This is a genomic window from Halonatronomonas betaini (assembly GCF_015666175.1).
In the GTDB taxonomy this organism is placed as follows: domain Bacteria; phylum Bacillota; class Halanaerobiia; order Halanaerobiales; family Halarsenatibacteraceae; genus Halonatronomonas; species Halonatronomonas betaini.
This window is the reverse complement of sequence record NZ_JADPIE010000002.1, coordinates 1-57671: the sequence shown is the minus strand read 5'-3', so window position 1 is coordinate 57671 and position 57671 is coordinate 1. Positions and strand designations below refer to the sequence as shown.

General features: G+C 33.0%; 44 protein-coding genes (1 of these 44 running past the window's edge). All 44 read left to right on the top strand.

All coding sequences use genetic code 11. The features are described 5' to 3' along the window. Positions 1-45: the 3' portion of a hypothetical protein gene (locus tag I0Q91_RS03385; RefSeq protein WP_270452871.1), read on the top strand. 177 nt of this gene lie to the left of the window's left edge; only the last 45 of its 222 coding nucleotides appear in the window; its start codon lies beyond the left edge, outside the window; its stop codon occupies positions 43-45. 234 nt (positions 46-279) lie between these two features. After that, positions 280-663, top strand: coding sequence for an HIT family protein (locus I0Q91_RS03380; protein WP_270452870.1), 384 nt, complete (start codon positions 280-282; stop codon positions 661-663). A gap of 199 nt (positions 664-862) precedes the next feature. Continuing rightward, positions 863-1597: a GntR family transcriptional regulator gene (locus I0Q91_RS03375; protein ID WP_270452869.1), complete on the top strand. Its 735-nt coding sequence runs from the start codon at positions 863-865 to the stop codon at positions 1595-1597. Between the two features lie 179 nt (positions 1598-1776). Next, positions 1777-3348, top strand: coding sequence for an ABC transporter substrate-binding protein (locus tag I0Q91_RS03370; RefSeq protein ID WP_270452868.1), 1572 nt, complete (start codon positions 1777-1779; stop codon positions 3346-3348). A gap of 30 nt (positions 3349-3378) precedes the next feature. Beyond that, positions 3379-4374: an ABC transporter permease gene (locus I0Q91_RS03365; RefSeq protein WP_270452867.1), complete on the top strand. Its 996-nt coding sequence runs from the start codon at positions 3379-3381 to the stop codon at positions 4372-4374. Between the two features lie 32 nt (positions 4375-4406). Continuing rightward, positions 4407-5267 (top strand): ABC transporter permease, encoded by an 861-nt coding sequence (locus I0Q91_RS03360; RefSeq protein WP_270452865.1) that lies wholly within the window; start codon positions 4407-4409, stop codon positions 5265-5267. A gap of 26 nt (positions 5268-5293) precedes the next feature. Continuing rightward, positions 5294-6256: an ABC transporter ATP-binding protein gene (locus I0Q91_RS03355; RefSeq protein WP_270452864.1), complete on the top strand. Its 963-nt coding sequence runs from the start codon at positions 5294-5296 to the stop codon at positions 6254-6256. 17 nt (positions 6257-6273) lie between these two features. Further along, the gene (locus I0Q91_RS03350) at positions 6274-7305 is read left to right on the top strand and encodes an ABC transporter ATP-binding protein (protein ID WP_270452863.1); all 1032 of its coding nucleotides are present in this window, start codon (positions 6274-6276) and stop codon (positions 7303-7305) included. Continuing rightward, positions 7306-8043 (top strand): nucleoside phosphorylase, encoded by a 738-nt coding sequence (locus I0Q91_RS03345; RefSeq protein ID WP_270452861.1) that lies wholly within the window; start codon positions 7306-7308, stop codon positions 8041-8043. Between the two features lie 34 nt (positions 8044-8077). Beyond that, positions 8078-9877 carry an adenine deaminase C-terminal domain-containing protein gene (locus I0Q91_RS03340; protein ID WP_270452860.1) on the top strand — a complete coding sequence of 600 codons (1800 nt, stop codon included), beginning with the start codon at positions 8078-8080 and terminating at the stop codon, positions 9875-9877. A 580-nt stretch (positions 9878-10457) separates the two neighbouring features. Further along, on the top strand, positions 10458-10793 hold the full coding sequence (locus I0Q91_RS03335; protein ID WP_270452859.1) for a nucleotide pyrophosphohydrolase: 336 nt from the start codon (positions 10458-10460) through the stop codon (positions 10791-10793). 39 nt (positions 10794-10832) lie between these two features. Beyond that, a complete protein-coding gene (locus I0Q91_RS03330; protein ID WP_270452858.1) occupies positions 10833-12611 on the top strand; it encodes an McrB family protein in 1779 nt (592 codons plus the stop codon). Between the two features lie 132 nt (positions 12612-12743). Continuing rightward, on the top strand, positions 12744-17231 hold the full coding sequence (locus tag I0Q91_RS03325; RefSeq protein ID WP_270452857.1) for an AAA domain-containing protein: 4488 nt from the start codon (positions 12744-12746) through the stop codon (positions 17229-17231). A 55-nt stretch (positions 17232-17286) separates the two neighbouring features. Next, complete coding sequence (locus I0Q91_RS03320; protein ID WP_270452856.1) at positions 17287-19095, top strand: McrB family protein; 1809 nt, start codon at positions 17287-17289, stop codon at positions 19093-19095. Between the two features lie 11 nt (positions 19096-19106). Beyond that, positions 19107-21731, top strand: coding sequence for a restriction endonuclease-like protein (locus tag I0Q91_RS03315; protein ID WP_270452855.1), 2625 nt, complete (start codon positions 19107-19109; stop codon positions 21729-21731). Positions 21732-22126: 395 nt separating this feature from the next. Then, positions 22127-24772 (top strand): PD-(D/E)XK nuclease family protein, encoded by a 2646-nt coding sequence (locus I0Q91_RS03310; RefSeq protein ID WP_270452853.1) that lies wholly within the window; start codon positions 22127-22129, stop codon positions 24770-24772. Further along, positions 24765-27986 (top strand): UvrD-helicase domain-containing protein, encoded by a 3222-nt coding sequence (locus I0Q91_RS03305; protein ID WP_270452852.1) that lies wholly within the window; start codon positions 24765-24767, stop codon positions 27984-27986. The genes I0Q91_RS03310 and I0Q91_RS03305 overlap by 8 nt, the downstream gene beginning before the upstream one ends. A gap of 115 nt (positions 27987-28101) precedes the next feature. Beyond that, positions 28102-28659: an HD domain-containing protein gene (locus I0Q91_RS03300; protein ID WP_270452851.1), complete on the top strand. Its 558-nt coding sequence runs from the start codon at positions 28102-28104 to the stop codon at positions 28657-28659. Positions 28660-28979: 320 nt separating this feature from the next. Continuing rightward, positions 28980-30464 (top strand): alpha/beta hydrolase family protein, encoded by a 1485-nt coding sequence (locus I0Q91_RS03295; RefSeq protein ID WP_270452850.1) that lies wholly within the window; start codon positions 28980-28982, stop codon positions 30462-30464. Between the two features lie 270 nt (positions 30465-30734). Beyond that, on the top strand, positions 30735-30920 hold the full coding sequence (locus tag I0Q91_RS03290) for a hypothetical protein (RefSeq protein ID WP_270452849.1): 186 nt from the start codon (positions 30735-30737) through the stop codon (positions 30918-30920). A gap of 30 nt (positions 30921-30950) precedes the next feature. Further along, the gene (locus tag I0Q91_RS03285; RefSeq protein WP_270452848.1) at positions 30951-31901 is read left to right on the top strand and encodes an aminoglycoside phosphotransferase family protein; all 951 of its coding nucleotides are present in this window, start codon (positions 30951-30953) and stop codon (positions 31899-31901) included. A gap of 33 nt (positions 31902-31934) precedes the next feature. Beyond that, positions 31935-32351 (top strand): GNAT family N-acetyltransferase, encoded by a 417-nt coding sequence (locus I0Q91_RS03280; protein WP_270452847.1) that lies wholly within the window; start codon positions 31935-31937, stop codon positions 32349-32351. Positions 32352-32363: 12 nt separating this feature from the next. Beyond that, on the top strand, positions 32364-32624 hold the full coding sequence (locus I0Q91_RS03275; protein ID WP_345790941.1) for a DUF3795 domain-containing protein: 261 nt from the start codon (positions 32364-32366) through the stop codon (positions 32622-32624). 43 nt (positions 32625-32667) lie between these two features. Then, positions 32668-33513 (top strand): aminoglycoside 6-adenylyltransferase, encoded by an 846-nt coding sequence (locus tag I0Q91_RS03270; protein ID WP_270452844.1) that lies wholly within the window; start codon positions 32668-32670, stop codon positions 33511-33513. Positions 33514-33730: 217 nt separating this feature from the next. Beyond that, positions 33731-35566, top strand: coding sequence for a phosphoenolpyruvate hydrolase family protein (locus I0Q91_RS03265; protein ID WP_270452843.1), 1836 nt, complete (start codon positions 33731-33733; stop codon positions 35564-35566). Positions 35567-35765: 199 nt separating this feature from the next. Further along, positions 35766-36995 carry a Tm-1-like ATP-binding domain-containing protein gene (locus I0Q91_RS03260; protein WP_270452842.1) on the top strand — a complete coding sequence of 410 codons (1230 nt, stop codon included), beginning with the start codon at positions 35766-35768 and terminating at the stop codon, positions 36993-36995. A 38-nt stretch (positions 36996-37033) separates the two neighbouring features. After that, complete coding sequence (locus tag I0Q91_RS03255) at positions 37034-37843, top strand: phosphoenolpyruvate hydrolase family protein (RefSeq protein WP_427854494.1); 810 nt, start codon at positions 37034-37036, stop codon at positions 37841-37843. A 52-nt stretch (positions 37844-37895) separates the two neighbouring features. After that, complete coding sequence (locus tag I0Q91_RS03250) at positions 37896-38762, top strand: branched-chain amino acid ABC transporter permease (RefSeq protein ID WP_270452840.1); 867 nt, start codon at positions 37896-37898, stop codon at positions 38760-38762. Then, entirely contained in the window at positions 38759-39697 is a 939-nt protein-coding gene (locus tag I0Q91_RS03245; protein ID WP_270452839.1) for a branched-chain amino acid ABC transporter permease, read from the top strand. Before I0Q91_RS03250 ends, I0Q91_RS03245 begins: the two co-directional genes overlap by 4 nt. A gap of 77 nt (positions 39698-39774) precedes the next feature. Further along, positions 39775-41061: an ABC transporter substrate-binding protein gene (locus tag I0Q91_RS03240; RefSeq protein WP_270452838.1), complete on the top strand. Its 1287-nt coding sequence runs from the start codon at positions 39775-39777 to the stop codon at positions 41059-41061. A gap of 98 nt (positions 41062-41159) precedes the next feature. Further along, positions 41160-41912, top strand: a complete 753-nt coding sequence (locus tag I0Q91_RS03235) for an ABC transporter ATP-binding protein (protein WP_270452837.1) — start codon at positions 41160-41162, stop codon at positions 41910-41912. A gap of 2 nt (positions 41913-41914) precedes the next feature. After that, positions 41915-42625 carry an ABC transporter ATP-binding protein gene (locus I0Q91_RS03230; RefSeq protein WP_270452836.1) on the top strand — a complete coding sequence of 237 codons (711 nt, stop codon included), beginning with the start codon at positions 41915-41917 and terminating at the stop codon, positions 42623-42625. A 397-nt stretch (positions 42626-43022) separates the two neighbouring features. After that, a complete protein-coding gene (locus I0Q91_RS03225; RefSeq protein ID WP_270452835.1) occupies positions 43023-45737 on the top strand; it encodes a winged helix-turn-helix domain-containing protein in 2715 nt (904 codons plus the stop codon). 140 nt (positions 45738-45877) lie between these two features. Next, on the top strand, positions 45878-46564 hold the full coding sequence (locus tag I0Q91_RS03220) for an ABC transporter ATP-binding protein (protein ID WP_270452834.1): 687 nt from the start codon (positions 45878-45880) through the stop codon (positions 46562-46564). A gap of 4 nt (positions 46565-46568) precedes the next feature. Continuing rightward, entirely contained in the window at positions 46569-47819 is a 1251-nt protein-coding gene (locus tag I0Q91_RS03215; RefSeq protein ID WP_270452833.1) for an ABC transporter permease, read from the top strand. A gap of 23 nt (positions 47820-47842) precedes the next feature. Further along, on the top strand, positions 47843-49102 hold the full coding sequence (locus I0Q91_RS03210) for an ABC transporter permease (protein WP_270452832.1): 1260 nt from the start codon (positions 47843-47845) through the stop codon (positions 49100-49102). 26 nt (positions 49103-49128) lie between these two features. Next, on the top strand, positions 49129-49944 hold the full coding sequence (locus I0Q91_RS03205) for an outer membrane lipoprotein-sorting protein (protein ID WP_270452831.1): 816 nt from the start codon (positions 49129-49131) through the stop codon (positions 49942-49944). Between the two features lie 110 nt (positions 49945-50054). Beyond that, a complete protein-coding gene (locus I0Q91_RS03200; protein WP_270452830.1) occupies positions 50055-51230 on the top strand; it encodes a hypothetical protein in 1176 nt (391 codons plus the stop codon). Positions 51231-51733: 503 nt separating this feature from the next. Further along, positions 51734-52669: an ABC transporter permease gene (locus I0Q91_RS03195; protein WP_270452829.1), complete on the top strand. Its 936-nt coding sequence runs from the start codon at positions 51734-51736 to the stop codon at positions 52667-52669. Further along, positions 52669-53544 (top strand): ABC transporter permease, encoded by an 876-nt coding sequence (locus tag I0Q91_RS03190; RefSeq protein ID WP_270452828.1) that lies wholly within the window; start codon positions 52669-52671, stop codon positions 53542-53544. Before I0Q91_RS03195 ends, I0Q91_RS03190 begins: the two co-directional genes overlap by 1 nt. Beyond that, entirely contained in the window at positions 53534-54559 is a 1026-nt protein-coding gene (locus tag I0Q91_RS03185; RefSeq protein ID WP_270452827.1) for an ABC transporter ATP-binding protein, read from the top strand. Before I0Q91_RS03190 ends, I0Q91_RS03185 begins: the two co-directional genes overlap by 11 nt. Further along, positions 54559-55536 carry an ABC transporter ATP-binding protein gene (locus tag I0Q91_RS03180; protein ID WP_270452826.1) on the top strand — a complete coding sequence of 326 codons (978 nt, stop codon included), beginning with the start codon at positions 54559-54561 and terminating at the stop codon, positions 55534-55536. Before I0Q91_RS03185 ends, I0Q91_RS03180 begins: the two co-directional genes overlap by 1 nt. A gap of 63 nt (positions 55537-55599) precedes the next feature. Next, on the top strand, positions 55600-57321 hold the full coding sequence (locus I0Q91_RS03175; RefSeq protein WP_270452825.1) for an ABC transporter substrate-binding protein: 1722 nt from the start codon (positions 55600-55602) through the stop codon (positions 57319-57321). A gap of 68 nt (positions 57322-57389) precedes the next feature. Next, entirely contained in the window at positions 57390-57635 is a 246-nt protein-coding gene (locus tag I0Q91_RS03170) for a hypothetical protein (protein WP_270452824.1), read from the top strand. The last annotated feature ends 36 nt before the right edge of the window (positions 57636-57671 follow it).

Genomic DNA, 57671 nt, shown 5'->3' with positions numbered 1-57671 from the left:
AGAGAGATATTATCATTTATAGCAGAATACCAAAATAAGCCCTAAAGATAGCAAATCATTTCATAATTTAAGTAGTAGTTAATAATTTATTTAATATAGATTTATTAATATTAGAGTTTTTTATTTTTGTATTAAAATAGACTTTAATTTTCTTTAATTGCTTTTTGATATTAAAAATGAAAGCCAAAGTATATCATGTATTTAGAATTCTTAGCAGGAATTTAAGTTATATTATCGAAATAGTTAATTAAGATTTAAAATTAATATATTAATAGAGAGGTGATTAAAATTTCTTGCAGATTTTGCACTTTAGATGAGAATAGAGTAGAGATGGAAAATGAACATGCTATTGCGATTTATGACAAATACCCTGTTAATGAAGGTCACATGATGGTTATTTCTAAACGGCATTTTTCAAATTTTTTTGAAGCAACCGATGAAGAAATTTTATGTTTGTTTAACTTATTAAAAGAATCCAGAGATTATCTTGAAGAAAAATATAATCCAGATGGTTTCAATATTGGTGTTAATATTGATGAAGCAGCAGGGCAAACAGTAATGCATCTTCATATTCATTTAATACCTCGATATGAAGGAGATATTGATGATCCAAGAGGAGGAGTTCGAAAGTTAAAAAAAGAATTAGTGCCATTTAATGGATAGTAAATTAAATTTAAAATCATTATAAAATAATATAGCTTTTAATAAATTACCGGCAACTCTTAATAAAGTTGCCGGTTTTATTTAATATTCAAAAAAATTTAAAAATTAGCTTTACAGCATTACTTTACTATGGTAAGATATTTACAAGGATAGTCGTCTAACGTCTAATAAAAATTCATAAAGCATAGGTGATAATCCAATGAAATATTTAAAAATTAAAGAAGATATTCGTCAGATAATTAATCGAAAATTAATGTTAGAAAACAATGATGATCTTCGACTTCCATCAGAAGAAAGTTTAGCTAAACAACTGAATACAAGTCGAGTAACTGTCAGAGAAAGTTTAAGAGATTTAGAAAAAGAAGGAACTATTATAAGAAAACATGGTGTAGGAACTTTTATAAATTCTGACAATGATCATTTTGATCGTGGGATTGAAAAATTATCCAGTGTGACTAATATTATTGAAGAAAGAGGCTTTACACCAAATACTGATGAACTAAAAATAAATCACGTTAATTATGAAGAAATAAATAATGAATTTAAACTCAGAAACCAAAAAGATTTAAAAAATAAAAAATTTATTAAAATTGAAAGAGTTAGACTAGCAGATGAAATTCCGGTTATCTTTAATATAGATTATATTTTGAATGAAAAGTTAAATCAGAAAAAGATTATGAACAAAAAAAACTTTAATGGTTCGTTATTGGATACCCTTGATAAAAATCATAATATCTATATCACTAATTCAAAAGCAAAAATTAAACCATTAGTTAGTGATAGGTTTCTTCAAGAAAAATTAAAATTACCTAAGAATTCACTTTTGTTATTAATGAAACAGTATAATTATAATTCAAATGGTGAATTTATTTTTTTCTCAAAAAGTTATTTTAGTCATGATAAATTTGAAATCAGGATGTTGAGAACTAGATAATAAAACTATTTCAGTAAAAAGTAGTTTTTATAATTGGTAAATGTTAAGTGTAATTTAATGATCATATGAATGAATAGGGAACAGACTTATATTCATTTAATTAAGGGGGTGTAATAGCTATCTAAAATTATTTATGAATCAGTATAATTTGATTTTTTAATTAAAAAAGGGGGATAAAAATGAAGAAGAATTTAAAAACAATTTTCATTATTACATTAGCATTAGTTTTTGCATTTAGTTTTGGCTCAGTTAGAGCAGAGACTCCTCAAGAAGGCGGAGATTTAGTAATTGGTATTGGTGAAAATCCTGATCATCTTAATCCTGGAATTACTACAAGTTATCCTGTAGCAGCTGTAACAGCAAATGTATATAGTGGTCTTATCTGGAGAGCAGAAGATGGCACTCCTCAGCCACAACTAGCTGAGAGCTGGGATGTTTCAGAAGATAATACCGTATTTACTTTTCATTTAAAAGAAGATATAACCTGGCATGACGGCGAAGCATTTACTAGTGAAGATGTGAAGTTTAGTTTTGAAGAAGTATTGCCAGAATTTCATGGTCGTTTCCAGGATGTTCATGAATTCATTGAAGATATTGAAACACCTGATGATAATACAGTAGTAATAACATTAACAGAAGCTTATGCACCTTTTTTGGTTTCACTAGAAGTTTATGATGCTCCTATAATGCCAAAGCATTTATTGGAAGATGAACTTGATAATATTTCCGAAGCTGATATAACAGTAGAACCAGTTGGTACTGGTCCTTTCCAGTTTGTAGAATGGGAAAGAGGAGATAGGATAGTACTTGAAAGAAATGAAAATTATTTTGATGATAATGCTTATTTAGATAGAGTTTTATTTAATATAATACCTGACTCAGCTTCTAGAATCTCTGCCTTAGAGACAGGTCAGATTGATTATCTCTGGGGATTTTATTTCCCACGAGCTGAAATTCCAAGATTTCAGGATGATCCTAACTTTGAAATGTGGCAGGGTGTAAGAATTCCTGCATTATGGTTTGCCTTCATTAATTTTGAGCATCCTGAATTAAGTGATCCACTTGTTAGACAGGCTCTAATGCATGCAACAGATAGAGAATTGATTATTGAATTAACCCAAGAAGGTCTTGGTGATTATAATGTTGGCCCAATGGGTGGCGCATTCGATTTAACTTATTTTGAAGAATATGATTATAGTAATCTTTATCCATTTGATCTTGATAAAGCCAGAGAATTACTTGATGAAGCTGGTGTTGATGAACTTGATATTTCAGTAGTGGTAGATCCTAATAGAGATGACTTAATGGGTGCTGCAGAGATAATGCAGGATCTTTATAGCCAGATAGGAATTAATCTTTCAATTGATACTCAAGAAAGAGCAGTAATGATTGAAAATGTTTATGAAAATAGAGATTATGATCTATCCCTTCAATCATTTACTTCTGGTGGAGACCCAGCAGTTGGTTACCATAGACTCTATACAACTCAAGAATTCGGAACTCCATTTGTTAGTGCTACTGGTTATTCTAATTTAGATGTAGATAGAATTCTTAGAGAAGCTGCTTCTATTCCATTCCATGATGAACGCAAAGAAAAGTACAGAGAAGCCATGGGAATTTTAAGTGAAGATGTACCTTTATTAGTACTTTATGAAGAAGAGTCTGTAGATGTTAATGATGTTAATTTAAGAGGATTAAGACAGGGCCTTGATGTTAGGAGCAGACTAGATAAAGTCTGGTGGGCTCAATAAACTCCACTATATTAAGGAGGCTGCTATTAAATGAGTTCTAGTAATAGCGGAGGTAGAACCTTAGGGCAATACGCTTTATTGCGTGTTGCCCAGGCTATACCTCTCATAATTGCAATAATAATCATAAACTTTTTATTGATTAATTTAGCTCCAGGTGATCCAATTACAGCTCTTGTGGGAGAATTTCCAGTACCTGCTGAATATGCCGAGCAGATGAGAACGGAATTTGGGCTTGATCAGAACATATTTATTCGTCTGGCAAGATATATTGGAAATGTTTTTAGAGGTAACCTCGGTTTTTCATTTAATTATAGGGTGCCTGTGTTGACTTTAGTGTTAGGTAGACTTCTTAGAACAATGATTCTTATGATATCAACAATAGTTTTTGCAACAATTGTTGGAGTATTGTTTGGAATATTGGCAGCAAGATATAAAAATACAATTATTGATAATATTGCTGTTGCATTTTCCACAATAGGTTATTCAATACCTGTTTTCTGGTCAGGTCAGATATTAATTTTAGTTTTTGCAGTCTGGCTAGGATGGTTTCCATCAGGAGGACTTCAATCGATTAGGGCTGATTATTCTGGATTTCAATTTTATTGGGATAGAATGATTCATATGATATTACCAATGTTAGCATTATCTTTAAGATATATTGCATTAACAACTAGGGTAACAAGGACTAGTTTGATTGAAAATTTAAGTTCAGACTTTGTACTTGCAGCTAGATCTAGAGGCATTAGTTCTAAGAATGTATTATTTAGACATGGGCTCAGGAATTCACTAATGCCGATTGTCACTATAATAGGATACCACTTCACTTTTATAGTAGCAGGTTCAGCTCTTGTTGAAACAGTTTTTGGTTGGCCAGGAGTGGGAAGGTTACTCTATACTTCGATATCGGCTAGAGATTATCCGACATTGATTGGGATACTATTAATAGTTTCTATAGTTGTAATAATAGTTACATTATTAACTGATTTATTATACGCCTATATAGATCCCAGGGTAAAATATGAATAAATTTAAACATAGCAAGAGTGAGGTGAACTTAATTGGCAGAAGATAATTTAGGTAGCTCAGAAATAAAAAAAATCTGGTACTATTTTAGCCGTAAAAAAATAGCTATAATTGGTATGTTCTTAGTTTTAGCAATTATTATAATTGCTATTTTTGCTCCAGTACTTGCACCACATAGCCCCAGGTCAGTTTCAAGATTGAGATTTGAACCACCTGGGACAGAAGGACATTTACTTGGAACAGATAATCTTGGTCGAGATGTACTGAGTGGTGTTATTTGGGGTGCCAGAGTATCCTTGATTGTAGGTATTCTTGCAGCATTTACTGGTACAATAATTGGTATCATTGTAGGAGCCTTAAGCGGTTATTATGGTGGCTGGATAGATAACATATTAATGCGTATAACAGAGTTGTTTATGACAATACCGAGATTTGTGTTAGCTCTTGTTGTAATCTCATTCTTTGGTACAGGATTAAATAGATTAATATTAGTAATTGGAGTTTTAAGCTGGCCAGGAATGGCAAGATTAGTTAGGAGTGAATACCTCTCTCATAGTAGTTTGCCATATGTAGAAAGCGGAAAAGTAATTGGTATGAGTGATTTTAGATTAATCTTTATTGAGATATTACCAAATGTTCTGCCCCAAATTATTGTTGTTTCAACCCTTAATATAGCAACAGCTATTCTTTTAGAAGCAGGTCTAGGATTCTTTGGATTAGGTGACCCTAATATGATGAGCTGGGGTGGTATGTTAAGTTTAGCCCAGGATTATTTGAGAAGAGCCTGGTGGATGTCAGTTTTTCCGGGAGCAGCAATTTCCCTGGCAGTTCTTGGGTTTAACTTAGTCGGTAATGGTCTTAATGAAGCAACTAATCCGGTGCTACAAAGTGATTAGAAGTTCTGTCCTGGAGGTATTAACTAATGAAAAACATTAATTCATATGAAGATTATCTGTTAGAAATAAAGAATTTAACAACTGAAATTAAAATTCCTAATGGAATTATTAAACCAGTTGAAATAGAAAAGTTCTTTGTTCCTAAAGGAAAGATTATTGGTCTTGCAGGAGAAAGTGGTAGTGGTAAATCAATGACAGCATATTCAATTCTTAATCTATTCCCGACTTCTGCAGCAAGAGTCAAAGATGGTGAGATTAATTTTAAAGGAAGAAATCTACTTAAGTTAAAAGAAAAAGAATTGAGAAAAATTAGAGGCAATGAAATTGGTATGGTTTTTCAGGATTATTCTCTTACTTTTAATCCAGTTGTTAAGATTGGAAAGCAACTTAAAGAAGAACTTAAAGCTCACAATATAGGTGATCGAGACAATAGAATTTTATCAAGTCTTGAAGAGGTTGGACTTTCAAAGGATATTATAGATCGTTATCCACATGAATTATCTGGAGGGATGCTTCAGAGAGTTGGAATTGTTTCAGCTCTTATCTGTGATCCAGAATTAGTTATAGCTGATGAGCCAACCACAGCTTTAGATGTAACAATTCAAGCTCAAATACTTGATTTATTAAAGGAACTTCAAAAGAAAAAGAATTTTACACTTTTAATTATAACCCATGACTTAGGGGTTATTGCTGATATTAGTGACTATGTTTATATCATGTATACAGGTAAGGTTGTTGAAGTAAATGATGTTTATTCAATTTTTAATGAACCTAAGCATCCTTATACTAAAGGTCTTTTAAAAGGAGCTTTTTCAATGCAAAGCTCAAAAAAAGAAATAGAACAACCTATTAAAGGGAGTATACCTAATCTTACAGAACTTCCAAATGGTTGTAGATTTAATCCAAGATGCCCGGAGGTAATGGAAATATGCAAAAAAGAGTTGCCTCCATTTTTTGATAATGAAGTTGCTTGCTGGCTTTATAAATAAAATAATCGGGTGATTATATGAATACTAAAGCATCTCCATTAATAAAACTAAATAATGTAACTAAAGAATTTCCTTATGACCGTTCATTTTTTGGTTATAAAAAGTCTTTAAAAGCAGTTAATGATATATCATTAGAGATAGTTCCAGGTGAAATTTTAGCATTAGTTGGCGAGAGCGGTTGTGGTAAAACAACTACAGGACGACTAATTCTCAATCTCGAGAGTTTAACTTCTGGGGACATTATCTATAAAGATAAATCAAGGTCTGATTTTCAAGACAAGGATTGGAAAGAATATCGACAGAAAGTTCAGGTGGTCTTTCAAAATAGTAAAGCTTCATTAAATCCTAGAAAGAATATTGCTAATATAATGCGATCGGCTCTAACCTGTTCAGGAATAATGGATAAAAATGATAAGCAGGCTATTAAAGAAAGAATACTTCAGTTATTAAATGATGTTGGTCTTAAGCCAGCTGAAAAATTTTTAAGTAAATACCCTAATGAACTTTCTGGTGGGCAGAGACAGAGAATTGGAATAGCAAGGGCGCTTGCAACTGAACCAGAATTTATTGTTGCTGATGAACCAGTTTCTGCACTGGATGTTTCAGTTAAATCTCAAGTTTTAAGATCCTTACAAAAGCTTCAGACCGAAAGAGGCCTTGCCTTTTTATTTATCAGTCATGAGTTGACAGTAGTTCGTTCAGTGGCGGATAGAATAGCGGTTATGTATTTAGGTAAAATAGTTGAGATTGGAACAAATGATCAGGTTTTTGAAAAACAGATTCATCCATATACAGAATCGCTTGTTTCTTCAACACCTATTCCAAATCCTGAAAAGACAAGAAATAAGGAGAGAATAATTCTATCTGGGTCAGTACCATCACCTAAAAATCCGCCATCAGGCTGTCATTTTCATCCACGTTGCTTTTATGCAAAGGAAATTTGCTCTAAAAAAGTTCCAAGTTTAGAAGAAATAGAATCAGGCCATCAGGTATCATGCCATTTTGCTAAAGAAAGATTCGATAATAGAAATCAAGGAGGTAATTTATAAATGGAAGAAGTTCAAAAACATATTAGATGTAAAAAAGGTGATATAGCAAGTTATGTCTTAACACCTGGTTCAGTTGAAAGGGTTGAAAAGATTGCAGATCATTTTGATAATAAAGAACTTGTTACTAGACACAGGGAATATTTAATTTATAACGGTCAGTATAAAGGTGTTGATGTAACTGTCTGTTCAACAGGAATAGGTGGACCTTCAACTTCAATAGCATTAGAAGAAATGATTAAAGTCGGAGCTGATACTTTTATCAGGGTTGGATCCTGTGGTGCAAGACAACCAGATATAGAAATTGGCGATGTCATTGTTGTTGACAGCGCATTTAGAGGAGAAGGTACTAGTAAAGAATATGTAGATTCAGCTTTTCCAGCAGTAGCTGACCACTATGTAACTGCAGCTTTGATTGAGGCTGTTAAAGATAAAGGTCGCAAACTACATATTGGTACCAGCTATACTCGAGATGCATATTATAAGCAAAACCCAGCACTTAATGAACTTCTAACAGAATATAATGTGAAATGCTCGGAACAGGAATGTTCTACAATCTATACTCTGGCTAGAATTCATGGTGTAAGATCCGGAGGTATAGTTGGCACAGATTCTAATATACTTTTACCAGAACAGCCAACTCTTGCTGAAAAAGAAGAATTATTTGCTAAAGCTGAACAGGAATCAATCGAGATTGCCCTGGAAGCCATCTATAAGTTGGCTGAACAGGATAAGAAGTAGCTTTAATTAACAGGAATAGGAAGTGGTGGAACTATTGACAGAACAAAATACCAGGAAACTATTTAAAAATATAAAAATCTATAACCCACATTTCAGAGAATTTATCTTTGGAAATTTATTGATAATTGGTGATCAGGTAGAGTTTATTGGTCAGATAGATGAGTTGCCTGCAGAAGTAATGGCAAGTATTAAAGCTGAAAATACTTATGATCTTAATGGCAAATATGTAATCCCAGGATTGATTGATATTCATATGCATATTGAGAGTTCAATGCTGGCTCCAATCCCCTTTGCCAGTGCTATTATTAAACATGGAGTTACTTCAATAGTGGCTGAACCCCATGAAATAGCTAATGTTTTTGGTTTAGAGGGGATTAAAGAAATGATAGCCAGTGCAAAAGAATCGCCGGTCGATATATTCTGGGGAATTCCAAGTTCAGTACCATCGACTAGTAATCAGTTAGAGACCTCAGGTGCAGAGATAGCTATTTCAGAATTAAAAGAGCTTTTAGATTATGAGGATATAGTTTGCCTGGGAGAGGTAATGAATAATAATGCAGTTCTTTATGAGCCTGATAGTAAAATTAATAAACTAATCGAAGTTTACCAGCAAAAGTCAGGTAATGACATTATAGAAGGACATGTTCCTTCGCTTTTAGGTTATGAACTTGCTAGCTTTATTAGAAAAGGTATTACTGCTGATCATACGCTTCAAAACCTTGATCGACTAGAAGCCAGAGTTAAGAATGGTATGTTTGTTGAGATTCAAGAGAAGACTTTAGATAGAAAATTAATTGAATTTATAAATGAACATAACATTTATGATAATCTATCCCTGGTAACTGATGATATTATGGTCGATGATCTGATTGATAGAGGCCACCTTGATAATGTAATTCGTCAAGCGATAATATATGGACTGCCAGTAATTGAAGCTATTCATATGGCGACGTATACTCCGGCTAGAAGAATGAATTTAAACGACAGGGGAAGTCTGACCCCTGGCAAAAAGGCAGATTTTATAGTCCTTGATAGCCTTGAGGAATTTGAGATTGCTGAAGTTTATAAGGATGGAAGGTTGGTTTTCAGCTCGACTGATATTTTGCATGAGGATAATCAATCTCAAAATACAGAAAAAGCTGAATTGTTTAGTTCAAAGCGCAGTTTTCCAGAATATTTTTATAATAGTGTTAAATTAAAAAGCATAAATAGTGAGGATTTGAATATAATAGTTCCGGAAAGTTATAAAGATAATGAGGAAGTTACCTGTAGATTAATTCAGGTTAAATCTGATAATACCTATACTGAAGAAAAAAATGTTAATTTAACGGTTAATCAGTTGCAAGAACAAGAAGTTACATTAAACTGGGAAGACTCACCCTATGCTCTAGCAGCAGTATTTGAACGTCATGGCAAAAATGGTAACATAGCTAGAGCATTAATAGGTGGAGAGACAATTAAAAGAGGAGCAGTAGCTACAACTTATGCCCATGACCATCATAATCTTTATTTGATTGCTCATAATAAAGAAGATGGTATAATGGCTGCTAATGAAGTCATAAAAGATCAAGGTGGAATAGTAGTAGTTGAAGATGGAAAAATTATTGCAAAGCTTAAACTTCCAGTAGCTGGTATTCTTACTGAAGAATCAGCAATAAAAGCTGGAGGAAAACTAAAAAAAGTTACTGAAGCATTAAAACATTTAGGTTATAATCATTATAATATAATTATGTCACTCTGTACTAATACTTTACCAGTCAGTCCGGCTTTAAAATTAACAGATAAGGGTTTAATCGATGTAGAAAACACTAAAATAATTGACCTCTTTATTTAAAAATTAATACTTTAAATTTAGAATATATAATTTAAGTCCCTTATGGAAATACTCCCTGAGAAATTCAGGGAGTATTTAATTGTTTGACCTTTAAATTAAAGTTAAATCTAAAGGTTATGAGGTGAAAAGCCTTGACTTGTAAGACTATTAAAACTATGAACTTCTCTATATCCAGTTATTCTAGCATTTACTTCATAACTCTATAGGCTCAATATGGGGGAACCTCATTTCACTATTTTAATTATTGATTAAATTAAATACTTTTTTTTAAATCAACAAAGTCAATATTTATTATACGTTATTGCAGGATAAACTTAGTAAATGGTTAAATATAATATTAATAGCATAGATGCTAAAAACCATAGCCTTAAAATGAAACAGATTCGAGAAAATTTATGCAAATAACTTTATGCTAAATACAAAGTCAAAACAATAATGTAGTTTGTTTAGAGATACTTTTGACCTTTCTTATGATTATTTAACATAAGTTAGCTTATCATGCAGGTAAAATCAGCTCAATAAAGAATAATAGAATTAAGTGTAAATAGATAAAGAAATTATATTCTACGGAGGTTCAATAATGATAGATCAAGAACTAATAGATAAAATAATTAAATTTAGAGATGACAGAAACTGGTCACAATACCATACACCAAAAAATCTAGCAATATCTTTATCATTAGAGGCCAATGAACTCTTAGAACTTTTCCAGTGGGTTAATAGCAATGAAGCTATTGAAAGTTCAAAAGCTGAGATTAAAGATGAATTAGCAGACATTATTATATATTCTATTTTAATGGCCGATAGAATGGACCTGGATATTCAAGAGATAGTTGCTAAGAAACTGAAGAAAAATAACTTGAAATATCCTGTAAATAAATCTTATGGTTCAAATGCTAAATATACTGAATTGTAATCCTAGAATTTCAGCACTGGTTAGGAGGCTAAACTAACTATGGGTAATGATCAGAAGAATAAACTTTTTTATTTTACTGCCAGCAGCTCAGCTGCCCAGGAACATGTTACTAAAACTATTAAGAATTCCGTAAATTTAATGGATTATGCTGATTATATTGATAACGGCTTTCTAGATGAATTAGAAAATCCTGAAAATGTTAATATGTGGGGTGCAACTCCTGGTACTAGTAATAAAAGCAATTGGAATAAGCTAGAAAAGGTTTACAGGTTTTTACTCTATGGATCAAATCAGACCTTTACCCATTACGGAAGGGTTATAGCAAAGGTCCAGAACCATCAACTAGCAGAAAGCATCTGGGGAACAACCACTAAAGGAGAGACCTGGGAATACATATTTTTTGTCGAGATAATTTTTAAAACAGATATAAGTATCAAAGAGTTTAACAGGTTTGTAGGTTATAGTGAAAATTTTACTCCCCAGGGTTTTTCATTTATAGCAGATACTAAACTAGAAAAAATTATAAATAAATATAATTCAATAGATACTGCTATAAAGACTTTAAACGATGGTATTGAATATGAAAATGATTTAAAGCAAAATGACCCAGAGGTTTCTGAAGACAACAAGGATGATCAGGATTTAGAATATGAAACAGGCATTAAAAGTAAAATTAGAAAGATCAAAAACTACATAAATGCAAAAGGATTCAGCTATAAACCAGGTACTATTGAAAATTTCTATCTCTCACTTAAAACCAAGCCATTCGTTCTACTGGCAGGAATCTCTGGTACAGGCAAGACAAAGCTGGTTCAGCTCTTTGCTGAAGCTGTCGGTTGTAATGGAGAGCAATTCAACTTAATCTCTGTCAGGCCGGACTGGAGTGATACTTCTGATCTGCTAGGCTATACTAATATAAAAGGTGATTTTCAACCAGGACCATTAATTAAAACAATAAAGCTGGCCAATCAAAATCCAGATAAGCCCTATCTTGTCTGTCTGGATGAAATGAATCTGGCCAGGGTAGAATATTATTTCAGTGACTTTCTCTCAAAGATGGAAACCAGGAAATATAAGCAGGATAGAATAGTTACTGATGAACTTTTATCAGATATTATTTTTTTCGAAAAAGAAAATATTGAAGTTGCCGACAAGCATGAGTATGAAGGGCTACATCTCTCAGAAAATCTCTACATAATCGGGACTGTTAATATGGATGAGACTACCCATCCATTTAGCAAAAAGGTTCTTGACCGGGCCAATACTATAGAATTTAATCAGATTAATCTAATGGATCTGCCAGCCCAAAATGATTTAGATATTGAAACTTTAAATGAAGAAAATCAGTTTTTAAAGACGAAATATCTAAATTTAATAGATGCTTTACCAGAGAAGAAAAGTCATATAGAAGAGATTACAGGAATTTTAAGAGATATCAATGAGATTTTAAAGTCTGCAAATCTCCATGCTGGTTATAGAATTAGAGATGAGATAAACTTTTATATGATTCATGCAGATAATTATAGATTGTTTTCTAATGACAGCCAGGAGAATCAAAATAAAGCTTTGGATTATCAGATTAAACAAAAGATTTTGCCTAGAATTCAGGGCAGTAGCAGAGAACTTAAAAACATTTTAATAGATTTATTCGATTATTTTGCTGATACAAATTTTAAAGTTGAGAATAGAAAGATTAGTGAACAGATGATTCAACATCTAGAAAATAATCAGGATATTAAATATCCTCAATCTGCAGATAAAGTAGCCCATATGATTAAGCGCTATGAACAGGACGGATTTACTGCTTTCTGGATCTAACTCACATATAGAAAGGTTGATATAATGGAGACTCTCTTAGAATATTCTTGATTCATAATGATGAAACATTAGAAAGCCTAAAAAAAGATATAGAATAGTTTTAATAAAATTAATAAATCGGAGAGATGATATATGCAAAACATTGTAGAAAATGGATTAGATTTTTTTAATTATTTGGAAGAAGTTATTCGTTTAAGTTATAAAACAACTTATAATATTGATGAATATAACAATCTTTTATTATATGAATTTCAGTTTAAATCTGAAAATTATATTACTATAGAAAAAGAAACTGAATTATCTCCTCCAGTTATTACAATTAAGAGACCTGATGAACCGAAAAGACCAGAAATACCTGAAGTATTAAATGGGTGGATAGAATTTGAACAAAGTGATAAATATAGTCTTCCTCATAAAATAAATAAAAAACTAGTTAATGACATAGATGAAGAAAAACAAGTAATTTATTTTGATGATGAGGATGAAAGAATAGAAGTTTATGAAAAGTATCTTAATGAACTAAAAACTTGGCTAGAGAATATTGAACCTATTTTAAAAACTAGAAAAATATATAATCAGTTATTTAAAGAAAGAAAAGCTTTGAATTATCAAGACAATATAGAATTTGTCATTGGATATGGCTTAGTTCAGTGGCATAAGGATAATTCATTTCTTAATTATCCTGTTATTACTCATGATATGACTATAAATTATGATGGCAAATCTAATGAAATTAATATTACTTATCCTGATGATTCAAATTGGATGGTTCAAGATGAACAGCTTGCTGAATTTTTAACTTTACAAGAAAGAGAAAGCATTAATAAGATTTTTAATAATTTATTAAATTCTGATTCTGATGAAGATGGATTTAAAGATTTATTATATTCATTAAAAGAACTTGATTCTAATGCTGAAATTAAAAATATAAATAATTTGAATTCAAGTAAAATAAGTAAAAATTTAAAGATATTTAATGGTTGGATTTTATTTACTAGAAAAAAGACTATAGTTGAACAGATTAAAGATATTGAAGAATTTAAAAAAGAAATCAATACAACTTTTGAGATAAACAATCCGATTTTAAAACAAATTCTAACTCCTCCAAAAAATAAAAAGATTGATCACAGTAAGATTAATAGCCATACTGAATGGGATAGCACATTAGATAAGAGTGTATTATTTCCTAAAAAAATTAATCAAGAACAGGTAAGAATATTAGATTATTTAGAGCAAAGCCAGGGAGTTGTGGTTCAAGGACCTCCTGGAACTGGTAAAAGTCATACTATAGCTAATCTTGTTTCTCATTTTGTGGCTAGCGGTAAAAGAGTATTAGTAACAAGCGAGAAAGAACAAGCTCTAAAAGTTCTTTCTGATATGCTGCCTGATTCTGTCGAAAAATTAAGCATGACCGTATTATCAAACGATGATAATAGAATAAAAAGATTAGAAAAAGTAATAGATAATATTACAAACATTGTTTCTAATTCATCGGAAGCTCAGTTACTAGAAGAAAAATCTAATTTAGAAAAATCATTTGAACATAAAAAGGAAAAATTAGAAAATATTAAATCAGAAATGAAAAAATTATCTAATGCTGATAAAGCAGTTTATATAAGTCCAATGGACCAAGAGCTATATCCAGCCGATGCTCAAAGATTTATAAAAAATGAAAATTATAAATATAATTGGTTTAATGACTTTCCAAATTATGAAATAGAAGAGAATAGAAATGAATTTGAAGAATTTATAAAATTACATCCAAGTTCTATTCCTTCAAGCGAAAGTCTAGAAGAAGCTTTAAAAATAAGAAAAAAAATTGAACTAGTATTAGAGGATTTAGTAAAATATAAGTTGCCAAATATAAATAAAATAATAACTAAAGCAGAATTTGAAAATATTGCAGAAAATAAGTATGAAATCGCAAAAAAAGAATCAGAAATCAATTATTATTTTGATGGTTTAGAATTGAAAAGTAATTTACAAGTTTTAAGAGAAAGTTATGAATTAACTCAAAAAGTAAAAGATATTTATTTTGATATTAATAATACATGGGCAATAGAATTTATTGAAAATAATAAAGATGAATTAGATAATATAGAATCCAGTTTGTTAAAAATAAAAAATCTTAATGAAATGATACAAGAAAAAGCCCAGAAATTAAGTTTTACAGATAGTATTGAACTTAATGATAAATATGATTATAAAATTTATCAAAATTTTATAAATCAAGCTATTGAAAGAGTAGAAAATGGTAAAAATCCTTGGAATGCTATAAGTCTATTTGGTTTACTTGATAAAGGACAAAAAGAAGCAGTTAAATCTGTTCGCTTAAATCAAAAGCTTCCTGAAGATAAAGGTGAGTGGGGCAAGATTAAAGCTTTTGTTGATAGTAAAATTATTCAAAAAGAATTAATAGTTAACTGGGATAATTTTGCTGCTAATTTTGTAGATAATAATTTGCCAGAAATTAAAATTGAATATAAGGCTAAAAAAGTAAATTCAATTGTTGATAAAATTATTAATGCTTTAAACTATACCAAAACACTTAAAAATGAGTTAAAGCTAATGTTGAGTGAAGTTATTTATGGTTCAGGGAAGTCAATTGTTGATAATATAGAAAATGAATTAACAAATATTTCAACAGTTTTAAATCTCAAAATTGAGAATTTAAAATTAAATAAATCAGATGAGAAATATAATAATCAAAAAAAATATTTACTTGATTTTAAAGATGATCAAGCTCATCCACTAGCAATAAATTTATTAAAAATATTAAAAAAAGATTATATAGAATTTAAAAATTGTATCGATGATTGGGGTAAATATTATAATCAAATATCAAAATTAAATGAAGACTACAAGAAACTTGAAGAAATGAAAAGTTATTTAGAAATAGTTAAAATTGAATCACCTTTATGGTATGAAGATTGGTTAGATTATAAAATGGATTCCAATAAATTCAAATTAAATAATTGGAAAAATGCTTGGAAATTCAATATTTTAAAATCATATTTAAAAGATATAGAGAACAAAAATAAAAAGATGGCAAAATTAGAAAGTGAATTGAAAGAAAATCAAGATACTATTACTAAATTAAAAGAAGATATTGTAGATGTTACAACTAAAATTAGTTTAATTAATAATATTACTCAAAAGAATATTAGAGCTTTAAAAAGCTGGAAGGGTATGATAAAAAAAATTGGTAAGGGTTATGGTAAATATGCTAATAAATATGCAAAAAAAGCTCGCAAGTATATGAAAGAGGCAAGAGATTCTGTACCTGCATGGATAATGCCTATTTATAAGGTTTCTGAAACTACTGTTAAAAAAATGTCAACTTTTGATGTTGTAATTATTGATGAAGCTAGTCAGTCTAATGTAACAAGCTTACTGGCTTTATTGAGAGCAAAAAAAGCAATTATTGTTGGAGATGAAAAGCAAATTACACCTTCAGCAGTGGGTAGGGATAAACAGAAAGTTTTTGATTATATAAGTAAATATTTAAAAAATATTCCCTATAATGATAATTTTGATTTGGAGACAAGTATCTTTGAGTTAGCTGAAATATTTTTCGGAACAAAAAGTTTAATGCTAAAAGAACATTTTAGATGTTTACCAGAGATTATTACTTTTAGTAATGAATTGTTTTATCAAAATAAAATAGTTCCATTAAGAAATCCTGCTCAAATTGAAAAATTAGAACCGGTTTTAGAAAATATTTATATAAGAGAAGGTTATAGAGAAAATAAAGTTAATAAGGTTGAGGCAAAAGCTATTTGTGAAAAAATCCAAGAGTTACTTCAAAAAGATAGATATAAAAACAAGACTTTTGGGGTTATTTCTTTAACCGGTAGAGATCAAGCTAAATATATCTATAATTTAATTGATAATTATATTAGTACTAAAGATCAGGAAAGAATAAGATTTCACGCTGGAGATGCTTATGATTTTCAAGGGGATGAAAGAGATATAATTATTCTATCAATGGTTGTTGGGGGTGAAAATGATAACTATAGAGCTCTGTCTGGTAAAACATATGAGCAAAGAGTTAATGTTGCTACTAGTAGAGCAAAAGATAAATTAATATTATTTCATTCTGTTCAATTAGGAATTGATCTGATTAATCCAGATGATTTAAGATGCAAGTTACTAAATTATATTAAAAATGGAATTAGCTCTAATAAAGTACATGAGGATAAAAAGAAAAATTGTGATTCTAAATTTGAAGAAGACGTATATGATTGGCTAGTTGAAAGAGGTTATAGGGTAACTCCTCAGGTAGAAGTTGGATCTTATAAGATTGATTTAGTAGTTGAAGGAGAAAATAACAGATTAGCTGTAGAATGTGATGGGGATCGCTGGCATCCTCCGGAAAAATGGTGGGATGATAAACTAAGACAGCAGCGATTAGAACGTGTGGGATGGACATTTTGGCGAGTATCTGGTTCCAATTTTTATGCTAATCCTGAGCAAGCTATGAGTTCAATAATTAAAATTCTTAATTCCCTTAATATTAAACCCTATGAAAAAAAAGATAAATCAGATGGAGAAATAAATGAGGCTGAAACATTTAAGGACAATAACGAAAATATAGAATCCAAACTTAATTATGTCTAAATAAAATGGTTAAATGATGTTGAATAGTTCACTCACATATAGAAAGGCTGATATAATGGAGACTCTCTTAGAATATTTCCAAAAGATAATGGAAGAATATCAGGATGCTAGAAGAGAAGAAAGGTTTTCTGGCCATGAATTAGGAGATATATTACGTAATGAATTACCAGATCTCCTAAAAAAGATAGTGGCTGCCGATACTAACTTTAATCAGGATAAATTTCTATATAAAGGTTCTATCGGCCAGGGCAACTGGGCCTATGTTCCATGGCTTGCTATCTTAAATAAAAATATAACTACAACTACCCAGGAAGGTGTTTATATAGTCTATCTCTTTTCTGAAGATATGGAGAGGCTTTATTTAACCTTAAATCAGGGTGTGACGAAAACGGCAAATATTGAATTAAAGAAGGTCAAGCAAGAATTAAGAGATGATCTTTATTTAGAAGGTTTAAATACTGATGATAATATAGATCTTGCAGAATCAGTCAAAGGTTCTGAATATGAGGATTCAACTATTGCTTATCTCAAATATAATTTTGCAGATATTCAATCAGGTGCAATTTCAGAGGATAAATTAAAAGCAGATTTAAAGCAGCTTTTGAATATATATGACCAGTATGCCTCCCATTATGAAATAGTTGATCAGCCAGATGAGTCAAAAGAGAATGAAGAATTGGAATACTTAGATACAGCAAATACAATCGTAAGAATCGAAAATTATATTAAAGCTCAAGGATTTACTTATCCAGATGATCTCATTAAAAACTTTTATCTATCACTTAAAACTAAGTCCTTTGTTATCCTGGCCGGGATCTCTGGGACAGGTAAGACGAAACTGGTCCAGCTCTTTGCTGAAGCTATTGGCTGCACAACTGAGAATAATCGCTTTAAGCTAATCTCTGTCAGGCCTGACTGGAGTGATAGCTCTGATCTTTTAGGTTATACAGATATCCAGGGGGAATTTCAGCCAGGTCCATTGATCGAGACTATTAGGATGGCAGTTGAGGAATCTAAAAATTCCACACAAGAGAATCCAGCAAAACCATATATTATTTGCCTGGATGAAATGAATCTGGCTAGAGTTGAATATTATTTTAGTGACTTTCTCTCGAAAATGGAGACCAGAAAGTTTAATTCTAAAGGAAAACTAACTACTGACAAATTGATTTCAAAATCTGATTTAGGCAATAATGAAGATACATTAAATAAGTATGGCGAGCTTTATTTGCCTGATAATCTTCATATAATAGGCACTGTTAATATGGATGAGACTACCCATCCTTTTAGCAAAAAAGTTCTGGATAGAGCTAATACTATTGAATTTAATAGAATTGATCTCATGGCCTTTAGTTCTGATTCTGATCTAGATAAAGAAGATATTGAATCTATGCTAATTGATAATCATACTTTAAGAACAGAATATCTTAATTTGATAGAACTTCTCCCAGAAAAAGAAGCTGAAATTGTAGAGACTACCAGGATACTCCAGGATATCAATAAGAGATTAAAGCCAGCTAATCTTCAAGTAGGTTACAGAATCCGGGATGAGATTAATTTTTATATGATCTACAATAAGCGCCATAATTTAATGGATTTCAACAAAGCATTAGATTATCAGATTCATCAGAAAATCCTTCCGAGAATTCAGGGGAGCAGTCGAGTTTTAAAAGATATATTACTGGATCTCTTTGAATTTACTGCTGGAGGCCAGTTCTCAGTTGAACAGGGCGAGCAATCATCGGATTTAAAAGATCATCTTATTAGTAATTATGATGACATTAAATATTATAATTCAGCTAAGAAGATTGCTGAAATGATAGAAAGATACGAACAGGACGGCTTTACCGCCTTCTGGTTGTAGGAGCTGTTTATATGTCTGAAAAACTCAAAAAGAAAGAGCTTATTCAAATAGAAACTGATGCCTTTTTAATGACCATTAAGGGCAAGCCTGCTCATCCTAAAGCAGGTATATTAGAACCTGCCAATATAGATCAAAAAGCCAGAGTTGATTTATCATTATATGCTCTAGATCATGGTCAGGTAACTCTTAAATATTATGAACGCCAGGAAGATCAATTAATAAAGGCAGACTCTGAATCTATCGTTATCAATCCGGTATTTTTCGAATATCAGGATTATGACATTTATATAGAGAGCAAAATTGAAAATCAACTTAATAATCAAATAGAATTTGATCATATTAACCGAGAAATCAGGGAGGCAGTCACTCCACCAACCAAAACAAGTAAAAATTTATTTGGCAGCATTAATTTTAATAGTGATATCGGTTTAAGCGATCTTATTTTAAAAAATAATGGCAAAACTATAGCTTCATTGACGATAGAAGTATTTCCTAGCAAAATAGATTATCAAGAGGATTATCAGCAATTAATTCGTGAAGTTAATGAGGAAGTCTATAATCTGGCCTATGACTTTCTTAAAAAGACTTATCAAGAGATGCGCCCTAAAGAGTCAGACTCTGCAACTGATTCAGAGTTTTATACAATTCTAAGAACAATTTTTAATGATCTGCTAAAGGCATTTAATCGAATTAAAGCTTATCCCCATCATCGCCTGGTTAAAGAAGAAAAGGTAAAACCGGCATCAAAGGTTAAGGATTTCAATCGCCAGAGTATAAAATGGATCAATAAGAATAGCCAGCATTACGATAGAGAACTGGAGCTGCCCCGAAAACTTTTAACAGTCGAGAAAAGGACCAGCTTTAATACCTTTGAAAATAAGTTTATTCGCTGGATTTTTAACCAGCTCAATAAGCGTTTAAATAGATTTTCTGATAGATATAACTCAATGCAGCGAGAAACTGACGAAAGACTATTAACAGAATTAAAATCTATGCAGAGAAAGTTAGAATATAATCTCAAACATAGTTTTCTGGCCGGAATTGGTGAGCTAAATAAGCTGGATTCAATAACCCTTGTTCTTCAGATGGCACCAGGGTATAGAGAGCTATATAAATATTATCTTATGCTATTAAAGGGATTATCTCTCCAGGGCAAAGTTTTTGAGCTATCATTAAAAGAACTTTGGGAGCTCTATGAATACTGGTCCTATCTGAAACTTAATAGATTGATCAGAGAAAATGATAAATATGATATGATCAAGCATAATTTAATAGATCTCGATTACTCAGGCATTAATGTTACTCTCTCTAAGGGTAATCAGGCTGAGGTTCATTATGAAAATATCAAGACAGGGGAGAAGTTTACACTCTCATATAATAAGATGGTTGCCAGCAGTTTAACAACAGGCCAGAAACCAGATAATGTTCTGACTCTCAATAAAGAAAATTCAGATGTTGAATATCACTTTGTCTTTGATGCAAAATATCGTCTAAATCCAGGTAATGGTGGAAAAGATAATAGTATCCCTGGACCAGAAGAAGCCACCATCAACACAATGCACCGCTATCGTGATGCCATCATCTCAGAACTTAAGTCTAATAATTCAAGCTCAGACAGTCACGACATGTCAGAACCAACCAGAGCAGTAGTTGGTGCCTATGTCTTATTCCCATATAATGATGAAGAGAAATATAAAGACCATCAATTTTATAAGAGTATCGATAAAATCAATGTCGGTGCCTTTCCATTTTTGCCTAACCACACAGAATTAGTATCAGAATTCCTTGAAGAATTAATCGAAGAATCAGCCCTGACCAATTATGAGAGAAATCTTTTGCCAGCTGGGACAGATAGATATCAGCAGGAAACCGACTTTAAAGATAATGTTATTATTGGCTCCTTAAGTGGGTATAATCTTGACGAAAATCAGACTGGAAGATTATTAGAGCACTGCCTTGAAGAAAATGTCTTTTACATTAAGTATAATCAGGCAATCCTATCAAAAAATTTAGAATATATAGGTTTTTATCAGTCAGCAAAAAAATTCCCGGAGTCTGCCGGACTCCATTATTACGGTAAGATCAAAGAAATTGATGTTAAATCAGGTTCAGATATATTCCTGGCTCCAGGTAGCAAATCAGACAGTAATAAATCTAGTAATAATTCATATGAGAAGAATCTATTTACAGCTGACACATATACCAGTTCCCATTCGTCAGGAGACGCACCAGAAGGCCTGTATTTGGCTTTTAAAGTTGAAGAATGGAATCAGCTTAACCCACCAATCAAAGCTGAAGGATATGGCATTATAGGCAATTATATTTATACTAATGATATGCTCCTCCAGCGTGCCAAAACCCTTCCAGAGTTAAGCATAAAATCCCTGGAAGAATGGCGCATCTGGCTGGAACTCAAACGTCTAAAAGAAGAGATTAAAGTCCACCTGAAAACCAAAGGTATAGATAACATTAACAAAGAAACTAGCATTACAGGGTTCTCCAATCAGAGCTTCAAGATCCATATTGAAAATGATAATTTAATAATTACAGATCCTGATAATGATAGACTTATTTTTGAATGCACCATCCTTGAATTTATCGCCAACCCAAGAAGAGTTTTTAATCAGATTTACTAAAATTATTTTCTGGCTGTTACAAAAACAAAAGAAATTTAAGATTTAAGTGATGACTATTTATTGCATAATATAATTACCGGGAATTGCAAAGTGGAATTCCTGAAAGTTACAAACTAAAATTCCTCATTATTGCAGAGTTAAAAAATAAAAATGCAAAAAGCTTAGATAGTTTATATTATCAAACCAGACAACAACTGTCCACCTTAAATGATAAACTAAAAATGCAATATTGAAGTTAAACCGGCTGAAATATTGCCGGTTTATTTAATTTATTCTGATAAACAAATATACAATTATTGCAGGATATATTTAGCAAATCGTGAACTATGACATTAGAGATAAGTTTGAATATTTATAATCATTATTACTGATTACTGTGAAAGGAGAAGTTAACCTTGTCTAATTATATTTCTGCTTTAAAAGAGATCTCGGCAGATCATCAGCTTGCTTCAAAAATTCTTCTTATGCCAGGGTTTTCAAGTGGCAATCAATTCATTCATAAATTAGTAGATGCAAATATAAAATTATTAAATATCAACATCCAGACAGTTTTTAGCCTGGTCAAATCATTAATGGAAGCAGATCTTTTCAGAAATGATCTGGAGGTAATTGATAACTTTCATTCCACCTTTTTAGTTTATAGAGTTTTATCTGAACTCCATTCTAAAAATGAGCTTGAATATTTAAATCAACTTGCTTTAACAGATGGTGTCTTAAGAATGCTGGCAGACTCAATTCAGGAATATAGAATGGCGGGTTATACTTCAGATGATTTAAACGCTAATGATTTTATCAGTAATAAAAAGAAAAATGATTTATTTAAAATCTTAAATAGCTATGAATCCAGACTGAAATCCAGTAATTATTTAGATAAAGCTGGATTATACAAAAGGGCAGTAGAAAAAGATTTTAAACTATCAGAAGAGATATTAATTAAACCTGATATTTTTGAATTAACTCCAGTTGAAGAATCCTGTTTAAATAGTATCTGTCCTGACAGTCTAAAGAAATATCAAATAGATATCTTTCAGGATAAAAATGCTCAGCAGGATATGAATTTTGAGTTTTTAAATGCCTATGGGAGCAGCAATGAATTAATAAATATCATTAGAGGGCTTAAAGAGCAGAATATAAAACTCGATAATACAGCAGTCTATTACTTAAAAAAAGAGCCATATTCCCAGCTGCTCTATGATTTTTCAATTGAACATAACCTCCCTGTTACTTTTGCCCGGGGAATTTCCATTAAGAACAGTCAGCCAGCTGAAATATATTTTCAGGAGCTAAAAAGGATTGATAATGATTTTAGTATCTCTGGAGTGGTAGAGCCTGATGATCTTGCCGGCATGATTCTGGAAAAGGTAAAAAGTGATGGGTTAACTGATACAGAAATCAATAGAGAAGCCCGAGAAGTAGTCATAACTAAGCTTGAACTTTTTATTAGATACTTTGATATACCGGAAGAAAAAGAAGTGGTAATAGAGCGATTAGAGGATTTGATTGTCGGTGAAAGGATTGGGTCAGGCAGTCCAGAACCTGGCCATCTCCATCTGGCACCATATCAGGATTCTATCTGGTCCAATCGCCATAATAAATTTTTCATAGGTTTAGAAGATAAGAATATGCCAGGTGCCAGAAATGAAGATCCAGTCTTACTTGATAGAGAAAGAAGCAGTTACTCATCTTTAAAAACCAGAAGTGATAAAAATAGAGAAGAGATTCAAAAATTAAAGCAGATAATTTTAAGTAGTAAAGGTAATACCCGATTAAGCTATTCAACCTTTAATATTATTGAGAATAGAGAACAGTCTCCTTCCTCCATTTATCTTGAAGCCTTCAGAGAAGATAAGCATGATGATTCACTGGATTACAGTGATATTAAAAAGCTGATGCCTGCTCCAGCCGGCTTTGTTCCGCCTGATAAAGAGCAAAGTTTTACAGTTAAAGATTACTGGCTCTATAAATATATTAAAGAAAATGAAATTGAAAATAATCAAGAATTATTAGAGTATTTTTATCCAGATTTTAAAGCTGGAATGAAAGTTTTAACTTTACAGGTTGAGCCTGAATTCAATCAGTATACAGGTAATATTGATAATCCAGATGATAGATTTGACCCCAGGGAAAATGATGATTTAAAGGTGTCTGCCAGCCGGCTTGAAACAATGGCAAAATGCCCCTATCAATATTTTTTGAAATATATTTTGAATATATCCACCCCGGAGCAGGAAAAAGACCAGACCACCTGGCTGGAGGCCTTTGAGAAGGGCTCGCTCCTCCATAGAATCTATAGAATCTTCTTTGAAAAACTGACAGATATGAATGAAGAACCTTCTGTTGCTAAACATTTAGATTTAATTCTTGAAATAGCTGACCAGGAGGCCGAAAAGCTAAAAGCAGATATCTCTCCACCAAATGATAATATATATCGGCTGGAACTTAAAAATATCAGGAAACTCTGTCGTCACTTTCTCAATCTTGCAGAAAATATTGAAACTGATTCAAAACCAATCTCCTTTGAGTATGGATTTGATGATATTGAACTTAGTCTTTCCGATGATAGTAAGATTAATATCAGGGGATTTATCGATAGAATAGATCTAAATGAGGATGGCAGTTATAATATTATTGATTATAAGACCGGCAGCGATTATAGTTTTAGTACAAATAATTATTTTAATCAGGGCCAGCAGCTCCAGCATGCCCTTTACGCAGCTGCCTATGAGAGAGTAGATGAAGATAATATAGATGTTAAAAATTCAATTTACTTCTTTGTTGCTCCGAAAGCAAATACTCCTCAATATATTAGAACCAATAACAGGCAGGATACTTTAATAGAAATAATTGATATACTTTTGAGTTCCATCTCAGAGGGGACCTTTGTTCCAGCCCCTTATGATCGGGAGAGGACTATCTGCAGGATATGTGATTTCAATAAAAATATCTGTGAAAGAGATGAAAATGACGCTCTAACTAATTTATTTAATGATGACAGTCACGATAAGCTGGTTTCTTTAAGGAGGCTTAAGTCCTATGACTAAAGAGTTAAGCGATCAAAAACAAAGAGATGCAATCATCAATGATCTCGAATCAAATATACTTGTTGAGGCTGGAGCAGGTTCAGGTAAGACGACCAGCCTGGTATCCAGATTTACTGCCCTGGTTAAATCCGGCCTCCATTCTCCTGGCAGTATAGCCACCATCACTTTTACCAGAAAGGCTGCAGCAGAACTGAAAGAGAGAATCCAGACAAAACTTGAAGATGAACTTAAAAGCAATCTCGATGCAATCGAAAGAGACAGAGTTAATGAGGCCCTGAACAACTTAAACCAGTACTATATCGGGACTATTCATTCCTTTGCTGCCAGTCTTTTAAGAGAAAGGCCGGTGGAGACAGGTCTTGACCCTGATTTTAATGAAATATCAGAAAGAGAAGAGGATCACTTTTTAGACAGGGCCTATAATCGCTATTTAAATAAATTAAGGCTAAATAACCCTGAGGCAATAGAAGAACCCGAATCAACAGGAGTATCACCAGATGAATTAAGGGATACTTTTAAGACTTTAAGTGAATATCCTGATGTTGAAATAGCAGTCTCTGATAAAACTAAACCTGATATAGAAGAAACCTATAATAGAGTAATTGATTTTGCAAATCGAGCAATCAACTATATCCCAGATCAGGAACCAGATAAAGGCTATGATGGAACCCAGAGGGCAGTCAGAAAAGCCTATTATCAATATAAATATGCAAATATTGAAGACGACCTGGCGAAATTAGATATTATTGAGCTATTTAATAAAAGTGTTAGCATAACATTATATAAATGGACCAAAAACGATGTAGCAAAGAGATATAGAGATGAAACCCTTCCTGGTATTAAGGCCAATTATATTGATCCCTTTATTGAGCAGTGGTATAAGTACAGACATCGGAAAATAGTAGAGTTTTTAGAGCCTGCTTTAAGTTTCTATCGCCAGGAAAGATTAAATCATGCAAAACTTACTTTTCAGGATTTATTATATACAACAGCTAAAACCTTAAAGAATAATCCATCTTTCAGGCAAGATTTTCAGCAGAAGTATACAGCCTTAATGGTAGATGAGTTTCAGGATACAGATCCACTCCAGGCTGAAATCATCTTTTATTTAACCGGTAAAAATACCGGTGAAGAAAACTGGAGACAGCTAAAACCTATACCAGGTTCTCTATTTGTTGTTGGAGACCCAAAACAGTCTATTTTTCGGTTTAGAAGGGCAGATATAGCCATCTACAATCAGGTTAAAAAACAGATAGAAAATACAGGTGGCAGGGTCCTTTATCTTAATAGTAATTTTAGAACAATACCTGGCCTCACAAATTATTTAAATGGGAAAATAGAAAATATATTTACTGAGAATGATAATGGCAATACAGAAATCTATGCCCCGCTGGATCCTGTAAGAGACCGGGCAGAAAAGGAGTATGAAGGAATTAAAAAAATAAATATTGGCAGTGAATATTCAAAGAAAAAAGAGATGTTTGCAGAAGATGCAAAGAAAATAGCAAGATTTATAGCTTCTTCAGTGGAAAATGGGCTGGAAATTACTGTACCTGAAAATGAAACTAATCAGGCAACTACCAGAAAAGTTACTTATGATGACTTCATGATTATACTCAGGAAGAAAAAAGCTATTGGGCAATATATTAAAGAACTCAAAGAATATAATATACCTGTTGATGTCACCGGAGGCAGTACCTTTGACCGGTCGGCTGAAGAGTTAAGAGATCTCCATAAATTATTAAAATTAATCGATAAACCTGAAGAGGATAGCTATCTTGTGGCTGTGCTTAAAGGATTGTATTTTGGTTTTAGCGATGAAGATCTATATGAACACAGAATTAACGGTAATAATTTTAGATTACTGGAACAGGACCCTGAAACAATAAATAATGATAGATTGGCAGAAGCAATAGAACAACTAAAGGAATATCATGACTGGAAATTTAAATATTCTCCTGCAGCTTTTCTCAATAAATTGGTTGTTGACCTTGGCCTGATTCCATATACTTTAAATCTTGATCTGGCTGAAAACAGGGCCAGCAATATATTTTACCTGCTGGAATATATAAGAGAGGCCGAAGTTAATGATTATCTCTCATTCTCCGATATGACAGATAGGTTAGGAGAAATTTTTGCAGATGGTATAGAAGAAGAATTGAACTTAAACCCTTCATCCAGCGCTGTTAGACTGATGAATCTTCACAGGGCAAAGGGCCTGGAATCTCCGGTAGTTATTCTTGCCGGACCTTTTGATAGGAGCAACCATTCCCCGGATAGACATATAATTAGAGGTGAGTATACTAATACAGGTTTCTTCTGTTTTAAAAAAGATATAGGTCAATATTATTCTAAATCTATCGCATATCCACCTGACTGGGGATATTATGAGAATATAGAAATTAAAGAAGAAGCAGCTGAAGAAGAAAGGCTGATCTATGTAGCTGCCACCAGAGCAAAAAATCTGCTGGTAATCAGCAGCTCAGAATGTATAAGAAAATCTGATTTCACAAAAGATCCTTATAATCCATGGAGGAGGCTGCTCCAGGAAGGGGTTCCTTCATTGGAGATACCTGAAACTTATTCAACTAAAAAATCAGCTAATAAAACTAAAGTGGAAATAAAGGAATTTGAAAAATTCATTGAAAAGGAAAAAGATTTTTCTGATAGATTAAAAGAACCAACCTATTCCTTGAAATCAGCTACAGACTTCGATAAAAGAGACTTATACAAATATTTAAAGGGAGATGATGAGGGCAGTATGGATTATGGAACTGCGGCCCATCGTCTTATCGAAAAAATTATAAATGATTATGGTAAAGATGATCCAGACAGGATAAATAACTTTATTAAGATGCTGGTTGAGAAAAATGAATTAAAAGATACTGCCCTGGAGGCATTAGAGCAGATAACCAGCGACTTTCTTAAGTCCGATTTATATGAGAAACTCGGTAAATCGGTTAGAATCGAAACCGAAGTTCCATTCTATTACCAGAAAGATAGTAATGAATATGTCTCCGGTATAATTGACCTTGTTTTTTTAGATGATGACAGCTGGAAGATAATAGACTTTAAAACTGGCCGACCTAAAGATAAAGAAGACGAGATAGGTAAAACCAGGGCATATAAACCTCAACTTGATATCTATCATGAAGCCTGGACTGAGATAACCGGTTCTGAACCGGCTGCAACTGAATTACACTGGCTGGATTAATTATTTTATTTCATGAGAGGTATTTATAGGTGCTAAAATTCCACATTTGAATAAGCTGGGTCGAATTATTTATCTTGATTAAAAGCAATCCATTTTCCATGAAAGGAAGGATACAATGGGTTATAGTAAATTAGTTATTAAGGCTTTAGAATATGCAGCTTTTTATCATAAAAAAGAAGTCAGAAAAGGAACCAAAACCCCTTATATTGTCCATCCAGTTGAAGTTGCAATGATCTTAAAAGAGAGTTCACTTGAAGAGGAAATTATAGCTGCCGGAATACTTCATGATATTTTAGAGGATACTGGTGTCACTACAGATGAACTCAGGGCAGAATTTGGGGTAGAGATATTAAGATTGGTATTAGGAGCATCTGAGGAATTAGAAGATAGAGAAGGAACTGAATGGGAAGAAAGGAAAGAACATACTATAGGGTTTTTAAAAGAAGAAGCTGATTTTAAAGTTAAGGCTATTGCCTGTGCTGATAAGTTAAGTAATGCCAGAAGTATGCTAAGAGACCTGGAAACTGAAGATCCTGAAAAGTTCTGGGATAGGTTTAATGAAGTAAAGAAAGAACAGAAATGGTATTATGAATCTTTAGTTGAAAGCCTGGATGAGTTAGATGGTATGGAGATGTATAATGAATTTAAGGAAGTTGTTGATAGGTTGTTTTAATAAAATTATAGGTATTATGTATCAGGCTGAATTAAATGGTAAATTACCATCTGAAATTCACAGGAGGAAGATATTTTAACATCTAATGTTTTTTCTTATTTTAAATACTCTAATAGAAACTTATTTTAAAAGATGATTTGGAAAAGCTAGAATTAAATATGGGTAAATTGTTAATTAGCCTTAAATTAATTATATCAGGAGGCGATAAATTATGATTGAATGGTTACTCATATTTATAATTATTGCATTCATAGCCACCAGATTTAAGAAAGATTAAATATTTAAAGGGGGGATTCATTATTAAAATTAGTAAGTCAGTTTTGTTTGTTATCTTTTTAGTAAGTATTTTAATTACTTTAGGAGCGTGTGATACAAGCGGAGATATTGGAAACATAATAGATGAAACAGATAAAATAATTGATAGTGGCCCTATTATTGAAACTAAGCATAATGATGCAGAAGGAACATGGATAAAAAAAGAGAGCGATAGAGATGATGGTCCACCTTTTATTATAAACCTGGAGTTTGTTGAATATGAAGATGAGCAGGAAATTAAGAGGGTTATTGATAATTATCAGTATGGGAGAACTGGAGCTTCTAGTGATATATTTGTACAAGCAGGTGAATTTAGAGAAAATAATGAAAAAGTATATATGTTTATAAAAGGTAAAGAAAGAACTCTAAAGGCAGCTATAATATTAGATGATGAAAAGGGTAATGATTTATTAAGTCAAGCTAGAAACAAAGAGGGCTCTAATTTTGATGATTTTATAATAAATATAATTGCAGAAAGTGAAGATGTTGTATATGGAGTAATAGAATCTGAAAGTCAACTCATTGAAGTAGAAAGTGATCCTTCTAAAGGCTTTAATTGGAATTACTATGTTTATATACCAGAATCATTTGATCCTGATGATAACTCAGATTACACTAACCATATTCTCTTAAGAAATAATTATCCTGATGTTAGTAATGACCCTGAAGAATATAATAGCTCAGCGAAGAATATGGCTCAAAGAAGTCAAGTTGGTGAAGAATTAGGAATCCCAATTATAGTACCTGCTATTCCAAGGCCAGATAACATTGATGGAGCAACCGAGCCAGCAAGTCATCATTTTACAACTCGACTTGATAGAAATACATTAAGTCTTCATTTAAATGAAGGTGTTGATGAGAAATATCATAGATTAGATCAGCAGATTGTATATATGTTAGATGATGCTCTTGATAGATTAGCTGATAAAGATATTTATTTGGATGATAAGGTTTTTACCTGGGGTTATTCTGCCTTAGGTCATTTCACAAATAGATTTAGTAAATTACATCCAGAGAGGGTTCAGGCATCAGTATCAGGTGGTATAGCTGTAATAACACTTCCTGAATATGAAAGGAATGATGTTGATCTATATTTCCCGGTAGGTGTTTATGATTTATTAGAATTAACTGATAAAGAGTTTGATATGGAAGCATATAAAGATATTCCACAATTCATTTTTCGTGGCAAAGCAGATGGAGGAGATGCTCTTTCAGGCGATAATACAATAGATGAAAGAGAAAGAGATAAATATGAAAAAGCTGTAGAAACTAAGACACTTTATGATGATGAATTAGCTTGGACTGAAGAAGGCTTACAAATTATGATTGATAGAATGAATAAGGTTGAAGATATTTATAATATAAATAATATACCAGCACAATTTAGATTATATGAAGGCGTTGAGCATGAAATGACACCTGAAATTTATGATGATGTTATAGAGTTTTTTAAGAGGAATGCTGGCAATGAATTGAACGAAATTGATTAAATTAAAGTATATAAAGATAGACAGTGATAAATTAAACAATTTAAGGAGGCCATTAATCTAATGCAAATCCTGGCATAAAAGAAAATAGGTGATGGTGTAACATTAATAATACAGTATGAAAAAGAAGGGATTGTCATATATCTAGATTCATATAATTTTTCAAAGAGATATCCACTATCTCCGGAACAATGGTATAACCTTGTAGATGCAACTAATATAGCTAGCGATACTTTAAAAGAGATAAGGGCAGCCAGGTTCTCTGAAAATGGCATGGGAGCAATAAGGTTTTCTAATTCTATCTGCTATAAATGTTTTCATGTAAATGAAGATGGTCAGTCCTGCAGAGCCTTTCCAGATGGAATTCCAGGCGAAATCTTAACAGGAGAAGTTAAGCATACAGATCCATATGAAGGCGACAACGGAATCCAGTTTGAATTAAATAAATCAGCATTATAATATTTTACTTTAATTTCAAGAGGTGAAACCATGTCCAATAAAAAAATTTCAGCCAAAACCTATCAGAATTTAAAAACAAGAGCTGAAGAAATTTTAGAGGAAAATCTGGCTGAAAAAAGAGAGGTTGAAGGTCTCCAGAATAACAACTGGGTATTTCTCACTGTTGATAATAAATCACCTTATCTGGTTAAGTTTGTGCCAGCGGAGGAGAAAGAAAGATTGACAATAGAAAGAAAGGTTTATCAGTTTGTAAATGACAGGCTGGATATTACTGTTCCTGAGGTTTTAGCTTATGGCGAATCCGAATACGGAGACTATCTGGTAAGGGAGGTTATTGAGGGGCAGAGTTTAAAAGACTATTTAACTGATGGTAAAAAGAATGACAGGGTATTATATCAGGCCGGCCAGTTACTGGCTAAATTACATCAAATAGAGTTTGAAGAAAAAGGCATTTTCACCTCTGATTTAAAAGTAAAAGAATATGATATCTTCTCAAAGGTCGAGTACAATAAATTTCTTGAAAAGTTATATGATCATGAGGAGATTACAGAAAAAGAATATTCTTTATTAAAGCAAGTAGATGTTGATTATTATTTTAAGAGACCTCCCTATGTTTTCTGCCATAGCGATTACAGCCCTAACAATATTTTAGTAAATGACGATGATGTTGTTAGTATAATAGATATGGAATGGGCCTGTTCTGCACCTTATATGGATGATCTAGCTTCTTTCGACTTATTCCTTGAATTAGAAGGATTTAACTATGGGATTGAAGAATATTATAAAGGGTATAATAGCATTAAAGAGATAGATGATTATTATTTTGAGCATAAAAACTTTTATAAGTTTTATAGATTGGTTACGATGCTCTCTTATCAGGTAGCTGCAGAAGATGAGAGGTTTGATAATCAATTCCTGGAAAATATGAAAGCTAAATTTCGTAGTCAATTAACCAATTACCCTGACTTCAAAAGTATTTAATTTAATAGATATCAAAACTAATTCTTGAGAGGAATGGATCAGATGATTAAATATTTAACTTCTCTGGACGGAATTACAGCTGAGCAGTTAGGGGGATTCTTTGTTGGCTGGGCTGAGCCTCTAACACCAGCAGAACATCTAAAAGCATTACAGAATAGCGAATATATTGTTTTAGCCTTTGACACAGAAAAGCAGAAGGTTGTCGGTTTTATCAATGCTCTCTCTGATGAAATAAACTTTGCCTTTATCCCAATGCTGGAAGTCTTGCCAGAATACCAGAAAAGTGGGATAGGCAAGGAACTAATTAATAAAATGCTTGGGCAATTAGCTCACCTGGGTTGTATTGATTTAACCTGTGATCAGGAGCTGCAGCCTTATTATGAAAAATTTGGCATGCTCAGGTCCCATGGTATGATTTTGAGAAAACATTTGAATCAGAGAGGAGAATAGATAGTGGAAAAAATAATTGAATCTAGATGTGGAATTCTCTGTAGTGAATGTAATTATCGTGATGAAGTAAATTGTGATAGCTGTGTAAATATTGCTAAACCGTTCTGGGGTGATATCTGTCCGGTTAAATCATGTTGTGAGGAAAAGAAGTTAAGTCACTGCGGAGAATGCGAGACTTTTCCCTGTGATTTGCTTAAACAATTTTCCTATGATGAAGAACAGGGAGATAATGGTTTAAGAATAGAACAATGCAGAAGCTGGGCCAGGCAATAACTCAATTTTTGCAGGGGGAAATTTTACTGGAAAAGAGGTTTTTATGAGAACTGAAAAAGAAGTCTTATCAGAATTTAATAAATGGGCTAAAGCAAAAGACTTGATTAGAACTGCAATCTTAACCAGTTCCCGGGCAAGACCAGCTGGAGAGATTGATTTCCTATCTGATTATGATATCGAGCTCTATGTTACTGATTTAAGAATCTTCAAGAAAGATGACAGCTGGCTTGAGCCATTTGGTCCTATTATTGTTCGCTGGCCTTATAAGCCTCGTTCAACAGGCTTTAAGCCAGGCAACTGGATTACCAGGCTTATTTTATTTAAAGATGGTGTCAGAATAGATTTTCAGATTACCGATCAGCAGCAGATAGAACCAGATGCCTATGATAACGGTTATAAAGTTTTAATAGATAAAGATCAAGTGGCGAGCCAATTAGCAGAGCCGACCTATTCAGAGTATATTATCAATAAACCTGGCAGAGAAGAATTTGAAAACCTGGTAAATGAGTTCTGGTGGAATGCATATTATGTTCCTAAATATCTCTGGAGAGAAGAGATAACCTATGCCAAGTATATGCTGGATAATATTCTTAGATATTCATATTTACATAAAATTATAGACTGGTATATCGGGATGGAAAATGACTGGTCAGTAGAAACAGGAGCATTAGGTAAAAATTTCAAGGATTATCTTAAACCAGATACCTGGGCTGACTTAGAAGAAACTTATACAGGGGCTGATATAGAAGCTAACTGGAAAACATTTTTTAAAATGACCGATCTATTTAGAAGGTTGGCTAAGGAGGTTGGCAATGAGCTGGGGTATGAATACCCAGATGAAGTAGACCAGGAGGTCATGGAATTTTGTAAAATGATTAAAACAAAATAATTTTAATTTGAAGAGGAAAAAGATTATATTGAAGTAACCGAGCACCGCATAATTAATGATATTCCTTTTATGGTTATAGATTATCTTAGCCTATATGATGAAATTTAGATGTAACCTGGAACCAGCGGGTCTTATTTTGAATGAAAAGAGGTTTTTAACTTATAATGTTGAATTATCTAATAAGTTAAATTGTGTTTAGAGGGGAGGGAACAGGAAAATGCAAGATAGAAAAACTATACTACAAAACATGAAAAATATAATCTCCAGAGACGAACCACTATTAGGAGTAGCAGTTGGTTCAGGTATAAGTGCCCGTTATGCTGAAAAAGGTGGAGCAGATTTTTTAATGGTTTTAAATGCTGGGATCTTTAGAATGGCAGGTGTTTCCTCAACTGCTGCTTTACTTCCTTATTATAATGCAAATAAATTGGTAATGAATGTAGGTAAAAATAGAATTTTACCTGCAATTAAAAATACTCCAGTTATTTTTGGTATGTGCGGTACTGATACAACTATTGATAGATTCAATTATTTAGATCAAATTGAAAAAGCTGGTTTCTCTGGCGTAACAAATTATCCATCAGTAGGTATAATTAATGGGATTTTAAAAAATCATTTAGAAGAAAATAAATTATCATATAAGTGTGAGGTAGAGATTATTGCTGAGGCTGTTCGAAGAGATCTTTTCACAGTAGCTTTTGTGTTTGATGAGCAACAGGCAATTCAGATGGCTCAGGTTAATGCAGACATAATCTGTATAAATTTTGGCTGGACAAAGGGCGGGGAACAGGCACCGGATAAGGATTTCACTCTGGATCAAGCTGTAAATAAAACCAATAATATTTATAATTCTCTTAGAAGAATAGATTCTGATACAATTGTAATGGTTTATGGTGGTCCTATTAACTCTCCAGAAGCAGCAAATTATTTATTTAAAAAAACTAATATTCTTGGTTATATTGGAGGATCTGTTTTCGAAAGAATACCTTTAGAGAAAGAAATATTAAAAACTACTCAACAATATAAGATGTTTACTTCTGTTAAAAAAAGTAATAGCCAAAGATTAAGACAGGAACTTCGGAAAAAGAAATCTTTTGGTCAACTAGTCGGAAAGAGTAAGTCAATGCAAAGAGTTTATAGTATTATTGATCAGATAGCTGATAAAAAAGTTAATGTTTTAATAACCGGTGAAAGTGGAACTGGAAAAGAACTTGTAGCTAGAGCTATCCATTATTATGGAGAATTTAGTGACGCTCCTTTTGTGCCAATCAATACTGCTTCGATCCCATATAATTTATTAGAAAGTGAACTTTTTGGCCATGAAAAAGGCTCTTATACCGGTGCTCATAAAGATAAAAAGGGTAAATTTGAAATTGCAGATGGAGGCACCCTGTTTTTAGATGAAATAGCTGATATGCCAAAAGGGTTACAGGCTAAAATTTTGAGAGCTATAGAAGAAAGTAAAGTTCAAAAAGTTGGAGCTGAAGATACTTTTGATGTCGATCTAAGAGTAATTGCAGCCACAAATAAAGATTTAAGAAAACTTGTTGATAAAAATAAATTTAGAGAAGATCTATTTTATCGTTTAAACGTAGTTCATATAGAATTACCTCCATTAAGAGATAGGAAAGAAGACATTCCTCTATTAATTTCTGAGTTCTTAAAAGAAAATAATGATAAGTATGGAGAAGTTATTAAAGATGTAACCCAGTCTTTTTTTGATTCCATTATTCAATATGATTGGCCAGGTAATATACGAGAACTAAAAAATGTTATTGAAAGAGCATATGTATTAAATGATGAAAACGTAAATTTTTTAACCAGTGAAACATTACCAGCTCATTTGAGAAGTAACACATATAAAATAGATGAAGAATTTTCAGATGATAATGGTGACTTAAAGGGTAAATTAAATATTCTTGAACAAAAAATTATTAAAGAGACACTTGAAGATAATGATTTTAATATCTCTAGAAGTGCAGAAGAATTAAATATTACTAGAAAAACATTGAGAAATAAGATAGATAAATATAATATTAGTGAAAACGAGTAATCATTACTCGTTTAAACAATGATTAATGAGTAATGATTACCCACCTTTATTTTGAGATTTTTCTTTCAATTCATAATATTGCCCCTGCTATTGATTATAATACCAGGGGTTTTAGTATTTAATTCACTAATATTTTATTGTTGGCATGAATTATGCATATTTATTAAAGTGTAAAAATTAAATATTAAGGAGGGTGAATATGTCTGAAAAAAAAGTTGTTGGTATTATTGGGACGCTGGATACTAAAGGCAAAGAATGTGAATTTGTTAGGGATATAATTAGGAATCAAGGTTTAGAAACATTAATTATTGATTCAGGAGTTAAGAATGAGCCAAAAATTAAAGCTGATATTTCTAGAGAAGAAGTAGCAGATGCTGGTGGTGAATCATTAAAAAGTTTAATTGAAAAAGATGATAGAGGGCATGCAGTATCAGTAATGGGTAAAGGTGTTAATAAAACTGTCAGTAAACTTTTCAATGACAAAAAGATTGATGGACTTATCTCCTTAGGAGGCTCAGCAGGAACAACAATAGGTACTGCTGCAATGAGATCTCTACCTTATGGAGTTCCAAAAGTTATGGTTTCAACTCTTGCTTCAGGTGATACATCTCCATTTGTTGGCACAAAGGATATACTAATGTTAAATTCAGTTGTTGATGTTGCAGGCTTAAATAAAATATTAAAAACTGTATTAACCAATGCCGCACTCTCAGTTGCCAGTATGGTTAAAAATAATGAATTGGTCAAAAATATTAAAAGCGATAAACCTTTAATTGCAGCCAGTATGTTTGGAGTCACAACACCATGTATAGAGAAAGCTAAAGAATATTTGGAAGACAAAGGTTATGAAGTTCTTGTCTTTCATGCAACAGGCACAGGCGGTAGAACAATGGAAGAATTAGTTAAAGAAGGCCATCTTGTTGGTGTATTAGATGTAACAACTACAGAATTAGCTGATCAGTTAGTTGGAGGAGTTTTATCAGCAGGTGAAAATAGACTTGAAGCTGCAGCAGAAAAAGGTATTCCACAGGTGATTTCAACAGGAGCTTTAGATATGGTCAATTTTGGCCCATTTGATACTGTTCCAGATAAGTTTTCTAATCGCAACTTATATAAGCATAATGAAAATGTCACTTTAATGAGAACAAATAAAGAAGAAAATCGTAAATTAGGCAAAATAATTGCAGAGAAAATTAATAAGAGTCAACCAGGCAAAACAGAAGTATTTTTACCATTAGGTGGAGTTTCAATGATTGATGCTAAAGGTCAGCCTTTTTATGGACCTGATGAAGATGAATTACTTTTTAATGAAATTGAAAAAAACTTAAAAGATGGTATAAAACTTCATAAGCTTGATAATAATTTAAATGATGAAGAATTTGCAGTTAAGATAGCAGAAAGCTTGCATAAACTAATTCAAAATAATTAAGGAGGCTGTTAACAGTGGTAAAGTTAAATAAAGAAGCTATATTAAAGGACTTTCGTGATAAGATTAGTAAAAATGAAATTATAATAGGTGGTGGAGCTGGAACAGGGATATCAGCAAAATTTGCTGAAAGAGGTAATATTGACTTAATAATTATCTATAATTCAGGTAGATTTAGAATGGCAGGTAGAGGTTCTTTAGCTGGATTACTTCCATTTGGAGATGCTAATGAAATATTAATGGAAATGGCAGATGAAGTTCTTCCAGTAGTTGAAAAAACTCCTGTACTGGCTGGAGTATGCGGTACTGATCCATTTAGAAGAATGGAATATTTTTTAGATGAAGTAAAAGCAAAAGGTTTTGCTGGAATTCAGAATTTCCCTACTGTGGGGCTGTTTGATGGAGATTTTCGTTCAAATCTAGAAGAAACCAATATGGGTATTGATGCCGAGGTTGAAATGATTAGAATTGCTAATGAAAAAGGTCTTTTAACCTGTCCCTATGCTTTTGATGAAGAAGTAGCAGTTAAAATGGCTGAAGCCGGAGCAGATATTTTAGTTCCTCATATGGGCTTAACAACTAAAGGCTCGATTGGCGCTGAAACAGCAATGACACTAGAAGAAGCTGCCAAAAGAGTTCAGGCCATGCATGATGCTGCTAAAGAAGTTAATCCAGATATATTGGTGTTGTGTCATGGTGGGCCAATTGCAGAACCAGAAGATGCAGAGTATATTATTAAAAATACTAAAGGAGTTGTTGGTTTCTTCGGAGCTTCAAGTATTGAAAGACTTCCGACAGAAAAAGCTATTAGAGAGCAGACAGAGAAGTTTAAAAGAATACCATTATCATAAAAATATTCAGTATAATAAATAAAGTTAGTTATAATTTAAGAGGTGACTACTAATGTTTAGTCCTCAGGTGACATTAACAATATTAAATGGATTAACACAGGCTGGCCTACTTTTTTTAATAGCAAGTGGTTTAACACTTGCTTTTGGTTTAATGCAGGTTGTTAATCTTGCACATGGTGCATTTTATCTCTTAGGAGGATTCATAGGTTATTCAGTTTTTAGAGCTACATCTATCTGGTGGCTTGCTGTAATTGCAGGCGGCCTTGGAATAGCTATTATAGGATTTTTTATGGAGCGTATCTTGCTTGAAAAAATAAGAGGCAATATGCTTTCAGAAACCCTATTAACTATTGGTATATCAACGGTTATTGCTGATATAGTGCTCTTTATTTGGGGAGGGAGACCTTTAAGTATTCAGACTCCAGAATTCTTAAATCCTCGCCTTAATATTTTTGGTGTAAGATATCCAGGTTTTAGAGTGTTTATTCTATTTCTTAGCATTGCCGTAGGGACTATACTCTGGTTTATATTATTTAAAACTCAGTTAGGCGCAATGATCAGAGCCGGTGTAGATGATAGAGAGATGGTAGCTGCACTTGGTATTAATATTAGAAAGCTGTTTACACTGGTATTTTTGCTTTCAGCATTTTTAGCAGGTGCTGCTGGAGTTGTAGGTGGAACCTATCTTTCGTTACAAATAGGAACCGATGTCCGCTATCTTGTTCTAGCTCTTGTAGTTGTAATAATTGGTGGTATGGGAAGTGTTGGTGGAGCAGCTATTGGAGCACTTATAACAGGTCTAATTTTGAGCTTTAGTGGAGCTTATTTTCCTCAGCTTTCATTCTCATTGACCTTTGCACCAATGGTAATTATTTTAGCTTTAAAACCAGGTGGGCTGCTAGGGAGGAAAATTACATGATAAATAAAATTAAAAATAATTTTAATAGTTTTAGTTTTATAGCTATAGTTATTTTAGCATTATTTGCTCCCTATATACTAACCCCATTTCTTTTAACTGTATTAATTAGAGTACTTTACATGACAATTCTAACTTATAGTTTAAGCTTTCTTGCTGGAAAAGGTGGGATGGTATCATTAGGACAGACTCTATTTTTTGGTTTGTCAGGTTATACTTTAGCAATCTTGCTAATTAGCCATGGTTTTTCTCATTGGACAGCTATTTTAGCTGCAATGGGAGCAGCATTGGTTGGTGCTTTATTGATAGGTTTAATAACAATAAGAACTACAGGTGTATATTTCATTATGATATCACTTGCTTTAGGTCAGATGGCCTGGGCAGTTGCATTACAGTGGAGTTCCTTAACTCATGGTGATGACGGAATTATTGGAATAAGACCACCAGATCTATTCGGGTTTTCCCTAACAAATCGAGTGAATTTTTATTATCTATTGTTAATCTCTTTTGTTCTAATCTTTCTTTTCTTGAGAATGATTAGTTTGTCAAAGTTTGGTTTAGCTTTAAAAGCAGTAAGTAATAATCCAGATAAAATTCAGTCCCTAGGTTATAATACCAGTTTAATCAGATATATCTCTTTTGTAATATCAGGTTTTATTGCTGGTTTATCAGCTTTATTCTTTGTTTATTATAATGGAATTATTAGTCCTGTAACTGTAGGAATCAATCAAGCAGTCTGGATTCTAGTTGCAGCAATTTTAGGTGGTATCAATTCATTAATAGGGCCATTAATTGGTGTAACTGCTGTTATTTTGATGGAAGTTCAGCTTAGTAGATTTACTGATAGATATATGATGATTATAGGTACAGTATTTATTTTGGTAATATTATTTATGCCTGAAGGAATCTGGGGAAAAATACAAGAATTAAGGAGGTGATTATGGAAAAAAATAAAATACACTGTTCTGAATCATTTTGTTTTTGACTTTTTAAAAAATTACAAGGGGGAAGAAAAATGATAAAAAAATTAACTGTAATAGTATTAGCAGTTGCTCTGGTCTTTTCATTCTCAATGATGGCAGAGGCTAATGAACCTATTAAAATTGGTGGAATAGCTCCAATAACAGGAACATTTGCTGGTTTAGGCTCAGATACAATTGAAGGAATTAGAATGGCTCTGGAAGAAGTTGATTATGAAATAGCAGGCCGTGAAATTGAATTGTTTACTGAGGATACCGGAGGAAATACAAGTCAACTATTAAGTGGATTAGATGCATTAGAAATTAGAGATGAAGTTGATATAATATTAGGTCCAGTTCTTGGTGGAGAAGGTATGGCTATGATTGACTGGGCATCTGATACAGATATTCCTATTATAGTAACCTATTCAGCCCCAGAGGATGTTACAATGAGGCGTGCACAGCCTAATGTAGCCAGAGCAGGTTGGACTGGTGCCCAGGTAATGTTTGATTTTGGAGCTTATGTTGTTGAAGATTTAGGATATAACAGCGTAGTTATTATTGGCCAGGATTATGCATTCCCTTATAATCAGGCTGGTGGATTTATGAAAGGTTTTTATTTGGCTGGTGGAGAACGAGTAGAGAGAATTTGGCATCCAATTGGAACAGATGATTATAGTTCAATTTTTGCAACTATGCCCCTTGATGTAGATGCAGCTTTAGTTATAACAGGTGGAGACGATGCAATTAGATTTGTATCTCAGTGGTTTGATTTTGGAATGGATGAAGATCTACCTTTACTAGCTTCTGCTAATACTGTAGAACCAACTGTATTACCCGAGATTGGTGATATAGCAATTGGTATTCAGTCTTCAATGCATTTTGCTGAAGGGATAGATAGACCTGAATTTATAGATTGGGCTGAGAGATATCAAGAAATGTTCGGCAAAGTTCCTTCTGCAGCTTCTGACCATGGCTATACTGCAGCAAGAATGGCATTAATGGCCATTGAAGAAATGGAAGGAAATATAGAAGATAGAGAAGAATTCATGAATATTGTCAGAGCTACTGAAATTCCTGACGCTCCAAGAGGTCCATTCAGACTCGATGAATATGGTAATCCAATCCAGAACGTATATATAAAAGAAGTTAGAGAAGTTGATGGAAGGCTGACTAATGTTGTATTAGAGACTTATGAAGATGTTTCTCAATTTGGTCCTTTTAAAGACTATCCTGAACTTTATATGAGTTTACCAGAACATTCTGCTTCCTTCCCTCCAGATACACAGGAAGAATTCTTTGAATTGCTTCCTGAAGATTTCTTAAGTGAATTTGGTTTTTAAGATAAGTTAATGGATTTAATCTTTAATCAGATTTCAGGGTTGCCTGTCAGAATTATTTCTGGCAGGCTTTCCTGAAAAATGAAAGTGAGGTCTTTAAAATGCCAGATAATGAAGATTATATTTTACAAACTATAAATTTAAGTAAAAGTTTTGGAGGAATCAAGGCTGTTAATAATGTTAGTTTTAAAGTTAAGCCCAAAGAAAATTTAGGTGTAATTGGGCCTAATGGTGCTGGGAAAACTACTATGTTTAATTTAATTACAGGATATATTCCGATTGACTCAGGAGAGATAATATTTGAAAATAATAATATTGAAAAACTGCCTGCAAGAAAAAGATCTTTAACAGGTATTTCAAGGACTTTTCAGACCAGTCAGTTATTTTTAGATTTGACTATAAAGGAAAACTTGTTTTTAGCTGCAAATAAAAATCAAAATACTTATAATATCTTTATCCCCTGGAATAAAGATAAAGAGAAAATAGAAAAAAGTATAGAAATTGCAAAAGAGATTGGCTTATATGATAATTTTAATGTTAAAGCAAAGGAACTTCCCCATGGTAAAAGAAGATTACTTGGGATTGGGCAGGCATTAATATCTGATTCAAAATTATTAATGTTAGATGAGCCTGCAGCAGGTTTACCTGCTCAAGAAAGGAATACTATTTCTAAATTGATAAAGAAAATTACAAAAGAATTAACATTAATTATTATAGATCATGATATGGATATAATTTTCGATTTAGCAGATAGAGTATTAGTAATGAATCAAGGAGAAATTCTTGCCATTGGTGATCCAGAAGAGATACAAAATAATGAAGAAGTTCAACGCATTTATGTTGGAGGGGAATAAAAATGACAGATAGAATTCTCCAGGTTGAAAATTTAAATTCCTTTTATGGACAAAGTCAAATTTTATATGATATAAATTTTGAATTATATAAGAATGAAACAGTAATTGTTTTAGGAAGAAACGGAATGGGTAAAACAACTCTTTTAAGATCTATTATGAATATGAATCCTCCAGATAATGAAGGCTCAATAAATTTCAAGAATCTAGATATCAGCAAATTTCCTTCATACGATATAGCAAAAAGTGGTATTGGATTAGTTCCTCAGGGAAGAAGATTATTTCCCTCGCTATCAGTATATGAGCATTTAACAATGACTCATAGAAAAGGTGAAAATAATGACTGGACACCAGAAAAAGTATTTGATCTTTTTCCTGAAATTGCAAGGAGAAAAAATAACAAAGGAACTGATTTAAGTGGCGGAGAGCAGCAGATGTTAGCAATAGGAAGAGCATTAGTTACTAACCCGAGTCTTCTTTTATTAGATGAACCACTAGAAGGTTTAGCACCAGTAATCTCTGAAAAGGTTATTGACACTGTTAACCTACTGAAAGAAGAGGGGATTACAATACTTTGGGTAGAACAAAAGGCAGTTTTTATAGAAAAAGTTGCTGACAGGGTTATAATTATTGAAAAAGGAGAAATTGTTTATCAAGCAAATACCCAGGAATTTATTGAGAATAAAGAAGTTAAATCTGAATATCTTGGTGTCTAATAAGTATTTATAATCTAAATTTTAATATAATTATGTTTAAGCCAGATTGGCTCCGCCTATTTTTTTACTAATATCGGAAGCTAGTCTGGTATTTTATTTTTCTTTAACTTTTTCAAGCCTTGACAAGTTCTTAAATCTGAAATAGAAAATCTCCTGTTGCAATTCCCGGTAATTATATTATGCAATAAATAATTTAAAAAGATTTTTCTGACTGGCAGATTGAAAGTATACCTCAAATAATATTAAATTTTAAATGATAATCCATTTAATAGCTGACATTTAGCTAGCTTTTTTCTATATAAGCATCATTAAAAGGAGATAACTTATTTATCAAGAATAAATAACTATACAGGGGAAATCAGAAAAATATTATCCATTTAAAAGGAGCTTTATTAAAATGAATACAATTCTAAAAACCAGATTAAAACCACCAACAAGTTCTCACAGGTTGATCAACCGGGAGAGATTAAATAATTTATTCTTTAAAGACCTGGAATCAGCAAACGGCTTTTTACGTTCCTGCACAACTATTTTTGCCCCGGCAGGTTTTGGCAAGACATCTTTTTTACTGAATATTTATCATGAGTTAGAAAAAAGAGATTATATGATTTGCTGGTTGACCCTGGCATCTGAGCATAATTCTCCAGTAACATTAATGAGGTATTTAATAAGCTCTATTAAATCTCAGTTAGATAATTTTGCACCGGATATCAATGATATTATTGATGAAATAGATAGGTCAGGCTTTAGTAAAAGTATTTATAACCAGATCAGAGATAATTTGCTGGTCTATTTTCTTAATCAGCTTGAATCAATAGATAACCGACTTTTTATTTTTATAGATGAGCTTAATGCAATAGAATCTGAAAATACCCTTGATTTAATCAATTTTATAATTGATAATCTGCCTGGGAAAATCCATTTAGTTATTGCCGGTAGGGGCATTCCAGAAAACTGGCCATTAAATCGCTGGCAGTCCAAAGGCAAACTCCTTGCCCTTAGCCTCCAGGAATTAAAGTTTTCTGAGACAGAGATAATTGATTTCTTTAGAGAAAATGAACTGCCAGTATCAGATGAAAGTATTAATAAAATATCCAGGCTAACAGATGGCTGGATTACAGGAATAAAATTAATTACAAACTTAAGAGGCTATACAAGCAATCTCAATGAAAGCCTCATTAACAAACTACCAGCCAGTAAAGAATTAATCTTTGAATATCTAATCGAAGATGTTCTCGATGATATTGACCCCGATTTAAAAGACTTTATCCTGCAGACAGCTTTATTAAATAAATTCAACTATGATCTTGCTGCTGCCATAACTGGCCGAGAAAATAGTCAGGAATTAATCGATCAGGTATATCAGAAACAGTTATTTTTAAGTAAGTATGAAAGTCAGGGCAGCTGGTATGGCTATCATTCAGTATTTTCAGAGGCAATCAAAAAATATCTTGAAAGATACAATCATCAAATTATTTCTGAAACCTATTCAAAGGCTACCGACTGGTTTTTAGCCAATAACCTGATAGATGATGCAGTAGAGCAGGCTTTACTGGCAGAAAACTACGATCAGGTTGGCGAGATCCTCTTTGATAACTTTAAAGAACTAAATACTGAAGGAAAGCATATCCTGATAAAAGAATGGCTGGAGAGAATTCCAGAGGAAGAAATTAATAATAATTTGAAGCTCTATTTAATGAACCTATTTATCCTCAATCTATTATCAGGCCAGCATGATCTAATTGAAAAGAAGATCGACTATCTCCAGGACAAGATAAACCAGGGCATTTTAAATCAGTATCCAAAAAAAGAAGCAGATATCTATACAGGCATCTTCTATCTTACCCGGTTTGTTTATGCCAATTCAAAGGGGGAAAAATTGGATATAAAGGGTTCCCCTGATGATCTATTAAAAAAACTTCCTGCAAATTCATACTGGGAAATGTTAATTAATATGGTTGCTGGCAATGAACTTATGCTCTCAGGCCAATTCGAGCAGGCTATCAAAAGATTTAATGCCGTCAGAAATAGCTATCCAGCCGATGATTATAACTTCTTTATCCAGGTAGCAAACTTAAAGGAGATAATCTCATACTGGTATACAGGCAATCTTTATCAAACTGAGAAGCTCTCCAATAAATTGTTACAGCAGAAAATCAATAGTACTGCTATTAATAACAGCCTGACCAGGTTTGTTGAAATGATCAAAGGGGCAATTCTAACTGAATATAACCAAATAGAAGCTGCCAGTCAATTGGTCTATAGCAATTTAGATAAGATCCAGAATAGCCCTGCCATCACAAGTATTAAATCCTATTCATATTCATTTGCCCTAAAGCATCTATTTTCAGTAAAGGATTATGCCAGGGCAGAGGAATTACTTAATGAATTAGATCTTATTGAAGATGCAGTCAAGAATGCCTTTTTTAGTTGCTGGAATAATGCCTGGAGAGCCAGGTTATGGATTTCTGATGAGAGTAATACTGGTAATTGCCAGAAAGCTATTAAGTACTTAAAGGCTAAAGGAATAAATGAGAATAATGAGATCCAGCTCTTTAGAGATGAAGAATTCCTGGCCCTGGCCAGAGCTTATCTTATAATTGATAGCTTCGATAAGGCAAAAAAACTGCTGGATAATATACTGGATTTCTCTCAGAAATATGGACTGATTGGCACAGAATTAAAGTCCAGGCTCTTATATGCAAAACTCAGCTATAGAAGATCTCAAAATATTGATATAAATAATATTGCCTATATTTTAAATATAAGTTTAGAAAATGAATATTTTAGAACAATTATAGATGAAGGCCAGGAAATAGCCAGGATACTTGCAGCTTATAAGTCAGAAGTTGATCTGCTGGATGACGATAAAGAAGAATTGATTAATAAAATATTTGCTGAGCTGGATTATAAAAACCCTGAAATTTTAAGTGAAAGAGAGATTGAAATTCTCAAAAAAATATCAGAGGGCAAGACAAACAAAGAGATAGCTGAAAACCTATTTATAACTTTGAATACAGTTAAGTGGCATACCAGCAACATCTATAGTAAACTCTCAGTTAAAAACAGGACAGAGGCGGTCAAAGAGGCTAAAAAATTAGGTTTATTATAAAATAATATAGAACTCTAAACCCTTATTAGTATACCTATACTTTAAAACCACACTTATGCGTGGTTACATTTTAAATTATTTAAGGTAAGATTATTAACAGATAGCCAGACTGTTAATAATCCATGATAGGGGGTTTTAAGATGCCATTAATTAATTTAAAAAACGTAAAAAAGATTTATCAGCAGGGAGAGATAGAAGTGCCTGCATTAAGAGGTATAGACTTAGAAATTGAGGCGGCTGAGTTTTCAACAGTCTTTGGCCCATCAGGTTCAGGTAAAACCACATTATTGAATCTCATCGGTGCTTTAGATAAGCCAACAACCGGTCAAATTAAGATCAATGGTTCAACTATAAATGAAATGGACAAAAATGGTCTGGCAACCTTAAGAAGAAATCATATAGGCTTTATTTTTCAGAGCTATAATCTAATTCCAGTACTCTCAGCCTATGAAAATGTAGAATTTGCCTTAAGAATTTCTAAAGGTGGCAAAGATCAGGGCGATAGCGAGAAAGTGGAATCAATTTTGGATAAAGTTGGCCTGGGAGATATGTTAACCAGGAAGCCAAATGAACTTTCAGGTGGCCAGAAACAGAGAGTTGCTATTGCCAGGGCCCTGGTAAAAGAACCTAAACTGGTTCTAGCAGATGAACCGACTGCCAACCTTGATTCTAAAACCAGCCAGGAGGTCCTTGATTTAATGTTAAAGATGAATCAGGAACTGGATACAACTTTTATTTTTTCAACCCATGATCCACTGGTAATGGAATATGCAGATAGATTGCTTGAAATCAAAGACGGTAATATTTCAAAGGATGAGAGGAGGTAATTAAATGTATCTTCTAAAGATAGCATTTAGAAATTTATTTCGCAGGAAAAAAAGGACATTTATTATCTCCGGCTTATTAGTAATAGCTGTGATAATCTTCCTTTTGTTAGAATCATTCTTATTTGGGATGTTTGATCTTGCCTTTGAAAATATAATCGATGTCAGTACTCCCCATCTTGAAATAGCGAGAGAAGAGTTAATAGCTGAGACCGAGGCAGGTGAAGATATTCCTTTAGAGGAGACTTTTTATCCTGAGGAAGAACTTATATCAGAGGTAGAAACCCTGGAAAGTTTGCAGGCCTATACTGGTCTACTTGATTTCTCAGCAGATTTTATAGCCGGTCGCCATGAATTTCCGGTTTTAGTTAGGTCCATCGAACCAGCCAGTTTTGGCCAGGTCTTCAGGAATGAAGATTATCTTGTTGCCGGTGATTTCATTAGAGACTCAGAAGATGATGGAGTTGTGATTGGAGATCAACTGGCCCGATTCTTCGATCTTGAGGTAGGGGATTTTTATACCTTAAGATTTCAAGACGATGCCGGCTCTCTTAATACTCTTCAGGGCGAAGTTAGAGGAATTATCTCGACCCCTGATCCAGAAGTTAATCTGAGAACAGTCTATATAGCCAGTGCTCAGTCATATTTAGCTCTTGGAATTGAAGAGGATTTGATCAATCGACTGGTTATAAGGTTAGATAATCGCCATATAGCCGCTGATAGGGCAGATGAATTATCTCTAGCAGTCCAGAATAACGATTTTACTATCCAATCCTATGAAGATACCAATGAGATGTTAGTCTCTGCTTATGCCTGGAATACCATAGAGATTTATTTTATTCTCGGACTTTTCTTGCTTGTCGGTATAATCGGAATCTTTACAGCTATTGTTCTGGCAGCAATTGAGAGAGTTGAAGAGATAGGAATGATGAAAGCAATGGGCTTAAAACAGTCAGAGATTATTAAGATCTTGATATATGAAGCAGCAGGTATTGGCTTGATAGGGAGTTTGATAGGCTCATTTATTGGCCTTCTGCTCTTGATCGTCTTTAATATTTATGGTGTTTCAGCAGATTTAATCGGTATGGCTGATATAGGTATTTTCCCAATTGAAGGCGGTAGAATCCATGGAGCTATTAATCTTTCCTCATTTCTATTAATTATATTTTTAGTTATTTTTGTATCAATCATAGCCAGTATCATACCTGCATATTGGGCTTCTAAAAAGAATCCGGCAGAAGCAATCCACCATAAATAAACTGGCCAGGAGGTGTATTTAAAATGCAATTAGTAAAAATAGCCTGGAGAAATTTAACCAGGAATAAAATGCGTACTTTTATAGCTGTAGCAGCAATCGCAGCAGTTGTTACCATAGTTATTTTCTCCAGAGCTTTTATGTCTGGTGCAACTGAAACAATTTTTGGCCTATATATCGATAATAACTATGGCCATGTTAGAGTAACCACCGAGGAATATAATATTAGAGAGACTATCCTACCCCTGGATTATACCATTACCGGTTTCAATCAGGGTGGTGCAGAAGAGATGGATGAGCTAATTAACCAGGTTGAAGCAGTTAATTATACAGTTCCTAGAATCCGTTTTGGTTCCATGGCCAGCATCGATGGCGAACTGATCAGAATGTTAGGTGTCGGAGTGGATTATGACAGGGAATCAACCCATGGAGTTATTCCAGATGAGATCACTGAAGGTAGAATGGCTGAATCTGGCAACGAAATTGTTGTCGGGATTGGCCTATTAGAAGAAATCAATCGAGAATTAAATGACACAGTAACCCTGATGTTTTCAGATAGCTACCAGTCCTTACAGGGCAGGACATTTGAAATAGTTGGCATTAGGGATACAGGGGTCAATGATCTCGATGATAATTTTTTCTATCTGCCCCTGGCAACTGCCCAGGATATGCTCTATTTAGATGATCAGTACAGCGAGATTATGATTTTTGGGAATTCTATAGCTGATACAACAGAGCTTAAAGCTGATATAGAAACTCTCCTGGCCGAACATGGTGGAGACAATTATTTAGCTCAAACCTTTAGAGAAGCCAACCCAATTATCGAAACCTTTGATGAGGTTTACGATATGATGAATTTTGTTTATATTCTATTTATTTTAATGGGTACAATTGTTATAATAAGTGTATTAACAATGATTGTTAGAGAAAGGACTTCAGAGATAGGAATGCTCTCTGCACTTGGCCTTAAAGCCGGAGATATAATGAAAATATTTATTCTTGAAGGTGGTTTTATGGGTATTATCGGGAGTATTCTAGGTGTTGTTACAGGTGGGCTTATCACCTATTATTACTCAATTAACGGTCTTTATGTAGAAGAATTTGCTAATACAGTGGCTGAGGCTGACTTCTTAATGGAGCCGGTCTTCCATTTAAGCTTTAGCCTTGAGAATCTTATATTTAGCTTTATTCTATCAACAATCATTGTTACCCTGGCCTGTTTTTATCCGGCCTTTAAAGCAGCTAAGATGGATCCAGCTGAAGCAATTCATCATGTTGAAGAATAATCAATTAAATAAGGGGTGTGGATAAAATGTTAAAGAGTTTATTTAAGAAAAAAGGTTTAACAACTATTTTAATTATATTCTTATTTGTAATGGCAACAACTTTCTTATCAGTAAGTTATGGTTTTACAGCTGAACCAGGTGAAAATATAACAGAAATAGAAACAGATTTAACAGCTGAAGAGATCATGAACCAGCGGGATGACAATGAATTTATCGTTTCAGCCAGAATGGAAGCCGAGATGGTGATTGTTAAAGGCAATAGAGAAACTGTCAAAGAGATGGTCTCTTATTCCCAGGAAGGCGATGCCCTGACTGAATTTACAAACCCTAGAGATAGGGGAACTAAATATTTAAAATTGGGGGAAGAGCTCTGGATGTATTTCCCTGATGCCGAAGATCTAGTTAGAATCTCAGGCCATATGCTTAACCAGGGCATGATGGGCAGTGATTTTTCCTATCAGGATGCCCTTGAATCAGAGAGATTAACCGACCTGTATCAGTTTGAGCTATTAGGCGAAGAAGAGATAGATGGCCGGATGGCCTATGTTTTAAGCGGTATAGCCCGGGAAGGCGAAGAGGTCTCCTATTATGAAAGAAAGATCTGGATCGACCAGGAGCGCTATATTGGCCTCAGAGAAGAGCTCTATGCCAGAAATGGCCGGATGTTAAAGGTTGCCGAGGTTACTGAAGTCGATCTATTTGATGACGATCGCTGGTATCCAACAGAGATGGTCATGAGTGATCAGTTAATGGAAGATAGCAGGACTATTTTTAGGATTAATGAAATTGAATTTAACCCGGAGATTCCAGAAGGTACATTCTCTCTTGATAGCCTGCAGTAAACTTGATATAAAATTATTTATCGAGCCTGGCTTGATTTATAGTATAAAGTAATCTGGCTTGAAAGTCAGTATAAAGTAATTAAGAGAACTTATAATTGAAAGGGGATATTATGAAATTAAATAAACAATTAGGAATAGCTCTGACATTTGCAATAATATTTATATTGATAGCTGGTTTTAATAACCAGCAGGTTCAGGCAGTAGAAATAGGAGGAGAGCTAAATCTAAATGCAGGCCTTAATTATCAGGCAGATGGAGATTTATCTACAACTTTTTCTGGCTCGACTGAGCTAGAATTTTATCTGCCAGCTGCTGCCGGTATTGAGCCAAGACTAGTAATGCAGGGTTCATTAAGAGATACCGGTGATGCTGATTTTAATTTTAAGTATCTTTATCTTAGAAGAAGATTTGATAGTGGTCATTTAACATTAGGCCGCCAGCCAGTCTCCTGGTCATATGGGGCAGTTATTAATCCTTATGACTATGGTTTTTCTATAGAAGGTCTGGCCGGCGAGACCTTAACACCAGGTATAGATGGTGCCCGCTATTTCCATAGTTTAGGTGCAGGCCGCAGCTTACAGGCAGTTATCAACTGGCCAGAATATAATTCAGAACTCAATCAATTAGGGTTTGGCACCAGACTCCGGCTTCCAGGCCAGGGCTATGATTTAAGCTTTAACCTGGCCAGCCATGAGATCCCTGAATTTGATTTTATTAATAGTGAAATAGTTTTAATTGGTTTTGACCGATTGACCAGAGCCGGCATCACCTATAGTGGAGATATAGGTGAACTGGGAGCTTATGGTGCAGCAGGCTATTACAGATTAAATGATAGTGAAATAGACGACTGGGTCATCCAGCTCGGCCTTGACTATAGCTGGCAGACTGGAGAATTTGCTGATAGGCAGGTAATGGTCCAGGGCGAGTATTTAAGATTCATTCAGAATGACCTTGATATGAATGCACTTTTAGGGCTTGCTTTATCAAATCAATCATTCGGTGGGCAAATGCCAGGAGGCGATATGCCTGCAAATGGAGTGGCCGGTGGAGAAATCTTTACTGCTAGAGACTTGTTTATTTTAAATATTAGCACCAATCTGGATAGCTTTACTAATATAGGTTTAGCCCTGCTAGGAGAGACTGAAAACAAGAATCTAATGGCAGCTCCTTATTATATTAGCGACTTAGGCGGAGGCCTTGAATTGAGGATTGATGGAAGTATTGGTTTAGATAGTAATAATGATATTAATACTGGAATCTCAGCAGGCATGACTTATTATTTTTAGATCAAATAATCTTTGCTTTTATACCAATGCCTTAATGCTGGAGGTTTTGCCAGAATATTAGAAAAGATGCATTGGTCAGAGGCTAATGAAGAAAATGCTTGATCTGTTAGATCACCTGGGTTTTATTGATTTAACCTGTGACCAGGAGGTCATGGAATTTTGCGGTGAAATTAAAAGAAGATAGAAAGAGTTTACAATAATTAAGTCCGAAAAAATATCCTGGCAATGTTAAGCATCCCACTAAAACCTCCCATTTCTCAATGGAGGTTTTTTTGTTTTTTGAGACTGTTTAAGTCCTGTAATATTAATTTTTTAAAAAGGTTAAAAAACTACTTGACTTAAATTGTTTAAATATTTATACTAGTGTTATATAAGGCTTAAAAAGGGGGTAAATTCCTATCATTTTTTTAAAGAGTTTAAATAACTATTGGGTTAGAAAAATATTTAAAGCAATATTTACTATCTGGTTTGTTACTACATTAATATTTTTTCTTATAAGATTAATGCCGTCTAATCCTGTTGATATTTATGTAAATGAATTAATTTCAAGTCATGGTATTTCAGTTGAAGCTGCTAGATCAAGGGCTTCCGCTTTATATGCTTTAGATCTTGATATGCCTGTATGGAGACAATATATATCTTATTTAGGGAATCTTATACAGGGAAATATGGGACAATCAATTAGATCGCCAGGGGTTAGAGTATCTACTATTATTAGAGCACGATTACCCTGGACATTGTTTACTGTTGGGTCAGGTTTAATTATTAGTACAATTTTAGGAATTGTTTTAGGAACTATATCGGCATTTAAGAGGGATAAATGGTATGAGCCAATCATAACAGGTTCTGCTTCAATTATTAGCGCTATTCCAGATTTTCTAATAGGAATTTTTCTAATAATATTTTTTGGCATTATTACATGGTTTGGAATGGACAGACCATTATTACCAATTCAATCTATGAGAGGTACTCATACGATGGGATTATCTATAGATGATGGTTTTACATATATTAGAGACATTTTTGCTCATGGAATGTTTCCTATAATAACTTATGTTTTAGCTCAAATAGGAATGTGGGTATTACTAATGAAAGGAAGCACAACATCTACTTTAAAAAAAGAGTATGTGAAATTAGCTGAAGCTAGAGGACTAAGTAATACTAAAATAATGTCTAAATATGTAGCACGAAATGCATTCTTACCTATAGCAACCGAGTTCGCTATGAGAATGGGCTTTATATTAGGAGGATCATTAATAATTGAGCAATTATTTGTTTATGAGGGTTTAGGATTAGAGCTGTTAAATGCTGTTCATGGAAGAGATTATCCAGTAATGCAAGGTATTTTATTAATAATAACTGCATGCATAGTATTTTCAAACTTGTTTGCAGAATTAATATATGGAGCTCTAGATCCAAGAACCAGGAGGGGAGAATAGTGGAATCCACTCAATATTTATTCAAGAAATTCAAAGTCGGATTAAAAGCAATGCTAAGTGATAAAATCGGTGTCTTAGGGATATCAATATTGCTAATAATAATTTTATTGTCAGCAATTTCTCCTTATATATTCCCTTTACAAAGTCGAGCCGATCCTACTCAAATTTTTCAGCCACCCTCTGGAGAAAATTGGTTAGGTACAGATCATATGGGTAGAGATATCTGGCCACAAATTGCAAATGGAGGACGTGGCTTATTATTACTTGCATTTATAACAGCATCAATAAGTGTAATGATTGGTATTTTCTTGGGAACTGCTGCACCTTTAATAGGTGGTAAATTTGATGAGATATTGTTATTTTTTGCAGATGTATGGCTTACAATCCCCAGGTTCCCATTATTAGTTGTTTTATCAGGTTTTTTTAATTTAACAAGTTATGTTTTGGCTCTGGTTTTAGCGATCTTATCATGGGCAGGTTTATTTAGAAGTATACGTGCAGAAGTATTGAGTTTGAAGGAAAGAGAATATGTTGAAGCAGCTAAAATGCTGGATTTAAGCATTATACATGTAATCTTCAAGGAGATTACTCCTAATATGATGCCTTTTATAATAATGAATTTTACTTTGATGATGAGGCATGCAATTTATGCACAAGTAGGGCTGTTTTTTTTAGGATTGCTGCCTTTAGAGGTAAACTGGGGGGTTATGTTAAATATAGCATGGGCTCAAGGAGCTATCTATCATCCTGATGCCTTATGGTTTATATTAGCACCAGCGATTGCAATTTCATTACTGATATTAAGCCTGGTCTGGATTAATAGATCACTTGAGAACCTATTTAATCCAGTGTTAAGGACTGATCATGATGACTAAAGCTATGAAAAAAGAATTACTAAAAATAAATGACTTAAGTATTGCTTATAATACTCCAAGAGGTAAACTTCATGCTGTAAGAAATGTAAATTTAACAGTTCATGAAAATGAAGTCGTAGCATTAATTGGTGAATCTGGCTGTGGAAAAACTACTCTCTGTTTATCAATTGTTCAGTTGGATGAAGATAATGCTCAATTATTAAACGGTGAAATTAATTATTATAAAGATGGAGAAGTAAAAATTCTAACTCAAATGAGTGAAAGAGATATTAAAATAATTCGCTGGCAAGAAATTGCTCTCATGTTTCAGGCTTCTCAAAGTGTTTTTAATCCAGTTATTAAAATTAAAGAACACTTTATTGATACTGTTAAGGCCCATGATAATGGTTATTCAAGAAAAGCCATAATTGATAAAAGTAAAAACTTATTAAGTAAAATGCAACTAGATGCTGATAGGGTATTAAATTCATATGCCCATGAATTATCAGGTGGAATGAAACAAAGAGCATTAATAGCTTTAAGTTTTATATTAGATCCAAAAATTGTAATCTTTGATGAACCAACAACTGCTCTGGATGTTTTAACTCAAAGAAAAATCATAGACCTTTTAAGATTGATAAAAGAAGAATATAATTTTTCAATTATTATAATTACTCATGATCTAGCTATAGCTGCAGAATTAGCTGATAAAGTAGCTACTATGTATGCAGGGCAGATTGTTGAAAATGGAAAAACAGAAGATATTTTTTATAGTCCTTCACACCCATATTCTTATGGTCTGATAAATGCAGTACCAAAATTAATATCTGATAAGTGTGAAGGTGATTTAAGCTCAATACCTGGAAGCCCTCCAGATTTGATAGATATAGAAAATAAATGTCAATTTTCACCCAGATGTAATTTTGCCACAGAAGAATGTTTTAGAGATGAACCAACTATAATTAAAGTTGGGGAATCTCATTTTGTGGCTTGTTACAACTATAAAAATGTGCCTCCTATAAGGAGAGATAATTGATGGCAGCAAATTTAATTGAAATAAGTAACCTTCATAAAAAGTTTGGACAAGGTAAAAAAGAAGTATGGGTATTACGAGGTTTAAATTTTAGTATAAAAAGAAAAGAAACATTTTGTATAGTTGGAGAATCTGGTTGTGGGAAAACAACACTAGGTAGAATTCTTGCAAATATAGAAAGTTATAGCAAAGGTTCTTACAGATTTTCAGGTCAAGAGGTTAAAGATCTTACAAAAAAAGATTTAAGAAGTTTTAAAAAAGATGTTCAGATGATTCATCAGGATCCTTTCGCTTCGTTAAACCCTGTTCAAACAATCTTTTCTATTATAGCTAATCCGTTAAAAAGACATAATATTACCAAAAAATATAATGAAACTTATAAAGAGGTAAGTCGTATATTAGATTTAGTAGGATTAACACCTGTTGAAGATTTTTTAGATAAATATCCTCATCAATTATCAGGGGGGCAAAAGCAGAGAGTATCGATTGCAAGAGCATTAACTCTGGACCCAAGTTTTATGGTGGTGGATGAAGCAGTTTCTATGATTGATACTTCATTAAGAATTAGTATTTTAAATAGTTTAAAAGAGTTACAAATGAAATATAATGTTTCTTTCTTTTTTATAACACATGATTTAACAATAGCAAATTATTTTGCAAAAGAAGGAAGAATAGCAGTAATGTATCTCGGTAAAATCGTTGAATTAGGTGAAACAGATGAATTGATTTATAATGCAAAGCATCCTTATACAAAAGCTTTGATTGGAGCTATACCAGAAGCTGATCCGATAATAACAAAAAGCAAAGAAAGGTTTCAATTAAAAGAGGGGAATATACCTGAGTTAAAAAATATTCCTTCTGGATGCGCTTTTAATACTCGTTGTCCATGGGCTGAAGAGCCTGTTTGTTATGATAAAGATCCTTTATTAATTGGTTCTGAAGAACATCAGGTTGCCTGTCATGTTGTTAATAACAATTAATTAGAAGGGGGGATTATTTGAGTTAAATATTTATTTAACATTAAAACACCGAGGAGGATTAAAATGAAAAAACTAACGATTTTAATGATCTTTGTTTTTATGTTTGTAAGTTTAGGTTTGGTTAATACAATGGAGGTTAATGCACAATCAGCTGTTTTTGCTGGTGGATGGCCTTATTCAGCTCCACCATCTGGTCACTTTAATATGTTCGTTCCTGGTGCCATTGAATTGAGGTTTTTTAGAGATATCCATCAACTACCAATGGGATTTCTTATTTGGGCAGATAATGAATATGAGGGATATCTTGCTTCTGACTGGACAATTGATCAAGAAAACAATCAGATAACTGTTCAATTACGTGAAGATGTTTACTGGCATAACGGCGATGAATTTAATGCTGAAGACGTAATAACTACTTTTACAATTTTGAGATTTATGGAGGCTCCTGTCTGGAATTATTTGAGTTCTGTAGATGTAATATCTGACCATGAATTAACTTTTAATATAGATAGAGCCTCTTCATTGATTTTAAGAATGGTATTAAGAGAAAATATAGTAGATACTCACACTTATGGTGATTTTGCTGCAAGAATTGAACAATTAATTGAAGACGGGCATGATTCAGAATCTGAAGAATGGAAAGACTTGCAGGTTGATTTCAGTGAATTTAGACCTGATTATGTTAATGCAACTGGACCATATTATTTAGACCCTGCTAGTGTAAGTTCTTCTCAAGTTGTATTAAAGAAAAATAATAATTCTTATTTGGCTGATCAGGTCCATTTTGATGAGATACTTGTCTATAATGGAGGGGTTTCTGATTTAACTCCGTTAGTTTTAAATCAACAGGCAGATTATTTGACACATGAGTTCCCTTCTGGTACAATGACAGCATTTGAAAATATGGGAATAGAGTTTGTTCAGACACCAGCTGTAGATGGCTTAGCTGTTTATTTTAATCATAACTTGGAACCTTTAAATGATTTAAATGTCAGAAAAGCTTTAGCTTATGCTATAGATAGAAATTTAGTTGGTGATATTGCTTTGCCTGGTGTTAGTATTGGAGTAGATTGGATTACAGGAATTGGAGAGCCAACTATGGAAGGTTGGAATGTTGAAACAGGTTCATTAACAAGATATGAGCTGGATCATGATAAAGCAGCTTCATATTTAGAAGAATCTGGATTCTATAAAGAAGACGGAAATTGGTATTCTGTAGATGGTGATCAATTCACATTAAGAATCCAAACCCCATCGGCCTGGGCCGATGCTTCAGTTGCAGCAGAAACAATTGCTGAATTACTAACTGATTTTGGAATAGAAACCAGATTTAATGGAATTGAAGAGTCACAAAGAGTCCCTAATATAGAAGCTGGTAATTTTGAAATGGCCCTATCTTTCTGGGGTACTGGCCAACCACATCCAATGTATGCATATGAAGGTCCTATTATTTATCAAAATACTAGAGCTTCAGGACCTGGAATTGGATTTGATGTTGAAGTAGAAACAGATAGAGGAACTTTTAATATGGAAGATCTTATTTTATCATCAGCTGATGGTTGGGATGTTCAAGATCAAGAAGAAACTATCCAGGATATAGTTTATTCATTCAATCAAAGTCTGCCTATTCTGCCAGTGATTGCTCTTTCTGGAAGGAATCTAACAAGTTCTGGTTTGACAACTGAATGGCCTGATTTTGATGATCCAATTTACTTGAATTCTCCAGGTGATGATAACTTTACAATTATTTCAATACTAAGAGGAGATATTAAGCCGATTCAGTAATTTTATAATTAATGAACCCCTCTTCTGAGGGGTTCATATTAAAATATTAGCAGGAGGTCATGTTTTATATGGATATTCAATTAATGCCTGAGGTTAAAAGAATCATAAATTATAATAATGAAATTAATATAGGTTTTGAGTTAAATATCTTATTAGATAAAGACAATTACTATAATATAAAACCAGCTATTAATTTTTTAAAAACAAAAATTAATGTAAATTATTCAAATGAAATAATGGGAGGCTATAATTTAATTACTAAAAGAATAAGTAGAGTCAAGTCCATATTTGTGTGTAAATTCCTCAGTCAGTAATAAAGTTAAGCAATAAAGCCAGTTTTAGCTTTTTTC

Coding starts and splice junctions, on each gene's coding strand:
- I0Q91_RS03365 (WP_270452867.1), top strand. CDS start 3,379: ATGAGTTCTAGTAATAGCGGAGGTAGAACCTTAGGGCAATACGCTTTA.
- I0Q91_RS03375 (WP_270452869.1), top strand. CDS start 863: ATGAAATATTTAAAAATTAAAGAAGATATTCGTCAGATAATTAATCGA.
- I0Q91_RS03205 (WP_270452831.1), top strand. CDS start 49,129: ATGTTAAAGAGTTTATTTAAGAAAAAAGGTTTAACAACTATTTTAATT.
- I0Q91_RS03180 (WP_270452826.1), top strand. CDS start 54,559: ATGGCAGCAAATTTAATTGAAATAAGTAACCTTCATAAAAAGTTTGGA.
- I0Q91_RS03170 (WP_270452824.1), top strand. CDS start 57,390: ATGGATATTCAATTAATGCCTGAGGTTAAAAGAATCATAAATTATAAT.
- I0Q91_RS03285 (WP_270452848.1), top strand. CDS start 30,951: ATGTCCAATAAAAAAATTTCAGCCAAAACCTATCAGAATTTAAAAACA.
- I0Q91_RS03320 (WP_270452856.1), top strand. CDS start 17,287: ATGGAGACTCTCTTAGAATATTTCCAAAAGATAATGGAAGAATATCAG.
- I0Q91_RS03355 (WP_270452864.1), top strand. CDS start 5,294: ATGAAAAACATTAATTCATATGAAGATTATCTGTTAGAAATAAAGAAT.
- I0Q91_RS03270 (WP_270452844.1), top strand. CDS start 32,668: ATGAGAACTGAAAAAGAAGTCTTATCAGAATTTAATAAATGGGCTAAA.
- I0Q91_RS03200 (WP_270452830.1), top strand. CDS start 50,055: ATGAAATTAAATAAACAATTAGGAATAGCTCTGACATTTGCAATAATA.
- I0Q91_RS03220 (WP_270452834.1), top strand. CDS start 45,878: ATGCCATTAATTAATTTAAAAAACGTAAAAAAGATTTATCAGCAGGGA.
- I0Q91_RS03175 (WP_270452825.1), top strand. CDS start 55,600: ATGAAAAAACTAACGATTTTAATGATCTTTGTTTTTATGTTTGTAAGT.
- I0Q91_RS03370 (WP_270452868.1), top strand. CDS start 1,777: ATGAAGAAGAATTTAAAAACAATTTTCATTATTACATTAGCATTAGTT.
- I0Q91_RS03195 (WP_270452829.1), top strand. CDS start 51,734: ATGCCGTCTAATCCTGTTGATATTTATGTAAATGAATTAATTTCAAGT.
- I0Q91_RS03235 (WP_270452837.1), top strand. CDS start 41,160: ATGCCAGATAATGAAGATTATATTTTACAAACTATAAATTTAAGTAAA.
- I0Q91_RS03330 (WP_270452858.1), top strand. CDS start 10,833: ATGGGTAATGATCAGAAGAATAAACTTTTTTATTTTACTGCCAGCAGC.
- I0Q91_RS03245 (WP_270452839.1), top strand. CDS start 38,759: ATGATAAATAAAATTAAAAATAATTTTAATAGTTTTAGTTTTATAGCT.
- I0Q91_RS03300 (WP_270452851.1), top strand. CDS start 28,102: ATGGGTTATAGTAAATTAGTTATTAAGGCTTTAGAATATGCAGCTTTT.
- I0Q91_RS03280 (WP_270452847.1), top strand. CDS start 31,935: ATGGATCAGATGATTAAATATTTAACTTCTCTGGACGGAATTACAGCT.
- I0Q91_RS03185 (WP_270452827.1), top strand. CDS start 53,534: ATGATGACTAAAGCTATGAAAAAAGAATTACTAAAAATAAATGACTTA.
- I0Q91_RS03210 (WP_270452832.1), top strand. CDS start 47,843: ATGCAATTAGTAAAAATAGCCTGGAGAAATTTAACCAGGAATAAAATG.
- I0Q91_RS03250 (WP_270452840.1), top strand. CDS start 37,896: ATGTTTAGTCCTCAGGTGACATTAACAATATTAAATGGATTAACACAG.
- I0Q91_RS03305 (WP_270452852.1), top strand. CDS start 24,765: ATGACTAAAGAGTTAAGCGATCAAAAACAAAGAGATGCAATCATCAAT.
- I0Q91_RS03230 (WP_270452836.1), top strand. CDS start 41,915: ATGACAGATAGAATTCTCCAGGTTGAAAATTTAAATTCCTTTTATGGA.
- I0Q91_RS03345 (WP_270452861.1), top strand. CDS start 7,306: ATGGAAGAAGTTCAAAAACATATTAGATGTAAAAAAGGTGATATAGCA.
- I0Q91_RS03215 (WP_270452833.1), top strand. CDS start 46,569: ATGTATCTTCTAAAGATAGCATTTAGAAATTTATTTCGCAGGAAAAAA.
- I0Q91_RS03325 (WP_270452857.1), top strand. CDS start 12,744: ATGCAAAACATTGTAGAAAATGGATTAGATTTTTTTAATTATTTGGAA.
- I0Q91_RS03315 (WP_270452855.1), top strand. CDS start 19,107: ATGTCTGAAAAACTCAAAAAGAAAGAGCTTATTCAAATAGAAACTGAT.
- I0Q91_RS03350 (WP_270452863.1), top strand. CDS start 6,274: ATGAATACTAAAGCATCTCCATTAATAAAACTAAATAATGTAACTAAA.
- I0Q91_RS03335 (WP_270452859.1), top strand. CDS start 10,458: ATGATAGATCAAGAACTAATAGATAAAATAATTAAATTTAGAGATGAC.
- I0Q91_RS03265 (WP_270452843.1), top strand. CDS start 33,731: ATGCAAGATAGAAAAACTATACTACAAAACATGAAAAATATAATCTCC.
- I0Q91_RS03290 (WP_270452849.1), top strand. CDS start 30,735: ATGGGAGCAATAAGGTTTTCTAATTCTATCTGCTATAAATGTTTTCAT.
- I0Q91_RS03260 (WP_270452842.1), top strand. CDS start 35,766: ATGTCTGAAAAAAAAGTTGTTGGTATTATTGGGACGCTGGATACTAAA.
- I0Q91_RS03240 (WP_270452838.1), top strand. CDS start 39,775: ATGATAAAAAAATTAACTGTAATAGTATTAGCAGTTGCTCTGGTCTTT.
- I0Q91_RS03225 (WP_270452835.1), top strand. CDS start 43,023: ATGAATACAATTCTAAAAACCAGATTAAAACCACCAACAAGTTCTCAC.